Annotated in this window: 53 protein-coding genes and 1 pseudogene (2 of these 54 only partly in view); 31 read left to right on the top strand and 23 right to left on the bottom strand. The window is 70.5% G+C overall.

What is annotated here, in order from left to right; all coding sequences use genetic code 11:
• Nucleotides 1–65 carry the beginning of a glycosyltransferase gene (locus ABNG04_RS09600; protein ID WP_371162159.1) on the bottom strand. Its footprint begins 1000 nt before the window's first position, so the window shows 65 of its 1065 coding nt (coding positions 1–65); its start codon is at nucleotides 63–65; the stop codon falls past the left edge of the window.
• 287 nt (nucleotides 66–352) lie between these two features.
• Here ABNG04_RS09600 and ABNG04_RS09605 point away from each other — a divergent pair, with 287 nt between their 5' ends.
• Together ABNG04_RS09605 and moaC are read left to right on the top strand one after the other, a co-directional pair.
• Nucleotides 353–1810: an NAD(P)H-hydrate dehydratase gene (locus ABNG04_RS09605; protein ID WP_371162161.1), complete on the top strand. Its 1458-nt coding sequence runs from the start codon at nucleotides 353–355 to the stop codon at nucleotides 1808–1810.
• A complete protein-coding gene (moaC, locus tag ABNG04_RS09610) occupies nucleotides 1803–2321 on the top strand; it encodes a cyclic pyranopterin monophosphate synthase MoaC (RefSeq protein ID WP_371162163.1) in 519 nt (172 codons plus the stop codon). Before ABNG04_RS09605 ends, moaC begins: the two co-directional genes overlap by 8 nt.
• A gap of 28 nt (nucleotides 2322–2349) precedes the next feature.
• On the opposite strand, the gene ABNG04_RS09615 is transcribed toward moaC, so the two are convergent.
• Entirely contained in the window at nucleotides 2350–3531 is a 1182-nt protein-coding gene (locus tag ABNG04_RS09615; protein ID WP_371162165.1) for a glycine cleavage system aminomethyltransferase GcvT, read from the bottom strand.
• Nucleotides 3532–3634: 103 nt separating this feature from the next.
• On the opposite strand from ABNG04_RS09615, the gene ABNG04_RS09620 reads away from it, so the two are divergent.
• A complete protein-coding gene (locus ABNG04_RS09620; RefSeq protein WP_371162167.1) occupies nucleotides 3635–4297 on the top strand; it encodes a S26 family signal peptidase in 663 nt (220 codons plus the stop codon).
• Between the two features lie 23 nt (nucleotides 4298–4320).
• Here the strand turns inward: ABNG04_RS09620 and ABNG04_RS09625 are convergent, their stop codons facing one another.
• Nucleotides 4321–4932 carry an NYN domain-containing protein gene (locus tag ABNG04_RS09625; protein WP_371162168.1) on the bottom strand — a complete coding sequence of 204 codons (612 nt, stop codon included), beginning with the start codon at nucleotides 4930–4932 and terminating at the stop codon, nucleotides 4321–4323.
• A gap of 186 nt (nucleotides 4933–5118) precedes the next feature.
• On the opposite strand from ABNG04_RS09625, the gene ABNG04_RS09630 reads away from it, so the two are divergent.
• The 3 genes from ABNG04_RS09630 to ABNG04_RS09640 all read left to right on the top strand — a co-directional run bounded on the left by ABNG04_RS09630 (nucleotide 5119) and on the right by ABNG04_RS09640 (nucleotide 7131).
• Complete coding sequence (locus ABNG04_RS09630) at nucleotides 5119–5370, top strand: DUF7999 family protein (RefSeq protein WP_371162169.1); 252 nt, start codon at nucleotides 5119–5121, stop codon at nucleotides 5368–5370.
• Nucleotides 5371–5486: 116 nt separating this feature from the next.
• Nucleotides 5487–6665: an inorganic phosphate transporter gene (locus tag ABNG04_RS09635; RefSeq protein WP_371162170.1), complete on the top strand. Its 1179-nt coding sequence runs from the start codon at nucleotides 5487–5489 to the stop codon at nucleotides 6663–6665.
• A gap of 37 nt (nucleotides 6666–6702) precedes the next feature.
• The gene (locus ABNG04_RS09640) at nucleotides 6703–7131 is read left to right on the top strand and encodes a universal stress protein (protein WP_371162171.1); all 429 of its coding nucleotides are present in this window, start codon (nucleotides 6703–6705) and stop codon (nucleotides 7129–7131) included.
• Nucleotides 7132–7167: 36 nt separating this feature from the next.
• On the opposite strand, the gene ilvD is transcribed toward ABNG04_RS09640, so the two are convergent.
• Entirely contained in the window at nucleotides 7168–8952 is a 1785-nt protein-coding gene (ilvD, locus tag ABNG04_RS09645; RefSeq protein ID WP_371162172.1) for a dihydroxy-acid dehydratase, read from the bottom strand.
• A 138-nt stretch (nucleotides 8953–9090) separates the two neighbouring features.
• On the opposite strand from ilvD, the gene ABNG04_RS09650 reads away from it, so the two are divergent.
• Nucleotides 9091–9636: a metallophosphoesterase family protein gene (locus ABNG04_RS09650; protein WP_371162174.1), complete on the top strand. Its 546-nt coding sequence runs from the start codon at nucleotides 9091–9093 to the stop codon at nucleotides 9634–9636.
• A gap of 91 nt (nucleotides 9637–9727) precedes the next feature.
• Here the strand turns inward: ABNG04_RS09650 and ABNG04_RS09655 are convergent, their stop codons facing one another.
• On the bottom strand, nucleotides 9728–10120 hold the full coding sequence (locus ABNG04_RS09655) for a VOC family protein (protein ID WP_371162176.1): 393 nt from the start codon (nucleotides 10118–10120) through the stop codon (nucleotides 9728–9730).
• 152 nt (nucleotides 10121–10272) lie between these two features.
• On the opposite strand from ABNG04_RS09655, the gene ABNG04_RS09660 reads away from it, so the two are divergent.
• A complete protein-coding gene (locus tag ABNG04_RS09660) occupies nucleotides 10273–10653 on the top strand; it encodes an SHOCT domain-containing protein (protein ID WP_371162177.1) in 381 nt (126 codons plus the stop codon).
• A 14-nt stretch (nucleotides 10654–10667) separates the two neighbouring features.
• On the opposite strand, the gene purQ is transcribed toward ABNG04_RS09660, so the two are convergent.
• Nucleotides 10668–11345 carry a phosphoribosylformylglycinamidine synthase I gene (purQ, locus tag ABNG04_RS09665; RefSeq protein WP_371162179.1) on the bottom strand — a complete coding sequence of 226 codons (678 nt, stop codon included), beginning with the start codon at nucleotides 11343–11345 and terminating at the stop codon, nucleotides 10668–10670.
• A complete protein-coding gene (purS, locus tag ABNG04_RS09670; protein WP_371162181.1) occupies nucleotides 11342–11593 on the bottom strand; it encodes a phosphoribosylformylglycinamidine synthase subunit PurS in 252 nt (83 codons plus the stop codon). Before purS ends, purQ begins: the two co-directional genes overlap by 4 nt.
• A 180-nt stretch (nucleotides 11594–11773) precedes the next feature.
• Between purS and ABNG04_RS09675 the strand changes: the two genes are divergently transcribed.
• Both ABNG04_RS09675 and ABNG04_RS09680 read left to right on the top strand, forming a co-directional pair.
• Nucleotides 11774–12754, top strand: a complete 981-nt coding sequence (locus tag ABNG04_RS09675) for a formyltetrahydrofolate deformylase (RefSeq protein WP_371162182.1) — start codon at nucleotides 11774–11776, stop codon at nucleotides 12752–12754.
• A gap of 67 nt (nucleotides 12755–12821) precedes the next feature.
• A pseudogene (locus ABNG04_RS09680) lies at nucleotides 12822–13009 on the top strand (hypothetical protein).
• A gap of 58 nt (nucleotides 13010–13067) precedes the next feature.
• On the opposite strand, the gene ABNG04_RS09685 reads toward ABNG04_RS09680, so the two are convergent.
• Genes ABNG04_RS09685 through ABNG04_RS09695 form a run of 3 tightly spaced genes read right to left on the bottom strand, consistent with a single transcriptional unit; the run spans nucleotide 13068 to nucleotide 15467 of the window.
• Nucleotides 13068–13835, bottom strand: a complete 768-nt coding sequence (locus tag ABNG04_RS09685) for a methyltransferase domain-containing protein (RefSeq protein WP_371162184.1) — start codon at nucleotides 13833–13835, stop codon at nucleotides 13068–13070.
• Nucleotides 13832–15043, bottom strand: coding sequence for a glycosyltransferase family 4 protein (locus ABNG04_RS09690; RefSeq protein ID WP_371162185.1), 1212 nt, complete (start codon nucleotides 15041–15043; stop codon nucleotides 13832–13834). The genes ABNG04_RS09685 and ABNG04_RS09690 overlap by 4 nt, the downstream gene beginning before the upstream one ends.
• A gap of 7 nt (nucleotides 15044–15050) precedes the next feature.
• Entirely contained in the window at nucleotides 15051–15467 is a 417-nt protein-coding gene (locus tag ABNG04_RS09695) for a hypothetical protein (protein WP_371162187.1), read from the bottom strand.
• Between the two features lie 166 nt (nucleotides 15468–15633).
• Here ABNG04_RS09695 and ABNG04_RS09700 point away from each other — a divergent pair, with 166 nt between their 5' ends.
• The gene (locus ABNG04_RS09700; RefSeq protein ID WP_371162189.1) at nucleotides 15634–16014 is read left to right on the top strand and encodes a DUF7475 family protein; all 381 of its coding nucleotides are present in this window, start codon (nucleotides 15634–15636) and stop codon (nucleotides 16012–16014) included.
• Nucleotides 16015–16098: 84 nt separating this feature from the next.
• Here the strand turns inward: ABNG04_RS09700 and ABNG04_RS09705 are convergent, their stop codons facing one another.
• Both ABNG04_RS09705 and ABNG04_RS09710 read right to left on the bottom strand, forming a co-directional pair.
• Nucleotides 16099–16881: a CDP-alcohol phosphatidyltransferase family protein gene (locus tag ABNG04_RS09705; RefSeq protein ID WP_371162190.1), complete on the bottom strand. Its 783-nt coding sequence runs from the start codon at nucleotides 16879–16881 to the stop codon at nucleotides 16099–16101.
• 1 nt (nucleotide 16882) lies between these two features.
• Complete coding sequence (locus ABNG04_RS09710; RefSeq protein WP_371162191.1) at nucleotides 16883–19897, bottom strand: ATP-dependent helicase; 3015 nt, start codon at nucleotides 19895–19897, stop codon at nucleotides 16883–16885.
• Between the two features lie 131 nt (nucleotides 19898–20028).
• On the opposite strand from ABNG04_RS09710, the gene cmk reads away from it, so the two are divergent.
• Both cmk and ABNG04_RS09720 read left to right on the top strand, forming a co-directional pair.
• Nucleotides 20029–20643 (top strand): (d)CMP kinase, encoded by a 615-nt coding sequence (gene cmk, locus ABNG04_RS09715; protein WP_371162192.1) that lies wholly within the window; start codon nucleotides 20029–20031, stop codon nucleotides 20641–20643.
• A gap of 103 nt (nucleotides 20644–20746) precedes the next feature.
• Nucleotides 20747–20926 (top strand): hypothetical protein, encoded by a 180-nt coding sequence (locus ABNG04_RS09720; protein ID WP_371162194.1) that lies wholly within the window; start codon nucleotides 20747–20749, stop codon nucleotides 20924–20926.
• An 897-nt stretch (nucleotides 20927–21823) separates the two neighbouring features.
• Here ABNG04_RS09720 and ABNG04_RS09725 read toward each other — a convergent pair.
• Entirely contained in the window at nucleotides 21824–22294 is a 471-nt protein-coding gene (locus ABNG04_RS09725; RefSeq protein WP_371162196.1) for an MGMT family protein, read from the bottom strand.
• A gap of 131 nt (nucleotides 22295–22425) precedes the next feature.
• Between ABNG04_RS09725 and trpC the strand changes: the two genes are divergently transcribed.
• The 4 genes from trpC to ABNG04_RS09745 all read left to right on the top strand — a co-directional run bounded on the left by trpC (nucleotide 22426) and on the right by ABNG04_RS09745 (nucleotide 26263).
• Nucleotides 22426–23250, top strand: a complete 825-nt coding sequence (trpC, locus tag ABNG04_RS09730; protein WP_371162197.1) for an indole-3-glycerol phosphate synthase — start codon at nucleotides 22426–22428, stop codon at nucleotides 23248–23250.
• Complete coding sequence (gene trpB / locus ABNG04_RS09735) at nucleotides 23247–24545, top strand: tryptophan synthase subunit beta (protein WP_371162198.1); 1299 nt, start codon at nucleotides 23247–23249, stop codon at nucleotides 24543–24545. Before trpC ends, trpB begins: the two co-directional genes overlap by 4 nt.
• Entirely contained in the window at nucleotides 24546–25391 is an 846-nt protein-coding gene (trpA, locus tag ABNG04_RS09740) for a tryptophan synthase subunit alpha (protein WP_371162199.1), read from the top strand.
• Nucleotides 25392–25471: 80 nt separating this feature from the next.
• Complete coding sequence (locus ABNG04_RS09745) at nucleotides 25472–26263, top strand: 2-amino-3,7-dideoxy-D-threo-hept-6-ulosonate synthase (RefSeq protein WP_371162201.1); 792 nt, start codon at nucleotides 25472–25474, stop codon at nucleotides 26261–26263.
• Between the two features lie 23 nt (nucleotides 26264–26286).
• Here ABNG04_RS09745 and ABNG04_RS09750 read toward each other — a convergent pair whose 3' ends face one another.
• Complete coding sequence (locus ABNG04_RS09750) at nucleotides 26287–27840, bottom strand: HTTM domain-containing protein (RefSeq protein ID WP_371162203.1); 1554 nt, start codon at nucleotides 27838–27840, stop codon at nucleotides 26287–26289.
• Between the two features lie 112 nt (nucleotides 27841–27952).
• On the opposite strand from ABNG04_RS09750, the gene ABNG04_RS09755 reads away from it, so the two are divergent.
• Nucleotides 27953–29125, top strand: coding sequence for a 3-dehydroquinate synthase II (locus ABNG04_RS09755; protein ID WP_371162205.1), 1173 nt, complete (start codon nucleotides 27953–27955; stop codon nucleotides 29123–29125).
• An 86-nt stretch (nucleotides 29126–29211) separates the two neighbouring features.
• Nucleotides 29212–29826 (top strand): hypothetical protein, encoded by a 615-nt coding sequence (locus ABNG04_RS09760; RefSeq protein ID WP_371162207.1) that lies wholly within the window; start codon nucleotides 29212–29214, stop codon nucleotides 29824–29826.
• Nucleotides 29827–29874: 48 nt separating this feature from the next.
• Here ABNG04_RS09760 and ABNG04_RS09765 read toward each other — a convergent pair whose 3' ends face one another.
• On the bottom strand, nucleotides 29875–30591 hold the full coding sequence (locus tag ABNG04_RS09765) for an SDR family NAD(P)-dependent oxidoreductase (protein WP_371162208.1): 717 nt from the start codon (nucleotides 30589–30591) through the stop codon (nucleotides 29875–29877).
• A 156-nt stretch (nucleotides 30592–30747) separates the two neighbouring features.
• Here ABNG04_RS09765 and ABNG04_RS09770 point away from each other — a divergent pair, with 156 nt between their 5' ends.
• Nucleotides 30748–31686: a carbohydrate kinase family protein gene (locus tag ABNG04_RS09770; protein ID WP_371162209.1), complete on the top strand. Its 939-nt coding sequence runs from the start codon at nucleotides 30748–30750 to the stop codon at nucleotides 31684–31686.
• A 362-nt stretch (nucleotides 31687–32048) separates the two neighbouring features.
• Entirely contained in the window at nucleotides 32049–33803 is a 1755-nt protein-coding gene (locus tag ABNG04_RS09775) for an ABC transporter substrate-binding protein (protein ID WP_371162211.1), read from the top strand.
• Nucleotides 33804–33877: 74 nt separating this feature from the next.
• Here ABNG04_RS09775 and ABNG04_RS09780 read toward each other — a convergent pair whose 3' ends face one another.
• The 6 genes from ABNG04_RS09780 to ABNG04_RS09805 all read right to left on the bottom strand — a co-directional run bounded on the left by ABNG04_RS09780 (nucleotide 33878) and on the right by ABNG04_RS09805 (nucleotide 41483).
• Nucleotides 33878–35191: an ABC transporter ATP-binding protein gene (locus ABNG04_RS09780; protein WP_371162213.1), complete on the bottom strand. Its 1314-nt coding sequence runs from the start codon at nucleotides 35189–35191 to the stop codon at nucleotides 33878–33880.
• Complete coding sequence (locus ABNG04_RS09785; protein ID WP_371162215.1) at nucleotides 35188–36525, bottom strand: ABC transporter ATP-binding protein; 1338 nt, start codon at nucleotides 36523–36525, stop codon at nucleotides 35188–35190. Before ABNG04_RS09785 ends, ABNG04_RS09780 begins: the two co-directional genes overlap by 4 nt.
• Nucleotides 36522–38210: an ABC transporter permease gene (locus ABNG04_RS09790; protein ID WP_371162217.1), complete on the bottom strand. Its 1689-nt coding sequence runs from the start codon at nucleotides 38208–38210 to the stop codon at nucleotides 36522–36524. The genes ABNG04_RS09785 and ABNG04_RS09790 overlap by 4 nt, the downstream gene beginning before the upstream one ends.
• A gap of 2 nt (nucleotides 38211–38212) precedes the next feature.
• A complete protein-coding gene (locus tag ABNG04_RS09795) occupies nucleotides 38213–39232 on the bottom strand; it encodes an ABC transporter permease (protein WP_006113668.1) in 1020 nt (339 codons plus the stop codon).
• 159 nt (nucleotides 39233–39391) lie between these two features.
• Nucleotides 39392–39853: a DUF7529 family protein gene (locus ABNG04_RS09800; RefSeq protein WP_371162219.1), complete on the bottom strand. Its 462-nt coding sequence runs from the start codon at nucleotides 39851–39853 to the stop codon at nucleotides 39392–39394.
• A gap of 103 nt (nucleotides 39854–39956) precedes the next feature.
• On the bottom strand, nucleotides 39957–41483 hold the full coding sequence (locus ABNG04_RS09805) for a carboxypeptidase M32 (protein WP_371162221.1): 1527 nt from the start codon (nucleotides 41481–41483) through the stop codon (nucleotides 39957–39959).
• 143 nt (nucleotides 41484–41626) lie between these two features.
• On the opposite strand from ABNG04_RS09805, the gene ABNG04_RS09810 reads away from it, so the two are divergent.
• From ABNG04_RS09810 to ABNG04_RS09855, 10 genes are all read left to right on the top strand, one after another.
• Complete coding sequence (locus tag ABNG04_RS09810; protein ID WP_371162223.1) at nucleotides 41627–42673, top strand: threonine aldolase family protein; 1047 nt, start codon at nucleotides 41627–41629, stop codon at nucleotides 42671–42673.
• 165 nt (nucleotides 42674–42838) lie between these two features.
• The gene (locus ABNG04_RS09815) at nucleotides 42839–43189 is read left to right on the top strand and encodes a DUF2209 family protein (RefSeq protein ID WP_371162677.1); all 351 of its coding nucleotides are present in this window, start codon (nucleotides 42839–42841) and stop codon (nucleotides 43187–43189) included.
• On the top strand, nucleotides 43186–44541 hold the full coding sequence (hflX, locus tag ABNG04_RS09820) for a GTPase HflX (RefSeq protein ID WP_371162225.1): 1356 nt from the start codon (nucleotides 43186–43188) through the stop codon (nucleotides 44539–44541). Before ABNG04_RS09815 ends, hflX begins: the two co-directional genes overlap by 4 nt.
• 99 nt (nucleotides 44542–44640) lie before the next feature.
• Nucleotides 44641–46602, top strand: coding sequence for an acetate--CoA ligase (gene acs, locus ABNG04_RS09825; RefSeq protein WP_371162227.1), 1962 nt, complete (start codon nucleotides 44641–44643; stop codon nucleotides 46600–46602).
• 240 nt (nucleotides 46603–46842) lie between these two features.
• Complete coding sequence (locus ABNG04_RS09830; protein ID WP_371162229.1) at nucleotides 46843–48618, top strand: bacterio-opsin activator domain-containing protein; 1776 nt, start codon at nucleotides 46843–46845, stop codon at nucleotides 48616–48618.
• A 129-nt stretch (nucleotides 48619–48747) separates the two neighbouring features.
• Nucleotides 48748–50742: an acetate--CoA ligase gene (gene acs, locus ABNG04_RS09835; protein ID WP_371162231.1), complete on the top strand. Its 1995-nt coding sequence runs from the start codon at nucleotides 48748–48750 to the stop codon at nucleotides 50740–50742.
• Between the two features lie 108 nt (nucleotides 50743–50850).
• Nucleotides 50851–51351, top strand: a complete 501-nt coding sequence (locus ABNG04_RS09840) for a DUF4212 domain-containing protein (RefSeq protein ID WP_371162233.1) — start codon at nucleotides 50851–50853, stop codon at nucleotides 51349–51351.
• Nucleotides 51348–53129, top strand: a complete 1782-nt coding sequence (locus ABNG04_RS09845) for a sodium:solute symporter family transporter (protein WP_371162235.1) — start codon at nucleotides 51348–51350, stop codon at nucleotides 53127–53129. Before ABNG04_RS09840 ends, ABNG04_RS09845 begins: the two co-directional genes overlap by 4 nt.
• The gene (locus tag ABNG04_RS09850; protein ID WP_371162237.1) at nucleotides 53129–53590 is read left to right on the top strand and encodes a universal stress protein; all 462 of its coding nucleotides are present in this window, start codon (nucleotides 53129–53131) and stop codon (nucleotides 53588–53590) included. Before ABNG04_RS09845 ends, ABNG04_RS09850 begins: the two co-directional genes overlap by 1 nt.
• A 106-nt stretch (nucleotides 53591–53696) precedes the next feature.
• Nucleotides 53697–53972 carry a DUF8119 family protein gene (locus ABNG04_RS09855; RefSeq protein WP_371162239.1) on the top strand — a complete coding sequence of 92 codons (276 nt, stop codon included), beginning with the start codon at nucleotides 53697–53699 and terminating at the stop codon, nucleotides 53970–53972.
• Between the two features lie 34 nt (nucleotides 53973–54006).
• On the opposite strand, the gene ABNG04_RS09860 is transcribed toward ABNG04_RS09855, so the two are convergent.
• On the bottom strand, nucleotides 54007–54663 hold the full coding sequence (locus ABNG04_RS09860; protein WP_371162240.1) for an NAD-dependent epimerase/dehydratase family protein: 657 nt from the start codon (nucleotides 54661–54663) through the stop codon (nucleotides 54007–54009).
• An 84-nt stretch (nucleotides 54664–54747) separates the two neighbouring features.
• Nucleotides 54748–56452 carry the 3' portion of a heavy metal translocating P-type ATPase gene (locus tag ABNG04_RS09865; protein WP_371162242.1) on the bottom strand. Its footprint extends 962 nt past the window's final position, so the window shows 1705 of its 2667 coding nt (coding positions 963–2667); its start codon lies off the right edge, out of view; it ends in the stop codon at nucleotides 54748–54750.

Genomic DNA, 56452 nt, shown 5'->3' on the forward strand with positions numbered 1-56452 from the left:
TGGATCGTGTACGTGACGCCGTCGATCCCGGGGAAGTAGCTGTCGGTGAAAAATCCGATATTCATGGTAACGTCTGTCGATCGAGCGGTCGGCCGCGACCGTCGCGGCGGACGTCGAGGGGAGGGACCGGACCGGGTACGTCGGGCGCGGAGGGCGCTACCGAGGCGGTCGCGCCGACGGAGAGTGCCGATGCCACAGTTACTTGCGGGATTCTCCACCGGACCGCTTCAACATTTTCATTTCCCGAAGCGCGACCCGCTGCGGGGCTCGGAGCGCGTCCGACGCCCGCGAGCGGCCGCGCCGACGGGGTCGACCCCGCCCGCTTAATCCCCGGGCGTCCGAACGCCCGCCCATGATACCGACCGACCGGATGGCGGCCGTCGACGCGAACGCGGCCGCGCTCGGCGTGCCCCGCAAACAGCTGATGGAGTCGTCCGGGAACGCGGTCGCTCGCGAGGTCCGGGCGGTCGCGGAGCCCGGCGCGGCGGTCGCGCTCGTCTGCGGCCGGGGAAACAACGGCGGCGACGCCCTCGTCGCGGCGCGGTTCCTCGACGAGTACGACGTCGCGGTCCACCTGCTCGGCCGCCCCGAGACGATCCGCACCGACATCGCACGGGAGAACTGGGCGGCACTCGCGAACACCGACGTTCCGACCGAGACGGTGACGGACTCGCGCGACTTCGCCCTCGCGGCCCCCGACGCCGACGCCCCCGACGTCATCGTCGACGCGATGCTCGGCTCGGGGATTGCGGGGGGACTCCGTGAGCCGGAGCAGACGGCGGCCGCGGCGATCAACGCGAGCGACGCGACCGTGATCGCCGTCGACGTGCCCTCCGGGATCGACGCCGACACCGGCGACCTGACGGGCGAGTCGGGATCGACCGCCGTCGAGGCCGACCGCGTCGTCACGTTCCACGACGAGAAGCCGGGACTGGGGTCACTCGACGCCGCGGTCACGGTCGCGGACATCGGGATCCCGGCCGCCGCGGAGCGGTACACCGGCCCGGGAGACCTCCTCGGACTCGGCCGCGACCCGGACTCCCACAAGGGGGACAACGGCGAGGTGCTGGTGGTCGGCGGGGGGCCGTACACCGGCGCACCGACGCTGGCCGCGCTGGCCGCGCTCCGGGCGGGCGCGGACCTCGTGCGGGTGGCGTGTCCCGAGTCGGTCGCCGGCGCGGTTCAGGGGTTCTCGCCGAACCTCATCGTCCGCCCGCTGCCGGGCGACCGGGTCGGGTCCGCCCACGTCGAGCGGGTCGCGTCGCTCGCGGCCGGGGTCGACACAGTGGTCCTCGGCCCGGGGCTCGGCGACGGCGACGGAGTGCGCGAGTTCGTCGCGGAATTCCTGACGGCGTACGACGGCCGCGCCGTCGTCGACGCCGACGCGCTCCGGGTCGTCCCCGGGGTCGACACCGACGCCGAGTTGGTCTGTACGCCGCACCAAGGCGAACTCGTCGACATGGGCGGCGAGACGGCGTCGGACCCGGACGAGCGCGCAGAGTTGGTCCGCGAGTTCGCCGCCGATCTGGGCCACACCCTGCTCGTGAAGGGCGCTGTCGACGTGATCGCTGACGGCGACGGTGTGCGTCTCAACCGCACCGGCAACCCCGGGATGACGGTCGGCGGAACGGGCGACGTGCTGGCGGGAACCGTCGGCGCGTTGGCGGCCGTGACCGACCCGTTCCGCGCCGCCGCGGTCGGCGCGTACGTCGTCGGGCGGGCGGGCGACGCGGCCGCGGAGGCGAACGGCGCGGGGCTGGTGGCGACGGACTTACCCGACCGGCTGCCGGAGGCGATGCGTGATGAGTGACGAGAAACCCGCGGCGTCCGGCGCCGGGAGCGCGGAGGACTTGACCCACACCGACGAGTCGGGCGACGTCCAGATGGTCGACGTGGGCGCGAAGCCCGACAGCAGCCGGCGAGCGGTCGCGCGCGGCGAGATCCGACTGACGCCGGAGACGATCGCGGCGGTCGAGGCCGACGCGGTCGAGAAGGGCGACGTGCTCGCGACCGCCCGGATCGGGGCCGTTCAGGCCGTGAAACACACCTGGGAGACGATCCCGATGTGCCACCAGATCCCGATCACGAACGTCGACACCGAGTTCGCGGTCGGCGACGACCGGATCGAACTGACGGTCGCGGTCGAGACAACCGGAAAGACGGGCTGCGAGATGGAGGCGCTGGAGGGCGTCACGACCGGCCTCAATACCGTCTGGGACATGGTGAAGGCGGCCGAGAAGGACGCTGACGGGAACTATCCCGACACCGGGATCACGGGCGTCGAAGTGGTCGAGAAGCGGAAGGAGCGCGTCGAGGAGTAGCGGCGCGCCGAAGCCGGCGAGCCCTATCTCAGCGGTCGAGGAACGGCGGGATCACGACCTCGGCGCGCTTCTCGTCGCCGCGCACGACGACGCTCACCTCGGTGCCGGGGTCGGCGTACGTCTCGTGGAGGTAGCCGAGTCCGATCGGCTCGTCGAGCGTCGGGCTCATCGTGCCCGAGGTGAGCTTGCCGACCCGAGTGAGGTCGCCGTCGGTGACCGCGTAGCCGCCACGCGGCACCCCGCGCTCGGAGAGCCTGACGCCGACGAACTGCTCGTCGACGCCCTCCTCCTTCTGCGCCTCCAGCGCGTCGCGCCCGACGAACTCCGTGTCGAGTTTCACGACGAAGCCGATCCGCGCCTCGTACGGCGTTCGGGGATCGCTCTCGGGGTCGAAGTCCTGCCCGGAGAGCAGGTACCCCATCTCGGTCCGGAGCGTGTCGCGCGCGCCGAGGCCGCACGGCTGCGCCTCGCGGTCGTCGACGAACGCCGCCCAGACCGACTCGACGGCGTCGCCGGGACACATCACCTCGAAGCCGTCCTCGCCGGTGTACCCCGTGCGCGCGACCCAGCTCTCGACGCCCGCCACGGCCGCCGTCGTCGCCTCGAACTTCGAGAGGTCGACGACGCGGTCGCGGGGAGTCACCTCGTCGAGGGCGTCGGCCGCGTCGGGCCCCTGAACTGCGAGCATCGCCCAGTCCTCCGTGGCGTTCGCGACAGTCGCGTCGAGTCCCCACTCGTCGCGGTGGGCGGTCCAGCGGTCCTCCATCTGCCCGTCGTGGCCCGCGTTCGGCACGAAGAGGTATGCCGGGTCACCGCTCGGCGCGTCGAGGTCGCCGTCGTGGTCGCGCTCCACGTCCGCGAGCGTCGCTGCCCCCTCGCCGGCCGGGGTCCCGTCGGGGAGCCGGTAGACAACCGTGTCGTCGAGCATCACGCCCTCTTCGTCCGTGATCGCGGCGTACTGCGAGTCGCCGGGGTCGAGCGCGCGCACATCGTTGGTCGTGAGCCGGTTCACGAGGGCGGTCGCGTCCGGTCCGGCCACCTCGATCTCGCCCATGTGCGAGACGTCGAAGACGCCGACGAACTCTCGGACCGCGGCGTGTTCGGTCCGGATCGAGTCGAACTCGACGGGCATCTGCCAGCCGCCGAAGTCGGTGAACTTGGCACCGCGCGCCTCGTGGGCGCCGTGGAGCGGAGGGTGTCGATCGGTCATACGCGCACCACTCCGGGACGAGCCTAAGGCTTTGTGACATCGGCGGTCCGCGCGCTCCCGCTCGGCCGACAGTCTCAAGCGGTCGCCGGTCCCCCTATCGGGCGTGAGCAGCCGACGCCCCGCCGGCTCCGGTCCGATCACCCCCGCGGTCGCGGTCGTCTTGATCGCGGTCCTGCTGGGCGCGCTCGTAGGGACTTGGCCGCCGTTCGTGGCGGTCGAGAGCGGCAGCATGACTCCCAGCGTCGAGCGCGGCGACCTCGTCGTCGTCACCGCGGCGGACCGGGCCCCGTGGGGCGACCTCTCGACCGCCGCCGACGCGGACGCACCGACGCGGCTCGGCGGTCCCGGCGACGTGGTCGTCTACGCGGTGCCCGGCGTCGACGGAAGGCCGGTCTTCCACCGGTTGTCGTTCCCCGTCGAGGCCGGCGAGGACTGGACGGATCGGGCCGACCCCGACCTCCTCGAGGCCGACTGCGCGGAGCTCGTGACCTGTCCGGCCCCGTACGACGGCTATGTCACACGCGGCGACGCGAACGAGCTGTACGACCAGAGCGCCGGGATCGCGCCGGTCGTCCCCGAGGAGTGGATCGCCGGGAAGGCGCTGTTCGCGGTGCCAAACCTCGGCTGGGTCCGCGTGGGGGTCGACGCGGCGGCTGCGCGGTACGGGGGGGTCGCGACGGGGGTCGTGCTCGTCGGCCTCGCAGGACTGGCCGGCGGCGTCGGCGCGCTACTGATTGGGCGGGTTCGAACCGGCGACCGACGGTGAGCTGGGGCGCGGCGTGTGCCCGCTCACGACGAGGGGGAATCGGGGGTCGCCTCTTCCTCGCCGGACGCGACCGCCTCGTCGCCGTCGAGCGTCACCGAGCCATTGGCGGCGTTGCGGAGGGCGTCCGACCGGCCGAACTCGCCGGGTGCGATGGCGAGCGTCCGGATCCCGTAGCCGTTCGCAGTCTCTACGACCGGCTTGAAGTCCGTGTCGCGGGAGGCGATCGCGAGCGTGTCCATCACCCCCTCCGCCGCCAGCCGCGCGGCGTCGACCGCGAGTTTCACGTCGACGTCGCCGCTCGTGACCACGACCTCGAAGCCGCGCGCCTCCGCGGCCTGGATCAGCCCCGGCGTCGCGTGCTCGTCGAGGTAGAGGCGGGTCGCCACCAGCGGCCCCTCGGCCTCGGCCGCCAACCGCACGTCGTCTAGGTCGACATCGAACTCCTCGCGCAACACGTTGGGGCCGTCCACGAACAGAGCGACCCCGTCCGCATTCGGGTCCGTCTCGCCGTCCGCGATGCGGTCCCTCTCCCCGTCCGCGCCGGGGTTCGTCGCACCGTCCGTACGCCTCTCGGCGTCGGCGGTCGCGTCGCCGTCGGGAGTCGTCTCGCTCTCTGGCCCGTCGCCTCGGTCCATGACCCGCCTTCGCCGTCGCGAGAGATATGTATGGTGATCCGCGGGGCGGGCAGGGTGTGAGGGCGGGCCCGAACCCGCCAGTTCGTTTCGGCACTTCAACACCTTATATCGATATTACGTCTTGCCTGACGACCGTAGTGAATATACGGAGGCTTGAAGTAGTATGTCCAGCAATAACGGGATAAGATGTCGCAATCGAACGCATACACGGTCATTTCCGCACAGAACGATCACGAATGTACCACGGTACGTGCCCATCCGCGCAACGAGACGTTCCACATCGTCGACTACGCAGACGAGGACGCCCGGGAGCGCGTCGCGGACCTGCCCGTGGGCTCGGTAGTCCGGATGGAGCTGTCCCGCGCGGGGCGTCGCAGCAACGTCTGGTGCGCCGAGTCGGTCAAGCCGGCCCAGACCGACGGCGGCGAGCGCCAGTAATCGGAATCCACACCCGACGCTCATCCTACGCGTCGGTCGCCACCCGGGGCACCGCCGCTGGAACTCCGCCGGTCGTTGCGACACCTATTTGCGACCGATGAGAGTACGCCCGGGTGATGGTCGAGACGCTGCTCGCGATCGGGATCGTCGCCTCGGTGTTCGTCGGGTTCAACATCGGCGGATCCTCCACCGGCATCGCGTGGGGGCCGCCCGTCGGGGCCGGCATCGTGACGAAGACGACCGCCGCGGCCCTGATGACGGTGTTCGTCTTCCTCGGCGGCTGGACCGTCGGCCGAAACGTGATGGACACGCTGAGCGGCGGGATCGTCACGACCGAGCTCTCCCTTTCGGCTGGGGTCGCGATCCTGTTTTTCATCGGCTTCGGGATCCTCATCGCGAACGTCTTCGGCGTCCCGGTGCCGACCTCGATGACGACGGTCGGAGCGATCGCCGGGCTCGGCTTGGCGACCGACACGCTGAACTACGCCACGGTCTCGCGGATCGTCTCTTGGTGGGTCGTCACGCCGATCATCGGGTTCTGGATCGGGCTCGTCATCGGGCGGTACGTCTACCCGGTTGTGAACCGCCGGGTAGATATCAAGAAGTCGCCCGGGCCGCTGCTGCGCCTCGATCGCGACGGTGGACTGCCGACCCCTGCGCTCGGCCCGAACACGACGTGGACGGAGCTCGTGAGCACGGTCGTCGTCCTTGTGATCGGGTGTTACATGGCGTTCAGCGCCGGCGCGAGCAACGTGCCGAACGCCGCCGCGCCGCTGGTCAGCGGGGTCGGCGGGCTGCCCGACGACACCGCGATCGGGATCGCCACGGTCGCCATCGGGGTCGGCGGCTTCACGATCGCCCGCCGGACGATGGAGTCGGTCGGGGGCGAGCTCAGCGACATCCCCCTGCTCGCCGCTCTCTTCGTGATGACGACCGCGTCGACGATCACGACCGTCCTCTCGTACTTCGGTATCCCGATCAGCCTCGTCATGGGGACGGTGATGACGATCGTCGGCATCGGCTGGGGGCGCGCGACGCGGCCGGTGACCGTTCAGGAGGCGGTCTCGCGGAGCACGGGCGACAACGAGATCGTCACCGGGGCGATAACCGTCTCGGGGGACGAGGAGGAGCAATCGGCGCCGATCGGCGAGGCTGAGCCGGAGGCGGTGCTCACCGCGGGGGACCTGTTCAACCCGCGGGCGGTGCTCAAGTACGTCTCGATGTGGATCATCGGGCCGTCGGTGTCGACCCTGTTGGCGTACGCGTTCTTCGTCTTCGTCCCGGGCGTCGCCTGACGCGAGCAGTTAGGTGGGTCCGAGACCACGGGGAGACATGGTCGAACGAATCCTTGTGCCGATGGACGACTCGGAGCAGGCCGAACGGGCGCTCGGGTACACGCTGGACAACTTTCCCGACGCCAGCGTCGCCGTCGTCCACGTCGTCGGGGCGCCGTCGGCGATGATGGGTGAGGCGGCGTCGCTCGCACTCGCGGACGACTTCGAGGCGGCCGCGGAGGAACGCGCGGCGACCGTCTTCGAGCGCGCCCGCCAGTTGACGGCCGACCGCGACCGCGAAATCGAGACGGTCGTCGGCGTGGGCCACCCCGCGCGCAACATCATCGATCGCGCAGCGGAGTACGACACGGTTGTGATCGGCGCGCACGGGGCCGACCGCGGTCGGGCGACGCGCCGCTTCCTCGTCGGCAACGTGGCCGAAACGGTCTCGAAGCGCGCACCCGTCCCGGTGGTGCTCGTCCGCTGAGGTTCCGGAGCCGGGCGCCTCGCCCGCGCCGGCCGTTCAGTCCCGCGTGAGCCGCGGGTTCGTCACCGCGCCCTCGGCGGCCGAGGCGAAGTCCCGGCCGTACTTCGCGAGGATGCCGCCCTCGTAGGGCGGTTCGGGGGCTTCCCACGACTCGCGGCGCTCGGCGAGTTCCGCCTCGGAGAGGTCCACCGTCAGGTCGCGCTCGGGGATGTCGACGGTGACGTGGTCGCCGTCCTCGATCAGCCCGATCGGGCCGCCGACCGCGGCCTCGGGCGCGACGTGGCCGATCATCGGGCCGCGGGTCCCGCCCGAGAAGCGGCCGTCGGTGAGCAGCGCCACGTCGTCTTCGTGGCCCGCGCCGACGACGGCGGCGGTGACGCCGAGCATCTCGCGCATGCCGGGGCCGCCGCGGGGCCCCTCGTTGCGGATGACGATCACGTCGCCGGACTCGATCCCGCCGGACTGAACGTACTCCATCGCGTCCTCTTCGTTCTCGAACACGCGGGCGGGCCCCTCGTGGTAGAACTCGTCGTCGCCGGTCACCTTCAGCACCGACCCGTCCGGCGCGAGGTTCCCGTCGAGGATCTTGATCGCGCCCTCCGGCTCCTTCGGGTCGTCGACGGTGTAGAGGAAGTCGGCGTCGATCTCGTCGTCGTCGGGCAGCGCGCCGGACGCCTCCAACTCGGCGATCTCCTCCGCGAGCGTCCGGCCGGTCACGGTCATCGCGTCGCCGTGGAGCAGGTCGGCCTCCAGTAATCGGCGGAGCACGACCGGCACGCCGCCGATCTCGTGGAGGTCGTTCATGACGCGGCTCCCGCCGGGCTGGAGGTTCGCGATCTTCGGGGTGCGCCGAGAGATCTCGTCGAAGTCCTCGATCGAGAGGTCGACGTCGGCCTCGGCCGCGAGCGCGAGCAGGTGGAGGACTGCGTTCGTCGAGCCGCCCATCGCGGTCTGGGCCGCGATCGCGTTCTCGAACGACTCTCGCGAGAGGATGTCGGAGGGGCGGCGGTCGTTCTCGATACAGTCCATCGCCAACTCGCCGGCGCGCTCGGCGACCGCGTAGCGCTCCTCGTCCTCGGCGGGCGGGGAGGCCGAGCCGAGCGGTGCGAGCCCGAGCGCCTCCGACAGCGACGCCATCGTGTTCGCAGTGAACATGCCGCCGCAGGAGCCCGCGCCGGGACAGGCGTGCCGCTCCAGCTCGTCGAGCTCGTCGGCGTCCATGTCGCCCTGCGCGTACGTCCCGACGCCCTCGAACACTTGGACGATTGTCACGTCGCGGCCGTCGTGCTGCCCGGGCATGATCGAGCCGCCGTAGAGGAAGACGCTCGGGAGGTCCGTCCGGATGGCGGCCATCATCATCCCGGGGAGGTTCTTGTCGCAGCCCGCAACCGTCACGAGGGCGTCCATGCGCTCGCCGAAGGAGACCAGCTCGACGGAGTCGGCAATGACCTCCCGCGAGATCAGGCTCGCCTTCATGCCCTCCGTGCCCATCGAGATGGCGTCGGAGATGGTGATCGTCCCGAACTCGATGGGCATCCCGCCCGCCGCGTCGATGCCGTCGAGCGCGGCGTCCGCCACGTCGTCGAGGTGGACGTTACACGGCGTGATGTCGGCCGCCGGGTTCGGCACGCCGATGATGGGCGAGGAGAGGTCCTCGTCGTCGAATCCCATCGCGCGGAACATCGCGCGGTGCGGGGCCTTGTCCGGTCCCTCAGTCACCTCTCGGCTCGGCAGGTCCGCGTCTTTCGCCCCGGCGAACCGGTCCGTGTCCTCCCGGCGACGACGGCGCTCGTCGTCGGATCGCGACTGCTGTTCGCTCATACTCGCCCCTGTCGCTCGGGGGTCTTAAACCGCCGCGTCGGGGCGATGGTTGCTCGGCGGGGCGAACGAGTTCGGGAGACGGAGCGGCAGTGGTACCGACCGTCACAAAAATATGTCGTGTCACGGGGGTTCAAACCCGTGGACATCGCTATCCTCAGCGACACGCAGGTCCCGCAGCAGCGAGAAGCCCTCCCCGACCCGTTCCGCCAACGGGTCGCGGCGGCCGACCACGTCGTCCACGCCGGCGATTTCGGATCGGTCGCGGCCCTCGACGCGATCGAGTCGGCGGCGACGGAGCTGACAGCGGTGTACGGCAACGCCGACCCGGCCGCCGTGGACCTCCCGCCAGTCGCGTCCCTCTCCGCGGGCGGCGTCACGCTCGTCGTCTCCCACGGCATGGTCAACTTCGTCGAGCGCGCGGTCGGGAGCACCGAGGGCGTCGTCTTCGGTCCAAGTGACTGGTTCGACGCCGTGGTCGACATCGCGCAAGCTCGCGCCGACGGCGAGAGCGCGGTCGTAGGGGTTGCCGGGCACACCCACGAGGTCGTGGACGAAACCCATGACGGCGTCCGCGTGCTCAACCCGGGTACTGCGACCGGCGTCGGCGGCGACGAGGCGCCGTCGACGATGCTCACCGCCGAGGTTGCCGACGGTGCGATCGACGTGACGACGCATACGCTCTGAACCGAGCCCGGGGCCAGACGGGTTCACCGCGACCGCGCGGTAAGCCCTAGCGACCGCCCGTCGAGCGCTGCGACTGCCGGGATCAGGCGAGTCAGACCCGCGCCTTCAGTTCGACGCGGTAGCCGAAGGGGTCCCTGACGTACACTGCCCCCGCCTCGCCGGTCGCGCCGAGCGGCGAGTCGAGCGTCTTCTCGACTTCGACGCCGGCGTCCGCCAGTTCGCCCTCGATCGACTCGACCGACTCCTCGACGACGACCGCGACGTGGTCGTAGTTCGTCTTCGCCGGTCGCTCGAACTCGTCGGTCGGCCAGAGGTGGATCACCGCGGTCGCCGAGAGGCGCACGTCGAAGAACGGCTTCTCCCCGGCCGCCCACAGCGCGTCCTCGATGCCGAAGCCGAGCGCCTCGCCGTAGAACTCGCGGGCGTCCTCGGCGCCGTCCTCGGGAATGCGGAGGTTGACGTGGTCGATGTGGCGTGCCTTCACGGGCGGAGATTCGGCGGCCGGCCGCAAAAGTCGTTGGGGGAGTGCCGCCGGTTCGCGTCCGACCGGCAACGCGGCGGCCGGTGACCGCGTCGCAGTCCTGCGAACTGCGAACGCGCACGGTACACTTATGTGTAGACGTGTAACTGTCGCGCATGTCTGTACTCGGACTCCCCGCGGCGATACCGCTCGCGGGCGGGATGGCGGGGTCGGGGATGGCGGGCGGCATGGGCGGAATGGGCGGCGCGATGGGCATCGTTCCGCTCGTCGCCGTCCTCGCCCTCACGGCACTGGTCGTCGCAGGCGCCGTGGGCATCTGGACGGTGGCCGGCGATTCCGACGAGAGGTCGGGCACGAAGGAGCCGGCCGAGAACGCAGTCGAGCGCCTCCAGCGGCGGTACGCGGAGGGCGAACTCACGGAGTCGGAGTTCGAGCGGGCGCTGGAGCGCGAACTGGGGAGCGACGGGACGACCGAAGCCGGGATGGAGCCGGTCGGCGAGCCGAATCCGACGACCGAGACGAAGCGGGCGCGGTAGGACCGGGAAGTCGGTCAGGCGAACGCTTCGAGGATACCCGCGCCGTCGGTGCTGCGCCCGAGGTCCGGGAGCGTGGCGCGCTCGGGGTGTGGCATCAGCACGGCGACCGTCTCGCGCTCGCCGAGGACGCCCGCGATGTTGTCGGTGGACCCGTTCGGGTTCGCGGCATCGGTGATGTCGCCGTCTGCGTCGCAGTAGCGGAAGAGGACGCGGTCGTCGGCGACGAGGTCCGCGTGGGCGTCGTCGGCAATCTCGAAGCGTCCCTCGCCGTGCGCTATGGGGACCTCGATCACGTCGCCCGCGTCGTAGGCGGCGGTCCACGGCGTGTCCGCACGCTCGACGCGCAGGTGGACCGGCTCGCACTGGAAGCGCGCGGAGGCGTTCGTGGTGAACGCGCCGGGGGTCAGCCCGGACTCCGAACCGATCTGTGCGCCGTTACACACCCCGATCACGGGCACGCCGTCCTCGGCCGCGTCGCGGACCTCGTTCAGGATCGGGTCGCGGGCGGCCATCGCGCCGGCGCGGAGGTAGTCGCCGTAGGAGAACCCGCCGGGGAGGACGATCCCCTCGGTGTCGGCCGGGAGGCCGTCCGCGTGCCAGACGCGCTCGGCGTCGACGCCGAGGTGGTCGAGCGCGCGGACCGCGTCGCGGTCGCAGTTCGAGCCGCCGAACTGGACGACGGCGACCGTCATCGCTCTGCGACCGTCACGTCGTAGTCGTGGATGGTGGGGTTCGCGAGCAGCCGCTCGGCCATCTCGTCGGCGCGGTCGGCCGCTTCCTCGGCGTCGGCGGCGTCGAGGTCGACCTCGAACCGGTCGGCCGACCGGAGGTCCGACAGCTCGAACCCGAGCCGTTCGAGCGCCTGTTGGGTCGTCTCGGCCTCGGGGTCGAGGACGCCCCGCTTCAGCCGGACCGTCACCGTCGCCGTGTATGCGGTCATGTCCGTTGGTGCGGAGTCGTGTGTAAAAACCGTTTTGGAACGCCGTTTCTACGCACGTTCGTGGATATAGATCGGTCGTTCGTGCGGGAGGCAGGGACCGCGCGGAACGAAAGGGGCAAACCCCTCCGGCTGTTGGAGGCGATGTATGCAGCCGTTCGAACCCGCGGAGGTGATCGTCGCATGACCCGCGAACTGACCGAGATCACGGTCGTCGGAGGAGACAAGACCGGACTCATCGCGCGGGTCACCTCCCTGCTGTTCGAGCGGGGGATCAACATCGAGGACCTCGATCAGGCCGTCCGCGAGGGCGTCTTCCGGATGACGACTCGCGTGGACGCCGCGGAGATGGAGACGTCTCGCGGCGAGCTCCGCCGCGCGCTCGCCGAGCTCGGCCGCGAGCTCGACGTCGACATCCAGGTCCGGTTCCCGAGCGACCGCGACGCGCGCCGCGTCGCGCTGCTCGTCACGAAGGAGACGCACGCCCCGGAGGCGCTCCTGGAGGCCGAGGCCAACGGCGAACTGGCCGACGACGGCGCGGAGGCGGAGATCCCGGTCGTCATCGGCAACCGCGGCGACCTCCGCTCGCTCGCGGAGCGCTACGACAAGCCGTTCTACGACGTGGGCGACGGCAAGGGCAACACCGACGAGGGGCGCCTGCTCGACCTACTGGCCGAGTACGAGGTCGACCTGATCGCCTTGGCCCGCTACATGCGGATCCTCTCGCCCGAGGTCGTTTTCCGGTACGAGGGCCGCATCGTCAACGTCCATCCGTCCCTGCTCCCGGCGTTCCCGGGCGCGGAGGCCTACCGGCAGGCGAAGGACGCGGGCGTCCGGGTCGCGGGCGTCACCGCCCACTACGTCACGACCGACCTCGACCAGGGACCGGTGATCGCCCAGCGCGCCTTCGACGTGCCGCCGGGGGCCGACGTCGACGAGATCAAGCGCCGCGGCCAGCCGCTAGAGGCCGAAGTGCTGCTCGACGCGGTCCGGCTCCACCTCGCGGACGCAATCGCGGTCCATCGGGGGACCGTCCACGTGCGCGAGGACGTCGACGTCGACGCGCGGCTCGGGCTGAGCGAGGCGGCGGTCGACGCGAACCCGGACGAGCCCGTCGACGGCGAGCCGCTCACCCGGTCACGCCCGTCGGCCTCGGACGACTGAGCGGGGAGACCGCACCGACCCAGCCCGCCGGCTACTTTTAGTCGACCACGGCCGCAACGTCTCGAGCATGACCGAGCGCCGCGCCTGGGTTCGCTTCCTCGCGGACAGCGCGGGGCTCGTCCGCAGCAAGAGCGGATGATCCTGCTGTTCCTGCTGCTGCTGTCGATCGCGGCGCTGGCGGTCTTCCTCCACTACACGACGCTCGTGCTCGAGGGGCTCCCGGAACCGATTCCGACCGAGCCGATCGGCCCCTAGTTCGTCGTTTGATAGGGACAGACCGGGCCGGGCCGGACCCCTCCATCGGTCGAGCGCGTCAATCGAGGTGGACCAGCAGGTCCCGGTTCGCGGCCTCGTAGCGGAGTTGCCCGTCGTCGAGCGCCTCCCGCCGTCGCTCCGCCCAGCCGCTCGCGTCGAGGCCGGTCTCGCCGACCGCGCCCTCGACGGTGTCCAGCAGGTGCGAGAGGACCGTCCGCTCGCCCGACTCGTACGGCGGTTCGATCACCCACGGCGACGCCCCCTCCGCGATCACGGCCGCCTCGCGGGCCAGGGCCGTCGCGCCGTCCGGCCCCCCGGGCCGGAACTCCCGCATGTGCCGGTGGTAGCCGTCGAGGACGGCGTCGTCGTCGGGGTCGGCGGGCGCGAAGCGCGTCTCACCGTCGTAGGTGATCGGCGCGTACGCCATCGGGGCGACGTCGGCGAAGGCGTCGACCGCCGGCGCCGCGTCGACCACGTCGAAGAACGCGCAGCCGACCACGGCGTCGAACCGATCGTCCGCGGCCGCCGCCGCGAATTCGAATGCGTCGGCGGCGTGGAACTCGACGCCGACGTCGCCGCACGCGTCACCGATCCGGGCCTCGCCCGCCGCGAGCGCCGCCTCGTGGGCATCGACGGCGACCCATCGGCCCCCCTCAATCACCCCCCAGTCGACGAGGCGCTCGACCATCGTCGCCGTGCCGGCACCGACTTCGAGGATCGTCGGCGCCGGTGGGAGCTCGGCAGCGAAGCGGTCGAGCACCTCGCGGTCGAGCGAGCGGTCGTCGAGCGCGCGCTTCGCGTCGAGGTACGCGGCGTGGTCGCTCACGCCCGCTCACCTCGCCGATCCTCGCCGCGGTAGCGCTCGCTCGCTTCGCCGCGGCGGCGCTCTCCTCCTCGCCCTCCGCGGCGCTCGCTCCCTTCGGTCCGAGCGTGTTCCGCCGCGAGGAAGTCGATCGCGCGGTCGAGCGTCTCTGGCCACCCCGGCTGTGCCTCGTAGTCGCGCCGCGCGGCGACGCCCATCGTCGCCAGCCGCACTCTGTCGTTGAGGTCACGGAGCGCTGCGGCGACGGCGCGCGAGTCATCCGGCGGCGCGAGGACCCCCGACACCCCGTCCCGGACGAACTCGCCCGCCCCGCCCGCGGTCGTCGCCAGCGGGACGCAGCCGAACCCCATCGCCTCCAGGTACACCATGCCGAACGGCTCGTAGCGCGACGGGACCGCCAGCACGTGCGTCTCGCGGAGCCGCGCCGCGACCGCCTCGTCGTCGAGTCGACCGACGAACCGGATCCGGTCGCCGATCCCGGCCGCCGCGACCGCGTCTTCGACGCGCTCGACGTGGTCGGGCGCGATCGTCTTATCGCCGACGACGGTCGCTCGCCAGTCGACGTCACCCGCGTCCAGCCGCGCGAGGGCGTCGACGAGCACGTCGAGCCCTTTTCTCGGGACGACGTTCCCGAGGAAGGTCACCTCGAGCGGGCCGTCCCGCGCCCGCGCTTCGATCTCGGAGGCGGAGACGACCGGATCGAACCGGTCGCCGGCCGGCGGCGCGACGGCACACCGCCCCGGACCGCCCAGCCCGGCCGCATCTCGGCGGGTCTCCTCGGCGTTGTAGACCGCGGCGTCGACGCTCCGGAGGAACCGCCGCTCGACCGCCGCGGCCAAGCGACGCGAGAGCCCCGAGCGGGCGCGCTCGGCGACGCCCGACGCGTCCGGGCTATCCCCCGTCGCCGCCCGCGCACGCCACGCGATCATGTGGACGAGCGCGACGATCGGCGCGTCGATCCAACGGTTCGCGAGCAGCACCGACGGGTGCGCCAGCCCGTCTTCGACCACCACGTCGAACCGCGACAACCGCTCCGCGAACCGTCTCGCGCGGAGGTTGGGCGCGAGACGGCGGCGACACGAGCCACGCGGGAGCGACACGACGTCCACAGTGTGCCCGCGTTCGCGGAGCCGGTCGCGGAGCCGACGGTCGTAGTAGAAGCCGCCGGACCCGGACTCGATGTCGCCGGCGAGGATGAGGGCGACGCGCATCGGACGGTCACCGGATCTCGCCGGTGTAAGCGACGCTCGCGACGTCGTCCTCGCGGAGGGTCACCGTTGGCTCCGTCGCGGCCGGGGCGTCGCTCGTCGCCGTCGCCTCGAACAGCGTCCGGGCGAGGCGCTCAGCGGTGGGATTCCCCTTTAGCTGGTCGTTGAGCGTCTCGTCGCGGTAGCGGTCCGCGGCGTCCGCGAGGGAGGTGAAGAGCAGCTGGAGGGTCGGCTCGGTCTCGTCGGCGACCGTCTCGGGGCCGAGTTCGCCGCGGTACGCGAGTAGCTCCGACCCGGCGCTCACCGCCGAGACGGACGCCTCGGCGACCACATCGCCGAGAGCGGGAACGGGTTCCTCCGTCGAGACGGCCTCGACGCGCTTCGGACCGACGAACTCTACCGCCCGTCCGATGTCGCCGTCGCTCACGCGGCCTCACCCGTCCGTGGGCGACGACTGAGACGAGATAGCATTGGCGATCAGACGGACCGATGCGTCATAAACCCACGGCGGCGACGGCGGCCGTCCCCACGTCGGCCGTCGATTCGGGGGCGGGAGTAGACATAAGCCGACCGAGTCCGTGGGTCGGACATTCATGGCACACTCCGACACTGGCGTCGACATCGAATCGTTGACTCCGCTTCACTGGATCGGGATCCTCGCCGCGACCGTGTCCGGAATCGTCCACCTCGCTCTCGTCGTTCTGGTCGGAGGAGCGTTGGGGGTCTCGTTCTTCTTCGCGACCCTGGGCTTCGGCGCGGGCGTGACGGCGATCGTCTCGGGGTATCGCCGGCGGCTCGTGTACGCGCTCGGGATCCCGTTCACCGCCGGGCAGATCGTCCTGTGGTACGTCATCAACTTCGTCTTCGGGACGTACTCGTTTCCGGCCGACATCGGCGTGTACGGCGCCGTCGACAAGGTCGCCCAGGTCGCGTTGATCGCCGTCCTCGCGGTCCTATTGTACCGGGAGTCCTGACGTCATGCGCGCGCCGTGAGGGTTCTTTCTGTCCCCCGCTCGCTCTCGGCGTCCGTCGTCGTCGCCCGGCGTTAATTTGAACGGTCAGTCGCGGCTCCGCCCGGCCGCGATCGGCGGGTCCTCGCGGCCGAGCCGTCCCGTCGCGGCCGCCCAGTCGCGGGCGAAACTCGCCAGCAACGCCGCGAGCGCGAGCGCCGCGAACGCGGTGAGCGGCGACCCTTCGCCCACCCCGTTCGGGACGAGCGCGAGCGTGACGACGGCGAACTGCGCGGTGCCGACGAACGGGCGGATCCGGCTCGGCGGGAGCTCGTACACCGGCGCGCCGGTCCGCCGCCGTCGCCACAGCGACCCGGCGTAGGCGTACCAGACGCCGCCGGCGAGGAGGTACCACGCCGGGAGCGCCCCGAGCGCGACGGCGACCGCGGCCCCGACGAGGACGGCCAGCGCGTCCGTCGCGCCGTCAAGGCGAGCGCCGAGAACCGTCTCCCGGGTGCGGCGGGCGACTGCCCCGTCGACCGCGTCGAGGCCGACCGCGCCCGCGAACAGCGCGACTGGGATCCACGGGTGCGGCGGGGCGGCCGCCAGCGCGCCGGCGAGGACCGACGCGAGCCAGCCGCGGAACAGCGTGATCGCGTTCGCCGGGCCGAGCCGCGACTCCGGCCGCTCGTCGCCGGGGGGGTGGTTCGCCGAGCGGTTGGTCCACGCGTACGCCGCCAGGTACGCGCCGGGCGCGACTGCGGCGAGCACCCACGTGGACCCGAACGTGCGCCACAGCGCGGCGAGTCCGAGCACGCCGAGCATCACCACGCCGGCGAACCGGAGTCGGAGCCGGGACCCCGGCGACGCCGCCGACTCGGAGTCAGCCATCTCAGTCGTCCTCCCCGTTCGGTGGCGGGTCGCGCTCTCCTTCTCCGCCGTCCTCGGGCGGGGAGATCTCGTCGCCTCGGTCGCGGTCGGCGCTCCGCGGCTCCTCGCCGATCTCCTCCATGACGCGGGCGTGGAACTCACGCAGGACCGCGGACTCGTCGTCGGCGATGACGGTGTCGGAGTCGACGAGCGTCGCCAGCCCGAACGCGAGCGGGCTGGGCGAGTCGACGACCCGGTGTTCGACCGCGAGGTCGCCCGCCGCGATCCGCCCGACGACCTCGCGGATCCCCGCGACGTCCAGCCGGTCTTCCAGCAGTTCGCGGTGCGTCTCCTCTAGCACGGCGAACTCCTCTAAGTCGGCCGCGAACGACAGCAGCATCTCGGCGGAGACCTGCTGTTCGGCCGCCGACTTCTCGTACCCCTTGTACCGCTTCAGGATGAGCAGCGCGCGCCCGGCGTCGATCCGGAAGTACCGCTGGAGCAGGTCGGTCCCCTGGACGGCCTCGCGGAGGTCCTCGCGGACCGTCTCCGGGTCGAGCTCGGCGAGGATCTGCGCCACGTCGACCTTGCGGTTCAACGGGAGCGCGAGGCTGAACCCGCGGTCCGCGACCGCGACCGCAACGTTGGCGTCGGTCCGGTTCGCCACCGCCGCCGCGACGAGCCGCGAGAGGCCGTCGTTGAACCGCCGCCCGTACGTGGCGTGGACGTAGAAGCGGCGCTTGTACTCGCTGCGGTCGAGCTCCTCCTCGACGACGAGGCGGTCGGGCGTCGAGACGGACTCTGGGCCGGCGTACCGGACCTGCTCGTCGTACATCCGGGCAAGCGCGCGGACGGCGTTCTCGTCGAGGGGGAACCCGCGGAGCCACGCGCGGACCGCGGCGGGACCGGCGCTCGGGTCGTCGCCGGCCAGCCGGTCGAGGAGCTCGGCTTGGAACGCCAACACTTCCCGGGCGAGGTCCGCGGAGAGCGGGAGACGCTCGGCGAACCACGAGGGGACGGTCGGGCGCTCGCTCGTCCGGTCGGCGTACACCTTCGAGCCGCGGCGGTACCGGAACGCGAACCGCTCGCCGCCTAAGGCGAAAACGTCGCCCGACTCCAGCGTGTCGAGGTACGACTCGTCTAAGGTCCCGACCCACTCGTCGTTCCGCGTGAAAACGTCGCAGGTGAACGAGTCGGGGATTGTCCCGACGTTCGTCATGTAGATGACCCGCGCGAGCCGCCCGCGCTTCCCGACGAGCGTCTCGCCGACCGGGAACTCGGGGTGGTGGTGCTCGCCGTCGGGCGGGTCGTTGCCGTCGCGCCACACCTTCGGATAGACGTTCTTCTCCTCTAGGCCGTCGTAGTCGCCGGTGAGGTACCTGAACAGCCGCTCGTACGCCTCGTCGTCGAAGCCGCGGTACGGGTGCGCGCGGCGCAGGATCTCCTGGACCTCGCGGTCGGGACGGATCCGGTTGATGGCCATCCCGTAGACGTGCTGCGCGGCCACGTCGTACGCCCCTTCGGGCGGGAACACCCGGTCGACGAACCCGTCTTCGGCGCGCGCGAGCAGCGTCGCGCACTCGATCAGCTCGTCGCGATCGAGCGCGAACACCCGCCCCTCGACGGTTTCGCCCGGGCTGTGCCCCGCGCGGCCGACGCGCTGGAGCAGCGCCGCGACCGACTTCGGCGAGCCGACCTGGACGACTAAATCGAGGTGGGGCATGTCGATGCCGAGTTCGAGGCTCGTCGAGGTGGTGACCACGTCGAGCTCGCCCGACTTCAGCCCCTCCTCGACGCGCGTCCGCTGCGCCTCGCCGAGGCTCCCGTGATGGACGCCCGAGTCCGACTTGTCGTAGCCGAACCGCTGGCGGAGCTCCTGGAGCGTGCGCTCGGCCCCCGACCGCGAGTTCGTGAAGACGAGCGTGTTCTCGTGGGCCTCGACGAGGTCGTGAAGCGACTCGTAGAAGCGGTCGGTCACCGTCGAGCGCGGGGTGTGGACGAGGTCGGCCGCGGGCGTCCGGAGTTCGAGGTCGAACTCGCGGGCGAACCGGGCGTCGACCACCTCGCAGGGCCGCGTCTCGAACCCCTCGAACTCGCCGACCGCGCCCGCGGCGCGCTCGCGCCCCGCGAGGAACGAGGCGATCCCGTCGAGCGGCTCGACGGTCGCCGAGCAGCCGATCCGGGTGATGTCCCCGGGGGCGTGCGGCTCCGGACCGTTGCCCGCGTCGTCCGCGTCAGGGCCCTCGTTGCGCGTCAGCTCCGTCAGCCGCTCCAGCGACACCGAGAGGTGCGTGCCGCGCTTGTTCGCCGCCAGCGAGTGGATCTCGTCGACGATCACGTACTCGACGGTCCGGAGCTTCTCCTTGAACTTCGGCGAGTTGAGCAGGATCGCCAGCGTCTCCGGCGTGGTGTTGAGGACGTGGGGCGTCTCCGAGAGCATCGCCTGCCGGTCCGCCTTCGAGGTGTCGCCGTGGCGGATCGCCTGCCTGACGCCGGGGTCGTAACCGTCGGCCGAGGCGGCTTCGGCGTCTCCCCCCGCGTCGCGGGGCGCGCTCTCCGCCTCCGCGGCAGCGACCGCCTCGCCGATCCCCTCGAGTGGGGTCTCGAGGTTGCGCTCGATGTCGTTGGCGAGCGACTTCAGCGGCGAGACGTAGAGGCAGTAGACGGAGTTCTCCAACTCGCCGTCGCGGTCGCGCGCGAAGAGGTCGTCGAGGACCGCGAGGAAGGAGGCGAGCGTCTTCCCGCTGCCCGTCGGCGCGGCCACGAGGCAGTTCCGGCCGTCGTCGACGTGGGGGATCGCCTCGCGCTGCGGCGGCGTGAAGAAGCCGCCGTTCTCGCCGACGTACGCGCCGAACCGCTCGACCCACCAGCGCTGGACAGGCCGCGAGAGCCGGGCGAGGACGTCGGCGTCCGCGATCGGGACCGTCTCCGGGTCGAACTCGGGGGCCTCGATCGCGCCCCGATCGATCGCGTCCCGGAGGAGCGCCCGCGCGGCGGCCTCCTCGCCGCGGTCCGTGGTCTCGCTCACGAACTCCATGAGGGCTCGGGTAGGGAAATCGGTTGCGTCGACCCCACGGATCCTCGCGCGACCGACCCGTCGTCCGTCGGCCCCGCGGACCCTCGCGCGACCGACCCGTTTATCCCCCGCGGTTTCGTGTCGCCACACGCATGAGCGGCACCTCGCCGGAGCCCGACCGAGGGATCGACCGCAACCTGTTCGTCACCGTCTCGGGGCCGCCGGGCTGCGGGGCCACCACCCTCGTCGAGGGGATCGCCGAGTCGCTCGACTGCGGCTACGTCTCCGGGGGCGAGCTGTTCCGCGAAATCGCCGCCGAGCGCGACATGAGCCTCTCACAGCTCATCGCCGAGACCGGCGAGTCCGAGGCGATCGACCGCGCGCTCGACAAGCGGCTCCGTCGCATCGCCGAGAAGTGGGGGGCCGCGAACAAGGCGTTCGTCCTAGAGTCGCGGCTGGCGGGATGGATCGCCGGCAACCGCGCCGACATCCGGATCTGGCTCGACGCCCCTGACGAGGTTCGCGCGGACCGGACGGTCGACCGCGAGGAGATGACCTCCGAGATGCAGGTCCGCGAGGTGATCGAAGAGCAGCGCTACAAGTCCTACTACGGGATCGATCTGTCGGACCGCTCCATCTACGACCTGGTCATCAACACCGGGCGGTGGGACGCCGCGGCGACGCTCGACGTGGCGCTCACCGGGATCGAGCGCTACGACGTCGACGAGGACGAGGGCGCGTTCGACACGCCCGACTTCGAGATCTGAGCGGCCGCGACCGACGGCCGGCCGACTCCGTCAGAACCGGAAGACGGCGCTGAAGTGGTTGACGTGCCAGGGCCCGGATACACGCCCCACGCTGGTCGTCGCAGTGGAACGCGCCGACGAAGTGGATCTCGTCCTCCTCGCGCAGGTCGTTCGCGACCTCGCGCAGGTCGTTCGCGACCTCGCGCAGCCGGGCCGGTCGCTGCTCGTAGTCGTCCGCCTCGCCGACGACGGGTACCCGGCTCTTCGAACCCCGGGATGCCGGTCAGCGCTCCGCCTTCGTTGAACACGTGGATGTCGCCATACCCGTCCTCGTCGAAGACGAAGTCGTTCTCCGCGTCGCCGCCGTCGCCGAACTTCTGCCCGAGGTTGTGGAACCCGACCAGCCCGCTCCCCGCCGGCGTGACGAACGGGTCCTCGGGGCCGAGCTCGCTGTCGTCCGCGAGCGCCGCGAACTTGACAACCCAGATTGTACACTGTCCGTTCGGCAGGGCGTCGTGGACGTTGATGTTGACGCGCGTCCCGGTAGCTCCGCCGTTGCCGTTTCCATTCGAACCCCCCGCGGGTTTGACGCTGCCAACCGTCGCCGTGCTGCCGACGTCGCTGTACTCGCCCCACGTCACCGGGACCCAGGCTCATCGTAGCCCGCGTCGCGGTCGTACCCCTCCAGCGGACGGACGACCTGGTGTTTCCTGTCGTTCAGCGGGCGGCCGAGCGTCGAGTCGTACTCGTCGCTCCCCTCGATGATCTCGTCGAGCGGAATGGAGACCGGACCCGGATCGAACAGCTCCGTGTCCGGGGCGAACGGCGCCGTCTCCCCCGCCGCGTCCGTGATGAAGTTCGGGTTCGTCAGGACGCCGATATCCGCGCTGGCGTCGGGTCCGCCCCCGTTTCCGCTTCCGTTCCCGTTGCCCCCCTTTCGCGCTCACGGTCCCGCTCGAGACGCCGGCGAACCCGGCGACGCCGAGGAACCGCAGCGCGCCGCGCCGCGGCATCCCGCCCGTTAGTCCGTCGCTCTCCGTCTCCGTGCGCTTCTCACCTTTCATGTCGAATCACCAACTACAGTCGAAAATGGCGGGGCGCGGCCGGCTTAGACCTGATTCGGTCGCGTATCTGTACCGAACGATAGCAAAGAATTATTTTGCCGGGTTCTTCCGGTCTACGCGCCCTGAGCGGCCCGACCTCACCGAGAGAGCCCTTCGACGCGTCGCAGTTCGCCCCGCACGTCGCCCGGCGTCGCGTACGGACCGCCGCTCACCCTGTGGTCGGGGAGCAGGACGGGGACCGGATTGTCGGCGAGCGCGCCGGTGACGGTCTCCAGGTCGTCCGCGTCGTCGGGGTCGAACCCGGCGAGCTGCGCGAGCCGACTCACGGAAACCTCCTCGCCGTAGGGGACGCTCCGGAGCGCCTCCAGCACCTCCCGCTGGTCCGTCGGCACGGTGAGGCCGAGCGCCACCTCGGCGAACTCGTCGCGCTCGCCGTCGAGGTACACGTCGATCCGGTCCAACAGCTCGTGGTCGCCGTCGGCGTCGCTCGGCGGCTCGGCCGGGAACGACAGCGAGATCACGCGGCCGCCGGCGAACCCCACCTGGACGGTCCGGTCGATCTCGTCGAACTCCCGGGCGAAGACGCCAGACGTGCCGGCCATACTCATACCCTTCATTGGGCGGGTGGTTCACTTAAAACATCTCCCGCGAGCCGCGCTCGCGTTGCCGCTCTGTGGGTACATGAGGCGATCCGATCCCCGCAAGTCTTATGAACAGATACGTACATTAGTGTATAGTAATGGACGATCCAGACGAGCTGGCGCCGGCGGTCAGATCGATCCTGTCCGCCGCCCGGGACCGCGCCGACGCGAGGGCGGGAGCGATCGTTTCGGTCGCGCCGCGCGACCTCTCGGCCGCGTTCGAGCGGGCGGCGGCGGACGGGCGCGTGCCGCTGATCGCCGAGGTAAAACCGACGAGCCCGACCACCGAGGGGGCCCGCGAGGACGACCCGGTCGCGCTCGCCGAGGGGATGGTCGCCGGCGGGGCGGCCGCCCTGAGCGTGCTCACCGAGCCCGAGCACTTCGGCGGGAGGGTCGAGACCCTCGAACGCGTGCGCGACGCGGTCGACGTGCCGGTGCTCCGGAAGGACTTCGTCGTCGAGGAGGCGCAGTTGGACGCCGCCGAGAGCGACGTCGTCCTGCTCATCGCCCGGTTCGTCGGCAACGACCTCGCTGACCTCCTGGCGGCCGCCCGCGAACGGGGCTTCCAGGTCCTCGTGGAGGTCCACGACCGGTCGGAGCTGGAGCGCGCGCTCGACGCGGGCGCGACGACGATCGGCGTGAACAACCGCGACCTCGCGGAGCTCGTCGTCGACCTCGGAACCTTCGAGTCCGTGGCGCCCCACGTCCCAGACGGCGTGACGCTAATCGCCGAGAGCGGCATCGGGTCGCCGGCGGACGTCCGCCGGATGCGGGCGGCGGGCGCCGACGCCCTGCTCGTCGGCAGCGCGATCATGGACGGCGACGTCGAGGCGAACACCCGCGACTTGGTGCGGGCGGAGGCGGGAGACGGCGGCGCGAGCGGCGAAAGCGATACCACCGACGCGACGGAGACACCCACATGAGCGAGACCGACACGCGGACGACGGAGGAGATGAGTCGACGCCCCGGCCGCGAGCGCGGCCGCGACGACGGGAAGTTCGGCCGCTACGGCGGCCAGTACGTCCCGGAGGCGCTGATGCCCGCGATCGAGGAGCTGGCCGACGCCTACGAGCGCTACGTCCTCGACAACGAGGAGGGCTTCGTGGACGAGTTCCGGGAGCGCCTCGCCGACTTCGGCGGGCGGCCGACGCCGCTCCAGCGGGCGGACCGGCTCTCGGAGCGCTACGACACGGAGGTGTACCTCAAACGCGAGGACCTGCTCCACGGCGGCGCGCACAAGCTGAACAACGCGCTCGGGCAGGTCCTCTTGGCGAAGTACATGGGCAAAGAGCGCATCATCGCGGAGACCGGCGCGGGCCAGCACGGCACCGCGACCGCGATGGCGGCGGCGCACCTCGACATGCCCTGTACGATCTACATGGGCGAGCGCGACATCAACCGCCAGCGGCCCAACGTGTTCCGGATGAAGCTGAACGGCTCCGAGGTGAAGCCGGTCACGACCGGCCGCGGCACCCTCAAGGAGGCCATCTCCGAGACGATGCGCGACTGGGCCGAGACGGTCGAGGACACTCACTACGTCATCGGGTCGATCGTCGGCCCGCACCCGTTCCCGGTGATGGTCCGCGACTTCCAAGCGATCATCTCCGAGGAGGCCCGCAAGCAGACGATCGAGAAGACGGGCGGGCTCCCGACGGACGTAGTTGCCTGCGCGGGCGGCGGGTCGAACACCATGGGCACGTTCGCCGACTTCGTTGACGACGAGTCCGTCGCGCTCCGCGCGGTCGAGGCCGGCGGCTCCACGCTCGACGTCGACGAGGAGGCGGGCGTCGCGCCGAACTCCGCGTCGCTGTACACCGGCGACGAGGGCGTCCTCCACGGGGCGCGGACGAAGCTGCTCCAGGACTCTGACGGGCAGATCATGGAGAGCCACTCCATCTCCTCCGGGCTCGACTACGCCGGCGTCGGCCCGGAGCTCGCGTACCTCGTCGACGAGGGGCGCGTGGACCCGGTCGCCGTCGACGACGACGACGCCCTGGAGGGGTTCCACCGGCTCTCGAACACCGAGGGGATCATCCCGGCGCTGGAGACGGCGCACGCGTTCGGCTACCTCGAGGAACACCACGAGGAGCTGGGCGATCGCGTCGTCGTCAACGTCTCCGGGCGCGGCGACAAGGACCTCGACGCCGCCATCGAGGAGACCGACCAGCGGGACGTGGCGAACGCGCCGGACATGTCGATGTTCACGGGGGGGATGTAGATGGCGAACTCCGAGGCCGTCGCCGCTGCGTTCGCCGACGGCCCCGCCTACGTGCCGTACCTCGTTGTCGGCGACCCGGACTACGAGTCGTCGAAGGCGTACGTCGAGGCGCTCGACCGCGGCGGCGCCGACGTGATCGAGCTCGGGCTCCCGTTCTCCGAGCCGATCGCCGAGGGGTCGACGATACAGGAGGCGCTCGTCCGGTCGCTCGACGCGGGGACGACGCCCGCTCGCTTCTTCGAGTTCGCGGAGGATCTCGACGTCGACGCCGCGTTGGTGTGTATGACGTACTACAATCTCATCTATCAGTACGGCGAGGGCGAGGGGCCGCGGCCCTTCGTCGAGCGCGCCGCGGCGGCCGGCATCCAGGGGCTCGTCGTCCCGGACCTGCCGGCCGAGGAGGCGGACCCGCTGCGCGAGGCGTGCGACGACCTCGGGCTCGACCTCGTCTTCATCGTCGCGCCGACGACGCGCGACGACCGCCTCGACCGGCTCATGGAGCGCGTGTCGGGGTACGTGTACGTCCAGGCCCGGCTCGGGACGACCGGGGCGCGCGACGACGTCTCGGACCAGACTACGGAGAGCCTCGACCGGCTCCGCGAGTACGACGTGCCGAAGGCGGTCGGGTTCGGCATCTCGGCCGGCGAGCACGCCGAGCGCATCGTCGCGGGCGGCGCCGACGGGATCATCGTCGGCTCGGCGCTCGTCGACATCGTCGCCGAGGGGGTCGCGGAGGACCGCTCGACCGCGGCGGTCGCGGACCGACTGGAGGCGCTCTCCCGCGAGCTGAAGGAGGGCGCGGAGCGCGGGCACCGCTCGCGGACCGAGCCCGTCGAGTCCGCCTGAGCTGAAACGATCCAATACGTCCCCGAACGAAACCGACTTACCTCCGATTGCCACACTCTCACACAACGATCCACCCCATCATGACAGCAGGACTCTCGGCACGACTCGACCGCATCTCCACGAACGACCGCTACCTCGTCGTCCCCATGGACCACGGGATTACGATGGGGGCCGTCGAGGGGCTCGTCGACATCGAGTCGACGATCGACGGCGTCACGCGCGGCGGCGCGGACGCGGTGCTCACGCAGCGCGGCATCGCCGACCGCGTCCACGACAACAAGAACGATGCGGGCTACATCGTCCACCTCAACGGATCGACGACGATCGGCCCCGACGAGCGCGACAAGCGCGTCACCGGCACCGCGGAGGACGCGGTCCGCGCCGGCGCCGACGCCGTCTCGTTCCACATCAACGTCGGCTCGGAACACGAGCCGGAGCAGATCGAGGAGCTCGCCGAGCTGACCGCGGACGCCGAACGGCTCGGGCTGCCTGTCCTCGCGATGGCGTACGCCCGCGGCCCGGGCGTCGACAGCACCGACCCCGAGTCGCTGGGCCACGCGGTCCGGCTCGCCGAGGAGCTCGGCGCCAACGTGGTGAAAACGGGCTACTCCGGTGACGGCGACTCGTTCGCCCGCGTCACGGAGTCGACGCGCCTCCCGGTCGTCATCGCGGGTGGGTCTAAGGGGACGGACCGGGAGACAGTCGAGATGGTCCGCGGCGCGATGGACGGCGACGCCGCCGGCGTGTCGATGGGGCGGTCGATCTTCCAGCACGACGACCCCGAGGGGATCGCGCGGGCGGTGTCGGCGATCGTCCACGACGATGCCTCGGTCGAGGAGGCGCTGCGGGCGGGCGGGTTCGTCGAGGCCTGAGGCCGGTCAGTTACCGGTCCGGGTCAGCAGGCGACGCGTATCTGTTTCTTCGCCTCGGGCTCGCCGACCGGCCCGTCGGCGTCGACCGACTGTTCGACGCGGAACACTGTCACCGATTCCACGTTACGGTCCGCGCGCTCACAGAGGTACGACGCGACCGGACGGTACCGGGACTCGCCGGCGTGCTTCATCCTGAACCCGAACTGGTGCCAGAGGGTCGTCGGATACGTCTCCGCCGCGTCGGGCGGCCGGTCGTAGGTGGCCGGCTCGCCGTCTCGCAGGTCGACCGGATCGCCGGACTCGGGCGTCCCCCGGACGACGTACCAGCTCGACGCGTCGGGCGGATTCGGCGCGAAGAACGACCAGCTCACCTCCGATAATTCGCCGGTCGTCTCCGACGCCGGGAGATCGACGAGACCGACGCCCGCCGCCTGCCACCAGACGAGCGCGACGAAGAAACCCACGAGCAACGCGCTCGTCCCCACCTTCATCGCGCGCCGAGCGCGCGACGGAGTCGAGTCCGCGGCGCGGGGCTTCGTGCCGCCGTCGCTCCGGTGAGCACGCACGGGGTCCGCGAGCCGCGTCGACTCGCGGAGCCTCGCCGTGATGGCCTCGAGGCTGTCCCACGCGCCGGGCGGGAGGAACAGGAGAAGGATCGCGGTCATGACGAACGGGAACATGGCGAGGCGCATCGTCGCCGCCATGCCGAGATGCGCGGCGACGAACGCGAGGGCGACGCCGGTCCGGCGCCGCCCGATCGCGACGATCAACGCGGGGGACGCCGCGAGGAGCGCGATCCACGACCAGTTTATCGCCGTCAGCAGCGCGACCCGCTCCGAGAGGAGCGGGCCGAGCCCCACGGTGAACTCGCCCAGCTGGAAGATACGCGGGACTGCGACGCCGGACATCCACGCGTCACTCCGGTACTTCGAGACCGCGTTCGCCGCGTATATCGACACGAGCGTCAGGAGCGCGACCGCCGTCCCGACCGAACAAACTCGCGAGTCGAGGGCGCTCTCCGGGCCGTCACCGTCCCGTCGGTCGGTCTCCTCGTCGGCGCCCCGACCGCTCCGCGAGTCAGCGCCGAGCGACCAGCGCGCGTCGAGCGGGAGGAAGAGGCTCAAGAAGAGGAACACGACCAGGATCGTGTTCCCGCCGTTGATCACGTACGGGTTCCGCGCGTACAGCGACGCGAGTAGGACCAGAGTGAGACCTGTCGCCGCCCGCGTGCGGTAGCCGACCAGCATCGAGGCGGCTGTGAGGACCCCGACCGCAAGCAGGCCCGTCTGTATCCGCGCTGAGCCGGATATCGCGTACAGCGACGCCTCCGCCAGCAGCGGGAAGCTCTCGGCCAGCGTCGAGCGCGGGAGGACGCCCCCGTCCGTGTAGAACGTTCCCACCGCCGGCAGCCGATAGACGAGCAGGTCGGCGAGGACGAAGAGCGCCACCCCGATGCGGAACGCGCCGAGCGCCCGCGGGTCGATCCCGAGGTGGGGCGCGGCGCGTTCGCGGACTGACTCGCGGACGGCGGCGTAGCGGGACCCGGCTTCCGGAGGGCGCTCCGCGGGCGACGACATTCAACTGACAATTGCGAAAAGACGGTAAGTGCTTTGTCGTCGCCGCGTCCGGTCGCCCGCAGCACACGACCCTTCCGCAGTTTTCAAGCCGCCCCGCCGCGAGGTCCCGATAATGACACGCACGGTCTGGGTCAAGGCCGACGGCGACGTCGGGGACTGGGAGGCGCGGAAGCGACGGGTCACGGCCGCCATCGAGGCCGGTGCGGACTGGGTGCTCGTCGACGAGGGCGACGTCGGCCGCGTCCGGGAGCTGGGCGACGTGAACGTCGCCGCCTTCCGCTCCGATGCCGACGTGATCGACGACGCCGAGAGCGACGTCGAGGCGGACGCCTACTTCGTCGGGAAGGGGGGCGAGGGCGACGGGACGATCTCGATGCCTGAGGAGTTCTCCGGATCCGCGGACCTGACCACGCTGCGCCGCCGCGACGACCGCGCGCAGGGGGCGTACGTGCGCGTCCTCGGCACCGAGTACGAAGCGTTCGCGGAGACCGCGGCCGACGACGCCGACTTCACGGTGATCGTCGGCGAGGACTGGTCGATCATCCCGCTTGAGAACCTCATCGCCCGCGTCGGCGAGGAGACCCACCTCGTCGCGGGCGCGACGACGGCCGCGGAGGCCCGGACCGCCTTCGAGACGCTGGAGATCGGCGCCGACGGCGTCCTCCTCGACGCGGACTCACCGGACGAGATCCGCGGCGCGGTCGAGGCCCGCGACGCCGCCGACCGCGAGACGCTCGACCTCCGACACGCCGAGGTGACCGAGATCGAACAGACCGGGATGGCCGACCGCGTCTGTATCGACACCGGGTCGCTGATGGACGACAGTGAGGGCATGCTCGTCGGGTCGATGTCGCGGGGACTGTTCTTCGTCCACGCGGAGACCGCGGAGTCGCCGTACGTCGCCTCCCGCCCGTTCCGCGTGAACGCGGGCGCGGTCCACGCCTACGTCCGAAACTCCAAGGGCGGGACCAACTACCTCGCCGAGCTGTCGAGCGGCGACGAGGTCCAGGTCGTCGACACCGACGGCCACACCCGCGAGGCGGTCGTGGGCCGGGTGAAGATCGAGAAGCGCCCGATGTTCCGGATCCAGGCCGAGGTCGAGACGGAAGAGGGGACCGACCGCATCGAGACGCTCATCCAGAACGCTGAGACCGTAAAAATCGCGACGAGTGAGGGGCGCAAGGCCGTCACCGAGGTCGAGGCGGGCGACGAGGCGCTCGTCTACTACGAGGACGTCGCGCGCCACTTCGGCGAGGCCGTCGAGGAGAGCATCATCGAGAAGTGATCCCGCGGCGCAGCGGCGCAGCGGCGGAAACCGGCGGTGTTCGTGTCGACCAGAACGAATTTTATGATTGATTGTAATCCGATGACATGGCATTCGCTAACGAGGCGGATCGTCGCGTCGTCGAGCAGGGATTTCTCGATCGGGTCCAACATCTCGCTCAGGCCGCGAACCCGGCGTTCGCGGCGGGGAGTCTCCTCGTCCCGCTAGCGTTCCTCGGGGCGAGCCTCGCGCTCGCGAGCACCGAGCTCCTCTTTTATACCCACGTCGCGGCGGGGGCGATCTGGTTCGGCTTCGCGCTGATCTTCCCGGCGATCATCGGCCCGACGCTCGGCGGCTTGGACGAGGAGGCCTCGGCTGCGGTGACGACGACGCTCGTGCCGAAGGCCGTCTTCTTCCTCGTCGGGTTCTCGCTGACGACGGTGCTGTCCGGGACGGTGTTGCTCACGACCGACCTCGGCCTCGGCTACGGCTTCGGCGGCGCGTGGTCGGGGGCCGCGCTCGCGCTCGGCTGGGGCTTGTTCGCGTTCGGGATCGCCGTGCCCCACCGGCTCCACCTCAGCGCGTACTACGAGACGCTGTCGCCGGACCCGGACGCCTCGCGGCTCGAATCGATCGAGAAGAAGAACCTCGTCGTCGGGCTGTTCGAGGCGGCATTGATGCTGGCGATCATCGTCATGATGACCGGGTTCCGGCTGGGGTGAGCGCGGAGCGGAGGCGAGGCGTGGCCCCACCGGGAGAGCCCGGCGCTCTCACCAGGGAATCCGCTCGCGGTCCTTCCAGAGCAGTCCCCCCGGACTCCCCGGGGCGAACCGGGCGAGCCAGACAGGGGTCTCGGCTCCCTTCGACGGCGGGCGGGGCGCGCCGTCCCCGCCCATGTCCGTCCGGACCCAGCCGGGGGAGACGGCGTTGGCGATGAGCCCCTGCCCGCCGTACTCGCCGTCGAGGTACGCCGTCAGGCCTCCGAGCCCCACCTTCGACAGTCGATACGGCGGATACCCGCCCTCCATCTGTCCCTCGGTGAACTGGCCGAGGCCCGAGGACATGGATATCACGCGACCGCCCGAACCGTCCAACAGCAGCGGCAGCGCCTCCTTCGTCAGCAGAACCGGGCCGCGGAGGTTTACGGCCATCGTCCGGTCGAAGTCGGCGTCGTCCATCTCGTGGAGCGGCCCCGACCGCGGGAAGATCCCGGCGTTGTTCACCAGCACGTCCAGCGACCCCTGCTCCCGTTCGATCCGGTCGACCGCCGCGCGGATCTGCTTGTCGTCGGTCACGTCCAACTCGACGGCGCGCTGGTCTGCCGCGGTGACGTCGGCCGGGTCTCTGGCCCCGGCGTACACGGTCGCGCCCAGTTCTTCGAGCCCGGCGGCTATCTCGGCGCCGATGCCGCGGGTCGCGCCCGTGACGAGGGCGACGTCGTCGGTCAGGTCCGACTTGAGGTCGACGTCGGGATGCGTCTGTGACATATCGATCGGGGAAGTCCTCCGGCCGGAAATATCCCTGCGCCGGACGCGCGCTCTTCCCGTTCGGTGAACTGCCGGTTCGCGGCCGCCGGTCGGAGGCGACGTCGAGTGGGTAGATTCATGCGCGTACCGGCACAGCGTGGTAAACACCGAACGACAGTGAGTGACAGTGACCGAGGGGTGGTGGTCGTCGGCGACACGACGATCGACCTCTACCCGACGGACGGCGGACCGATCGCGCCCGGGGGCGGCTTCGAGTGGCACGTCGGCGGCACGGCGACGAACGCCGCTCGGTGGGCGGCCGCGCTCGGTTGCGGGGTCGACCTCGTCACGAACGTCGGGACCGACGTGCTCGGGACGGCGGCCGCTCGGCACCTCGCAAGCGGCCCGGTCGACACGGACCGCGTCGCGCGGATCGACGGCCCGTCGCCGCTGACGCTGTACACTGGAGGGGCGGGCGAAGAGGCGTGGAACGCGTGGGTGGCCGGGAGCTGCTACGGCTTCACCCCGCCGGACGATGCGGCGTCGTTCGTGGCCCCCTACGACTGGATCCTCCTCGAGGGAGTCACGCTACCGAGCGCGGTGAACCGGACGGCGGTCCGTCACCTCGCCGCGGCGGCCACGAAGCGCGACGCTCGCGTCGCGTTCGACCTCAACGGGCGTCCGAACCAGTGGTCCGGTCCGGAAGAGTACCGAGACGCGTTACGGGAAGTGCTCCCGCACTGCGAGCTGCTGTTCGCCGGGACTGACGATCTCGCGGTGGCCGGCGTCGAACCGACGCCGGCGGGGCTGCTCGAACTCCTCCCGGCGGACCACTCCGCGACGGCGTTCGTCACCGACGGGGGCGAGGCGACGCGGGCGTTGCGGATCGAGGACGGGTCGGTCACGGAGCGCGTGACCGTCGCGCCCCCGTCGGCGACCGTCGCCACTCCTGCTGGCGCCGGCGACGCGTTCGCGGGCGCGGTCCTTGCCGCTCGGCACGGCGGCGTGTCAGATCTCCGCCGGCTGGCGACGATCGGCAACGCGGCCGGCGCGGCCGCCGTCGAGACGGTCGGTGCGTTTGACGCGGACGCCGAGGGGATGAACCGGTCGTTCTGAACCGCGGAGGCGTCCGATCCCAACCGACGGGCGAATACTCGCCGTCGCACTGCGCGCACTACGGTCCGAACGGGTGAGTCGGCCTGTCCGGGAAGCCCTTATCGCCCGTCCGAGCCGCGACGCGCTGGCCCTCGAACCCGAGTTCGACCCGGTCCGCACCTCTCTCACCTCGCGAACCGCTTCTTCGAGTGCCTTTCGGGCTGCGAGCCCGCCGAGCGTGGGGCGAATCTGCTGTACAAGATACTGGCGGAATATCGGCGTATGACAAGTGGTTTATCCACGCTTTCGTATAACAACGTGTGGCAGTAGATCTTAATCGTCGAAAGTTCCTCGCTGGCGTAGGAACTGTGTCGAGCGTCGCAGTGGCGGGATGCTCCGGAGAAGACCCGGTCGAAGAGGGGTCCGACGGGACGGACGGTAGCTCGGACGCTGGCGACTCGGAGGGGCAGCCCGACGCCGGACGGCTCCAACTGATTCAGAATCCCCGGTCGACGCTGGATCCGATCGGTATCTCGGGCGGGATCAACGCGTGGATGAGTTCGCAGGTCCACGAGCAGCCGTTCAGCTACGAGAACGGCACCGCCCCAGTCTCCGCCATGTTGGTGGAGGAGTACACGGTCTCCGAGGACTTCCTGACGTACACGTTCAAGCTCAAGGAGGGGGTCACGTTCCACAACGGTGAGGAGCTGACCGCCGCCGACGTGGTGTTCTCGTGGCGGCGACTCGCGGAGTCGGAGAACAACCGCAACAACCAGGACCGCATCGTCCGAGGTCCGATGTCCGTCGCCCACGAGACCGACGAGAGCGGCGACACCGTGCCCGGCTCGCTGGCGCTGGAAGCCGTCGATGAGTACACCGTCGAGATGACCCTGGAGACGCCGTTCCAGAACACGCTCGGGAACCTCGCCGACCTCCGGTTCACCGTGATCCCGGAGGGGATCGTCGGTGACATCGAGGGGTACGAGGGCGAGTATCCGTACGACGAGTGGGCGACGGAACGGCTCACCGGAACGGGACCCTTCGAGTTCCGCACGTGGGATCCCGGCAACGAGATCGTCGTCGATCGGTTCGACGAGTACCGCGGGTCCGTGGCGAACATCGAGGGGGTTCGGTGGCAGATCCTCGAGGACCCGAACGCGCGGTACACCCGCGCGGTCAACGAACAGAACGTCGACATCTTCAATCTGCCCCGGTCCCAGTTCGACCCCTCGCTGTTGGACGTCTCGGAGGAAGTCGACGAGAATCGCAGAGAGGGCACGTACGGACCGGTGGGCGGAGAGACGCTCAACTACGGCGAGACGAGCCTGCCGCGGACCCAGTACCTGATCTTCAACACGCTCCGCGTCGAGGAGCCGGCGCGGAAGGCGATCGCGTACATCGTGAACCAAGAGCGGATCACCGAGACGGCGGTGCGGGGCCAGGGCGAGCCCGCCTATCTCCTGACGCCGCCCAGCGGCTTCCCCGGCGGGGCGAGCGACTACCGCGAGCTGGCCGAGGAGGAGTACCCGTACGGCTACGCCCGGTCCGACCTGGAGGCCGCTCGGGAGGTCATGGAGGCGGCCGGCTACGGCGAGGACAACCCGTACGAGACGACGCTCCAGTTCCCCTCGGACAGGCAGGCGTCCGAGTGGAGCGAGATCGCGAGCCTGCTGCGCGATCAGGCGGCGGCCGCCCACATCGACATCGAGATCGAGCAGGCGCCGATCTCCACGCTGACCGACCGAGCCATCGACGGCGACATCACGATCTACGCCGTCTGGAACGAACTCAGCTGGCTCGAGGCCGACGCGATGCTCCGGTTCGCGTACCCCAACCAGTTCGCCTGGTCGCGGTGGGGTGCCGAGGCGGACTACGAGTACGACCAACTGTCCGACGCCGCACAGCGGGCCGCGGACGCGTGGGACCGTTACGAGGAGAACCGGGTGTCCTCCGAGTCGGCACAGGAGGCCCGCAACGAGGCGTACCTCGAAATCGAGCGGGCCAACTGGGAGGACATGACGATGCTTCCGCTGTGGCACCCGATCGAGGACCTGTACTGGTACGACTGGGTCGAGGATCTAGAGATGCACGGCTCGCAGCGTCGCCCGCAGCTGAACGGGATCTCGCTGAACCGCTAACGGCCGGCCCGGGGCAGAGCCCTCCTCTCTGGCGACGCGGCGTCCGCGGGTCCCCGGTCGGACCGGGGGAACCGTCACCGCGTGTCGGTGCGATATTCGTCCGGCTCCTCGTACTCGTCTCGGTGACGATGACACCGGCTCAGCCGGCCGGCCGCGGTCGGGTGGTCGTCCGGGACCTCCGTCTCGCAGACCGACCCAAAGGCATCGTCGAGAAGCTCCGTCGCCTCCGTGACTCCCTCCTCCGCTGCGGTCGCGACTGCCCGATCGATCCCCTCGCGGGCGGCCTCCGGAAGGCTCACGTCGTCGAAGAGGTCGTCGCGCACCTCGCGGATCGGCGTCGCTCGGTCGTCGACCCCGAGTCGGCGCTTCAGTCCGTCAACGAAGCCGTCGGCGTCGCGCGCGCGGTCTCGGAGTACCGCCCGGAACTCCTCGATCCGAGTCCACCCCTCCTCGTCCACCGCCTCATGTTCCGTCGGTCGGATCTTGAACGGACACCGGGTAGAGAAGCCACACCCCGTCGGCGGATCGCGGGGGCTGGGTGGAGAGCCGCGGAGCGTGATCCGGTCCTGCGAGACCGTCGGGTCGGCGTGCGGAATCGCGGAGAGGAGCGCTCGCGTGTAGGGGTTCGACGGCGACCGGAACAGCTCCTCGGTGGGTCCCAGTTCCATGAGCTTCCCCAAGTACATGACGCCGACCCGATCGCAGACGTGCCTGACCACGCTCAGGTCGTGTGCGATCAGCATGTACGTGAGGTTCAGCTCCTCCTGGAGGTCGGTGAGCAGGTTGAGTATCTTCGCTTGGACCGAGACGTCGAGCGCCGACACCGGCTCGTCGAGGACGATGAACTCCGGTTCGGGGGCCAACGCCCGGGCGATGCCGATCCGCTGCCGCTGGCCGCCCGAGAACTGATGCGGATACCGATGGTAGTGTTCCGCTTCGAGCCCGACCGTCTCGAGGAGCTCCGCGACGCGGTCGCGCCGGTCCGCGTCGGTCCCCCACCCGTGTACGTCGAGCGGCTCGCGGACGATCTGTCCGACGGTCATCCGCTCGTTGACCGCCGTGTTCGGGTTCTGGTACACCATTTGCGCGTCCTGCCGCCACGACTTCAGCTCTCGGCGTCCCAGTTCCGTCACGTCTCGTCCGTCGAAGTAGACTCGTCCGGCGTCGACGTCCTCCAGTCTGAGGACACTGCGACCGAGGGTGGTCTTCCCGCAGCCGGATTCCCCGACTATCCCCAGGGTCTCGCCGCGACCGATCTCGAACGAGACGTCGTCGACCGCCTTGACCGGCTTTCCGCCGATCAGTCGCTCGCTCGCGTAGTAGGTCCGAAGTCCCTCGACGCTGACGAGCGGGTCCCGGTCCGCGCCAGAACGCTCCGAATCGCTCACGACGGACCCCCGCGATCGGCGGCCCCCGGCCCCTCGCCGGTACCGCCTGCGCCCGTCGCCCCGTCGGCGTTCAGTTCGAGGTCCTCGTCGTGTGCCGCGATCCGCCGGCGGTGCGGTTCCGCCTCCGGGTAGAGCAGACAGGCGGCCGTGTGTCCGTCGGTCCCCGCGGGGTCGCCGGCCGCGACGGCATCCGAGGGGGCGCTCACGTCCACGTGGCTCGGATGGACCGTCTCGCACTCCGGCATGGCCTCGGGACAGCGCGGCGCGAACCGGCAGCTCGTGGCCGGCTCGTTCGGCGTCGGCACGCTCCCCTCGATGGTCGGCAGGCGGTCAGCGGTGCCGGCGAGCCCGGGGATGCTCTCCAGCAGCCCTCGCGTGTAGGGGTGTTTGGGGTCTGCGAACAGCCGTCCGACCGACGCCCGCTCGACTATCTCTCCGGCGTACATAACGGCCACCGCGTCGGCGATCCGCGAGACGACGCCCATGTCGTGCGTGATGAACACGACCGCGAGGTCGCGCTCCCGCTGGAGCTCCTCCAGCAGGTCGAGTATCTGCGCCTGGATCGTGACGTCGAGGCCGGTCGTGGGCTCGTCGCAGAGCAGCACCTCGGGGTCGCACGCCAGCGCGAGCGCGATCGCCGCACGCTGTTGCATCCCGCCGGAGAACTGGTGGGGATACTCGTCGAGCCGCCGCTCCGGGTCCGAGATACCGACGCTCTCCAGCAGCGCCGCCGCGGTCTCCGTCGCCTCCGCGCCGTCGACGTCCCGGTGGATCCCGAGCAGTTCCCGGATCTGGTTGCCGACGGTGTACACCGGGTTGAGGCTGCTCGCGGCGTCCTGAAACACCATCGCGATCTCGCCGCCGCGGGCCCGCTCGACGACAGCCCTCGGCGCGGCGACCAGATCGACCCATCCGGTCTCGATTGCCGACGCCTCGCCGGCCGAGCGGGCCTCCGTCACCGTCACGAACCGCCCCTCGGGGTCGGGCGACGAGTCGCCGCGCGACCGGGGATCGGCCGTGGCCCGGGAGTCCGGACCGTCCGTCTCGTCGGTCGCCCACCGGACCGCGTCCGGATACCGCTCGGCGATCCGGCGGACGAACGACGGCCCGTGGTACCTGATTGACCCGCTCGGGTCGACCCGGCCCGGATCGTCGACGAGGCCGAGGATCGACCGCGCCGTCACGCTCTTGCCGGAGCCGCTCTCGCCGACGAGCCCGAGCGTCCGTCCGGGCGGAACGGCGAACGAGACGCCGTCGACGGCCCTGACGGTCTCGCGGTCGGTGTTGAACGTCGTCTTCAGTCCCTCGACGGAGAGGATCGGTCCGTCAGTCACACGCCACCACCCCGGGATTCCGTCTCGCTGGGGTCGGTCGCCCCGCTGTCGCTTTGCGGATCAACAACGTCTCTGAGAGCGTCGCCGACGGCATTAAACCCGATGACTACGAGCGTCACCATCGCCCCGGGGATCAGCGAGATGTGCCAGGACTCGGTCGCCACGTACTCCCGCCCCATGTCGACGGCGCGGCCCCACTCCGGCGTGGGCGGGGTGACGCCGAGCCCGAGGAACGACAGCCCCGCGATGGCGAGTATCACGCCGCCCAACACCAGCGAACTGTAGATGAGCAGGTAGCCAACGAGGTACGGGAGCATGTGGAGCCGCATGATCCCGAGCGGCGACTGGCCGTAGTTGCGCGCGGCGTCGACCCAGTCGCGTTCGGCGATCTGGAGCGACGGGCCGCGGAAGGCGCGCCAGAGGAACGGCCACCCCGTCGCGGCGAGCACGAGCGCCAGCAGCACGCCGCCGTCGTACAGCCCCGCGAGCGGCGTGTCGGCCAGGAGCACCGTGAGGAGTATCAGGAGCAGCAGCCGGGGGACCCCCATCACGGTGTCGCTCGTCACCACGAGGATGAGGTCGGCGACGCCGCGGTAGTACGCCGACAGCAGCGCGAACGCGGTAGCGACGACGGTGCTCGCTCCCACGCTCAACAGCCCGACGACCAGCGACACCCGCGCGCCGTGGACGAGGAAGGTGAAGAGGTCCTTCCCGTTGGTGAGCGTGCCGAACGGGTGGAACCGACCGAACCGGTCGTAGCTACCCGGGCCGAGGTTCTCGGCGGCGTACCCCACCGACCGCGTCTGCGAGTTGGCGTTGCCGACGAGGATCTCCGTGACGCGCCCGAGGTCGGGGTCGTAGTACTGGATCGTGTGCGAGAACGGCGAGTACAGGTTCTGTTCGGCGGTGGTCGTCCCGAGCGACGGGGCGAACAGCGCCATCGTCAGGAACAGTCCGACCACGACGAGCCCGAACTGGCCCCAGCGGTGGCCGCGGAGCCGCCGGACGGCGTCGTCGCGCGGCGTCCAGTCGGCCCGGCGGTAGTAGGCCCGGAACAGCAGATATCCGACCCAGACCCACGCCGCCCACGCGAGCACGTACAGGTGGATCAAGAGTACCCGAACGCCCCACGCGACGGCGGGAGACAGCCCGAGGAACGTTCCCCGCCACGTGCCGTCGGGGAGCTGATACCCGCGGTTCGGGACCGTCTCGCGGGCGGTCAGCGTCGGGAGGTCGGCCATCGGCCGGACCGCTGCCAGCGCCGTCTCGCCGACCGCGTGGACGGCGTCGGCGGCACCGAACCGGACGGCGAGCCAACATCCGACCAGGACCACCCCACCGAGGCCGACCCGTTCCGCCGGCCGACGGAGCCGCAGGGGTAGCGCCGCGGTCGCCGCTTCGACGCGTTCGGACCCGACGCGAGCGGCGACCACCACCCCGACCAGCCACGCCAGAAGGACGGCGAGACCGACGACCGCGACCCCCGCCGGTCCGCGGGAGGCCAGGGCTCCCCGGACCCACGCCGCGGTCGGCCCTGTCGCGGCCGCGACGGCCGTCCCGACCGACACCGCGCCGGCCGCCATTCGGCCCAACTCCGCGGCGATCAGGACGGCGACGCCCGTGAACCAGCCGAGGGCCGGGAGCGGTCGAATGCGGAGCCGGGCCGACGGTGAGTCCGGCGCCACGGCTACCGCCCCCCGTACCCGACGCGCGGGTCGATCAGGACGTACAGCAGGTCCTGAAGCAGGTTGATGAGCACGACGACGAGGATGAAGACGAAGACGAGTGCGGTCACTAGGGGCATGTCGGCGTTGAGGACGGACTGGAAGAACAGCCAGCCGAGCCCGTTGATCCCGAACACGACCTCGACGATGACGGAACCGCCGATCAGCAGGAACGCCTCGTTGGTGATCGTCGGGACCAGCGGGATCAGCGCGTTCCGGAGGACGTGTTTCCAGACGACCGAACGCCGCGGGACGCCGTTCGCCTCGGCGGCCTCGACGTACCCGTCGTTGATCGTTTCGAGCACCGCCGTCCGGGCGATCCGGAGCTCGCTCCCCATGGAAGCCGATCCCAGCACCACGGCGGCCGGGAGGACCTGTTTCACCGCCGCGACGAAGCCGGTCGGCGACAGCAGCCGCGACAGGTCGGGCGTCCCGGTCACGGACGTCTCGACGAAGAGGTCGTTCCAGCTGAATCCGAGCAGGGCGTCCGACTGGGAGAGCACGGCGAGGAGGATGATCCCGAGCCAGAAGTTGGGCATCCCCCGCCAGACGATCCCGAACAGCGAGAGCAGGTAGTCGAGGGGCGTGTCGGAGTTGATCCCCGCGTACACTCCCATCGGGATCCCGACGAATATGGGGATGAGGACCGCCCAGAACGCCAGCCACAGCGTCCGCGGCGCGTACACGACGAGTAGCGAGACCACGTCCGTCTGCGGGGCCAACACCCACGACTGTCCCAAGTCCAACGTCAGCAGATCGGTCATGTAGCTCCAGTAGTGTTGGAGCGGCGGCTGTTCGAGCCCCAACTCCACGCGGATCCGCTCGTACTCGGCGACCCCCTCCTCGGTCGCCGCTTCGCCGACGATGGCGGCCGCCGGGTCGATCGGTCCGAACCGGAAGATCACGAACGTGAGCGTCGCGCCAAGGACGAGCACCGGCACGGACAGCGCGACCCGCTTGAGAAAGTACTGTACCCGGCTCATACAGCGGTCGAGGCTGCCGTCCGATCAGTCGAGTTCGCTGCGTGCGCGGGCACTGTTGATACAGCTATCAGTCCGCGTAGACACGTAAATCGGCTTCGGAGTCCGCAACCGAGACCGCCGGCGCGAAGTGGCTTCAGGGCACGGGTCGCGGTCGCCCCGTCACTCCGGGAAGAACGGGTCCGGGTCCGCGTGCCGGAACGAGCCGAGGTGCGTCCCGTCGACGCGGAGCACGTGTGAGCGCGTGACTCCCGTCTCCTCGGCGGTGGCTCGGACCGGGGGGAGAGACGACCTGTCGATCGCGCCGGCGATGAGGATCGCCCGCGCACTCGGTTCGTCCATCATCACGGTCAACAGGAACAGCCGATCGGGCGTCGCGGCGCGGAACACCCGCGTTCGCTCGAACCCGTCCGGATCGAACCACTCGACGAACGTGTCCGCGTCGTCGTCGGGGACGACGTGTGCGAAACCGGGGTCCAGCCTCCGGTCGTCGTCTGGCGGGATCGCCGCGGTGTCGCCCGCGGGCGACGCGAGCGTGTCCCATCCGTCCTCCGAGAGCTCCGCGGACAGCGCCTTCATCTCCCGGAGGGTCCGCGTCCACGGGTCGGGGTCGTCGTCTGTCATGCCGGACACTGCGGCGCGTGGCGCGAAAAGGGGTCCGATCGGACGCGCGGCGGACCGGAACGCGATTTGGACACCCAGGCCGGATCGAAGGACCCGGACCGCCTCAGATCCCGTACAGCTCGCCGTACTTCTCGTCGACGTAGTCGAGGAACGCGTCCGCGGAGAAGTCCTCGCCGGTCGCGCGCTTGACCAGCTCGTTCGTCTCGTAGCGGGCGCCGTGCCGGTGGACGTTCTCGCCGAGCCAGTCGCGGAGGTCGTCGAACTCGCCCTCGGCGATCTTCGCGTCGAGGTCGTCGATCTCGGCCTCGGCGGCCTCGAACAGCTGCGCGGCCATGACGGAGCCGAGCGAGTAGGTCGGGAAGTAGCCGAAGTTCCCGTGGCTCCAGTGGATGTCTTGGAGACAGCCCTCGCTGTCGGTGTCGGGGCGGATGCCGAGGTACTCCTCGTACTTGTCGTTCCAGACCTCGGGCACGTCCTCGACGTCGAGGTCGCCGCGGACTAGGTCGCGCTCGATCTCGAACCGGATGACGATGTGGAGGTGGTAGGTGAGCTCGTCGGCCTCGACGCGGATGAGGTTGTCCTCGTACACTTGATTGAACGCCTCGTAGGCGTCGCGGACCGTCGCCTCCTCGGTCTGCGGGAAGTGCTCTTGGAAGACGGGGAGGAACTCCTGCCAGAACGCCTCGCTGCGCCCGACGTGGTTCTCCCAGAGCCGCGATTGCGACTCGTGGACGGAGAGGTCGCGCGACGTGCCAAGCGGCGTGCCGAAGTGCTCCCGCGGGAGCCCGAGGTTGTACTGCGCGTGGCCGAACTCGTGGATCGTCGAGCCGACCGCGCCGAGCGGGTCGGTCTCGTCGAACCGGGTCGTCACCCGGCAGTCGAACTGGTTGCCGGAGGTGAACGGGTGCGAGGAGACGTCGAGGCGACCGCGGTCGAAGTCGTAGCCGACAAGTTCGAGCGCGTCGCGCGACAGCGCCTCCTGGTCGTCCTCGGGGAAGGTGCCCTCGAAGGTGTCGACCGCGAGCTCGACGTCCGACTCGCGGATGTCCTCGATCATCGGAACGAGGGCCTCCCGGAGCTCGGTGAGGATCGACTCGGCGCGCTCCATCGAGAGGCACGGCTCGAACTCCTCGAAGAGGACCTCGTAGGGGTCGCGGTCGGGGTCGATGTGCTCGGCGTACTCCCGCTTCAGTTCGACGTGCTTCTCGAGGTAGGGGGCGAACTCATCGAAGTCGTCCTCCGCCTTCGCCTCCTCCCACGCCTGGAGCGCCTCGGAGCCGGTCTCGGAGATCTCCTCGACGAGCTCGACCGGGACGGCGTCGGCGCGCTCGTACTCGCGGCGGACCTCGCGGACGACCGCGGCCTGCTCGTCCGTGAGGTCGGCGTCGTCGAGCTCGTCGAGCAGCTCGCCCGTCTCGTCGGCGGTGACCATGTCGTGGTGGACCGAGGAGAGCGCCGAGAGCTGCTTCGACCGGGCGGGGGTGCCGCCCTCGGGCATCATCACCTGCTGGTCCCACCCGAGGACCCCGGAGGCGCTGCCGACCGCGTTCCACCGCTGGACGCGGTCGAGCAGGGCCTCGTAAGCGTCCGGTGCGCTCGCTGACTCGTCTGGCGCGGCTTCCGTTGCCATACGTCACGGATCGATCCCGGTCGTTAAGAAGGGACCGGACGCGGAACCGAGCGTCGAACCTTGATCCCCCGCCAGCGCTCGCTGCGGCGGCTGTTCGCCGAGCGCGGGATATATGCCCGCCGCCGCGGAAGGGCCTACAACGGATGTCCCACGACGACTTCATCGACCTGCGGTCCGACACGGTCACGACGCCCTCGGACGAGATGCGCGACGCGGCCGCGACGGCGGAGGTCGGCGACGACGTGTACCGCGACGACCCGACGGTCAACGAGCTGGAGCGACGGGCCGCCGAGGCGGTGGGCACCGAGGCCGCGCTGTACGTCCCCTCGGGGACGATGGCGAACCAGATCGCGGTCCACGCCCACACGGAGCCGGGCCAGGAACTCCTCTTAGAACGCGAGTCGCACATCTACCGCTGGGAGCTCGCAGGCGCGGCGAAGCTCTCGGGCGTTCAGACCCGGACGATAGACGCCGGCGAGCGCTGCGTCCCGACCCCCGAGGCGGTCCATGAGGGGCTCGTCGACGAGGATCTCCACCGCCCCGGGACCGGCCTCCTCGCCGTGGAGAACACCCACAACTACCGCGGCGGGATCGCGGTCCCGGTCGATCGGATCGCGGCCGCGGCCGAGGTCGCCCGCGACGCCGATGTGCCGGTCCACCTCGACGGGGCGCGCGTGTTCAACGCCGCGGTTGCGCTCGGCGTCGACGCGAGCGAGATCGTCGACCCGGCCGACAGCGTCACCTTCTGCCTCTCGAAGGGGCTCGGCGCGCCAGTCGGCTCCATCCTCGCCGGCGACGAGGCGTTTATCGAGGACGCCCGCCGGGTCCGCAAGCTGTTCGGCGGCGGGATGCGACAGGCCGGCATGATCGCGGCCCCGGCGCTCCGCGCGCTGGAGAACGTCGACCGCCTCGCGGAGGACCACGCCAACGCGGAGCGGCTCGCGGCCGGCCTCGACGCGCTCGAGGGCGTCGACGTCCCCGCGCCGGACACGAACATCGTCGTGGCGGACACCGAGGCGGCCGGCATCCCGGCCGAGTCGCTCTACGCGGCCTGTAAGGAGGCCGGCGTCGGCTGTGTCGAGTTCGACGACTACGCGACGCGGTTCACCACGCACCTCGACCTCGACGAGAGCGACGTCGACGAGGCGGTCGACCGCGTCGCGGCCGTCGTCGACGACCTCCGGAACTGACCGTGCCGGTCGGGCCGCCGGGCCGCTCTCCGCGGCGACCCACGAAAACGTTCAATTCGACGGGACGCTTACGGCGCGGTATGGACAGGCGAGCTGTCGAAAGAGAGGAGCGATCCGGTCGAACGGTGGTGGACAGCTCCCGCCCCTGAGGTCGTCGGCGCGGACATCAGCGGCCGTCACGAGGAGGACGGCGAGTACCTGATGGTCGCGGCCGCGGTCCACGCGCGAATCGACTCCGCCCGGATTCGATCGGTGGAGGGCATGGGATTCGCCGCCGCGCGCGAGGGGCCGACGCTGGAGGCGACCGTCGCGCTCGCGGCGGACGCCGTGGGCGACCTCCCGACGCCGCCCGACGGACCGATCGTCGCGGAGGGCGGCGAGTTCTACGAGGAGCCGGCGAGCCGCGTCGGACTGAGCTTCCAGCCCGAGTTTAAATACGTCGAGAGCATAGGCGAGCGCGAGACAGTGCAGGCAGCACACCACGCCGCGTACGCCGCTCGGGACCTCCTCCGATGAGTGACAGCGCCGAGGTCCGCGTCGATTCCGACCCGACCGGCGAGGGACGCCGCGCGGTCGTCGCCAAGCGCGTCGACTCCGGCGAGGCCGACCTGTCCGAGATCGGCCAGTTAGCGGCCGCGGCGGGCTACGAGGTCGTCGGCGAGCTCACCCAGACCCGCACCGAGGACGCCGCGTTCATGTTCGGCGAGGGGAAGGTCGCGGAGCTGCGCGACCTCGTCCGGCGCGCCGACGCCGAGGCGGTGATCATCGACAACGACGTGGGGCCGTACCAGACGTTCAACATCGGCGGGAAGCTTCCGGAAGGCGTCGAGGTGGTCGACCGGTTCACGCTCATCCTCGAGATCTTCGGCCAGCGCGCCAATACGCGGAAGGCGCAGCTCCAGGTCGAGCTCGCGGAGCTGCGCTACGAGCTCCCCCGGGCGGAGGCGAAGGCAAGCCTCGCGAAGCGCGACGAGCGCCCCGGGTTCATGGGGCTCGGCGAGTACGACGAGAGCATCGAGCGCGACATCAAACGGCAGATCTCCGAGATCCGCGACGAGCTGGCGTCGATCGCGGAGAAGGAGGAGGCGCGCCGCGAGCAGCGCCGCGACTCCGGCTTCGACCTGGTCGCGCTCGCAGGCTACACCAACGCCGGGAAGTCGACGCTGATGCGCCGGCTCGCGGACGAGCTGGCGGTCGACGAGAACGCCGAGCGCCACCGCGACCTCGACACCACCGCGGAGTCACAGGACATGCTGTTCACGACGCTCGGGACTACCACGCGCCGCGCGGAGATGGAGAAGCGCGACGTCCTCCTGACCGACACCGTCGGGTTCATCGCGGACCTCCCCCACTGGCTCGTGGAGTCGTTCGAGTCGACGCTCGACTCGGTGTACCGCGCGGACCTCGTCCTCCTCGTCGTCGACGCCAGCGAGTCGGTCGAGGCGATGCGCGAGAAGCTCGTCACGAGCCACGACACCCTCTACAAGCGCAACGAGGCGCCGGTCGTCACCGTGTTCAACAAGATCGACCGGCTCGAACCGGGCGCGCTCGCGGATAAGCGCGCCGCGCTCTCCGGCGTCGCGCCCGATCCGATCGCCGTCTCGGCGAAGACGGGCGCCGGCGTGGCCGAACTCCGCGACCGGGTCGAAGCGGAGCTCCCCGACTGGGAGCGCGAGCGCCTCGTCCTCCCCGTCTCCGACGAGTCGATGAGCCTCGTCTCGTGGGTCCACGACCACGGGTACGTCGCCGAGGAGACGTACGCCGGCGACCAGGTGACGGTCGACTTCGAGGCCAAACCGTCCATCGTCGCCCGCGCCCGGGCGAAGGCGGCCGACATCTCGACGTCGCCGCCGGAGGAGTCGGTCTGACCGCCGGTCCGGGAAGGGAATCGGCGTCCCTCGATGGAGGGCGCTCGGTCCGCGGGTGGCCGGACAAAGTATACGGTTCTGCGTCGGCCATTAGGTGCCATGGACGACTCCGGGAACGGCGGTCGGTCCGTCGACGGCGACGAGGACGCCGTGCCGCCGCCGGCCGACTTTCGGGAGCGCGCCGCCGCGAGCGACCCCGCGGTGTACGAGCGGTTCGACCGCGAGGGTCCGGAAGCGTGGCGGGCGGCGGCCGACCTCCTGACGTGGGACCGCGAGTACGAGACCGTCCTCGACGACTCTCACCCCCCCTTCTACGAGTGGTTCCCGGACGGGCGGCTGAACGCGTCGGCGAACTGCGTCGACCGTCATCTCGACGACCGTCGGAACCAGCTCGCGATCCGGTGGTTCGGCAAGCGGGGCGAGCGCCGGTCGTACACCTACCTCGACCTCCACCGCGAGGTGAACGCGCTCGCGGCCGGACTGCGCGACCTCGGCGTCGAGGAGGACGACGTGGTCACGCTCTACTTGCCGATGGTCCCGGAGCTGCCGATCGCGATGCTGGCGTGCGCCCGCATCGGCGCGCCGCACAACGTCGTCTTCGCGGGGCTGTCCGCGGAGGCGCTCGCGACCCGGATCGACGCGGCCGACTCCGAGTACCTGATCACCTGCGACGGCTACTACCGCCGCGAGGACGCGTTCAATCAGAAGTCGAAGGCCGACAACGCCCGGATCCGCGCCGAGAGCGAGCTGTCGGCCGCGGTCGTCGTCGACCGGCTCGGCGACGAGCTGGCCGTCTCGCTCGGCGACGACGAACACGAGTACGACGCGCTCGTCGACGCGCACGACGGGGAGACGGTCGAGCCGGTCGCCCGCGACGCGACGGACCTCCTCTTCGTGATGTACACCTCGGGCACGACCGGGCGGCCGAAAGGGGTCGAGCACGCGACGGGCGGGTACCTCGCGCACGTCGCGTGGACGACGCGGAAGGTCTTGGACGTGCGCCCCGACGACACCTACTGGTGCGCCGCCGACATCGGCTGGATCACCGGCCACTCCTACGGCGTCTACGGCCCGCTCGCGACCGGGACGACGACGGTGCTGTACGAGGGGTCGCCCGACTACCCCGACCGCGACCGCGTCTGGGACCTGATCGAGCGCAACGCAGTGAGCGTCTTCTACACCTCGCCGACGGCAATCCGGTCGTTCATGAAGTGGGGCGCGGAGTACCCCGAGTCGCACGACCTCTCGTCGATCCGCCTGCTCGGCACGGTCGGCGAGTCGATCACGCCGAAGGCGTGGCGCTGGTACCGCGAGCACGTCGGCGGCGGCGACGCGCCCGTCGTCGACACGTGGTGGCAGACCGAGACCGGCGCCATCGCGCTCGCCACGCTTCCAGGGGTCACGCCGATGAAGCCGGGGAAGGTCGGCCCGCCACTGCCGGGGATCGACGCCCGCGTCGTTGACGACGAGGGCGAGCCGGTCGCCCCCGGCGAGTCCGGGTACCTCACGCTCGCGTCGCCGTGGCCCGGGATGTTGCGCGGGCTCCGGGAGGGCGACGAGCGCTACCTCCGCGAGTACTGGCTCAGGGGAGAGGACGGCTGGCGCTACCGGACCGGCGACGGCGCGACCGTCGACGAGGACGGCTACGTCACGATCCTCGGCCGCGTCGACGACGTGATCAACGTCCGGGCGCAGCGGTTCAACACGGGAGAGCTGGAGGCGGCCATCGTCGACGCCGACGGCGTGACCGAGGCCGCGGTCGTCGGGGACGACGACGGGCGGATCGTCGCGTACGTGACGACGAAGAGCGGCGTCGAACCGGGTGAGGGGCTCCGCGATGCCATCGCAGACCGGCTGACCGACGCCGTCGGCGACGTGGCCCGCCCCGACCGGATCGTGTTCACCCCGGAGCTCCCGAAGACGCGCTCGGGGAAGATCATGCGCCGGCTCCTGGAGGACATCGCCCGCGGCGAGGAGTTTGGCGACGTGAGCGCGCTCCGGAACCCCGAGGTGGTGGGCGAGATCGAGTCGACGGTGAAGGACAGCGGTGCCCAGCTGTAAGCGTTCTCAGGCCGCGCGGACGTCCCCCCTTTGCGGGCTCGTGTCGTCTCCGAGCACCGGCGGGAACCGACGGTCGCGATGGCCGCCAGCAATGTTTCGCAATCAAGGTCAAATACGAAACGTATCTGCCGCGACTCGACCGCAGTGAAGAGAGTTCTCCCGACGAAAATTCAATTCAGGAATGAATAAATTGATCTCCGCAACAATTATATTTCGGCTAACCGTTGAATTCCGAAACAGATGGTCGACGGTCTCGACGCGGACGCCTACGACGCGCTCGTCACCGCCGCGGAGACGTATCGCGCGGCGCTCGTCGTCAGGTTGGCCGGCGAGGCCGGGCTCCGCACCGAGGAGATAACCCTGGTCGCCCCGCGACACCTGCGGGAATCCGAATCCGTCGCCGGGCCGCGCCTCCTCGCGGTGCCGGCGGTCGACGGAGCCGAAGGACCGGCGGGTCCCGGCGACGAACCGATCGACCGGGAGACGGTGGTACCGGGATCGCTGGCGGCCGACCTCGACCGGTACGCGACGAGCGAGGGACTCGACGACGACGAGCCGTACGTCGACGTCTCCCCCCGCCGCGTCCAGATGATCGTGAGCGAGACGGCGGCGCGGGCGGCGAGTCTCACCGAGGCCGCCCCCGACGGGCGGGTCACCCCGAGCGCCCTCCGGAAGACGTTCGCCAGGCGGCAGCTCGTCGACCGCGGCGTCGACCCGCGGGCGGTCCGCGACGCCGGCGGCTGGGAGTCGCTCGGCACGCTGGACCCGTACCTCGACCCGCTCGACGGGGAGGCGCTCGCGGCCGCGATGGCGGGAGAGGAGACCGCAGGTGACCCGTCGGCGGAGCGGGCCGGGACGACGGTTCTGGCGGGGTTCGAGGCGCTGGGCGATCCCGGAGGCGCGGACCCCCCGGCGGCCGTCGCCGCGGGGCTGATCGAGGCCGACCGGTGGGTTGAGGCCTGGGTCGTCCGGCGGGCGGTCGGCGGCGACCGGGCAGACGTGACCGCGGCGGCGGGCGTCGATCCCGAGGCGCTCGCGGACCGCGGGGTGGCCGCGGGCGGGCCGTGGCTGGACGCGATGGCCGACGGGGCACCCGCCACGACCGACGGCCGGCGGGAGACCGATGGCCGGCCCGCGGTCGCGGTGCCGGCGGCCTACGAGGGCGTTGTCCACGGCTCGCTCTGCGTCGTCGCGGCCGACGGCGACCCGATAGAACAGGCGGAGCGACGGGCGCTCGCGGCGCTCGGGCGGTGTCTCGGGCGGGCGATCACCGCGGACCGGTGGCGGGAGCTGCTCCACTCCGACGCGGTGACCGAGGTGGAGTTCCGGACGAGCGACGACGGGGCGTTCCTCGCCCGCGCGAGCGACCGACTGGACTGCCGGATCGAGCTGGCGTCGACCGTCGACGTCGACGACGACGTCTCCCGCGCGTACCTCTCCGTCGAGGGCGCTCGCCCGCAGGACTTCGCGTCGGTCGTCACGTCGGCGACGGGGGCGTCCGACTTCCGCGTGATAGAGACCCGCGAGGACGGCTGCTCGGCGTCGGTCCGCCTCGCCGACGGCTCGCTCGTCAGGGCGCTGATCGACCACGGCGCGACCGTGCGCGACGCGTCGGCCGCCGACGGCCGGGTCCGCGTGGTCGCGGACTTCCCCGAGGGGACGAACGTCCGGCCCGTCGCCGACGGCCTCCGCGACCGGTTCGCCGACGTGCGGCTCGCGAGCAAGGAGTCGGTGGCGCGCTCGCCCCGCACGGAGTCGTCGCTGCGGGAGGGCGTCGCCGACCGGTTCACCGACCGCCAGTGGGCCGCGCTGTCGGCGGCGTACCACGGCGGCTACTTCGACTGGCCCCGCGGGAGCACGGCCGAGGAGGTCGCCGACGCGATGGACGTCTCGTCGCCGACGTTCCACAACCACCTCCGGAAGGCCCAGCGCGCGCTCCTCGACGGCGTCTTCGAGGACGACGCGGAGCGGTCGCTCCGCGAGGACGACGGTCCGGTGGCCCCGTCAGAGCGGTGAACGCGCGCGTCCACGGTCTTTGGAGCCGGTTCTGCCGTGAGAGCGGCGCCGACGCGGGCGTATCTATCACGATTTTTCGTATTTAGCGCCAGCGTTTATATGCCGATATGGGCTGGATACGACCGTATCATGACAGAGGAGGACGGCCAACTGGAAGCGAGACTCGCGGAACAGGAAGTATTCGAGCCGTCGGAGTCGTTCGTCGAGCAGGCGAACGTCTCCGACCCGGAGATATACAAGGAGTTCGAGGAGAACTGGCCGGAGTGTTGGGAGGCGGCCGCCGACCTGCTGGAGTGGGAAACCGACTACGACCAGGTGCTCGACGACGGCAACCCGCCCTTCTACGAGTGGTTCACGGGCGGCGAGCTGAACGCGTCGGCGAACTGCCTCGACCGGCACCTCGACGACCGCGGCGACGAGGTCGCCATCGAGTGGGTCGGCGAGCCCGTCGACGAGGACGACCGCTCGTACACCTACGCGGAACTCCACCGCGAGGTGAACGAGTTCGCCGCCGCCCTTCGGGAGCAGGGCGTCGAGGAGGACGACGTCGTCACGATGTACATGCCGATGATCCCGGAGCTGCCGATCGCGATGCTGGCGTGCGCCCGCATCGGCGCGCCCCACAGCGTCGTGTTCGCCGGGTTCTCGGCCGACGCGCTCGCGACGCGGATGAACGCCGCGGAGTCAGAGTACCTCGTCACCTGCGACGGCTACTACCGCCGCGGCGACCCGCTCGACCACCTCGACAAGGCGAACGAGGGGCTCGCGGGCGTCGACCACGACACCACGACCGTCGTCGTCGACCGGCTCGGCCCGAACGGCGACGACTTCGGGCACGACCTCGCCGACGACCAGGTCGACTACGACGAGGTCGTCGCCGCCCACGAGGGCGCCGAGGTCGAGCCGGTCACCCGCGACGCCGAGGACATGCTGTTCCTGATGTACACCTCGGGGACGACGGGCAAGCCGAAGGGGGTGAAACACACGACCGGCGGGTACCTCTCGTGGGTGTCGTGGACCTCGCAGTCCGTGCTCGACATCGAGCCGGATGACACGTACTTCTGCTCGGCCGACATCGGCTGGATCACCGGGCACTCGTACATCGTCTACGGCCCGCTCGCGCTCGGGACGACGACGATGATGTACGAGGGGACGCCGGACCACCCCGAGCGCGACCGCCTCTGGGAGATCGTCGAGGAGTACGACGCGACCCAGCTGTACACCGCGCCGACGGCGATCCGCGCGTTCATGAAGTGGGGGCCGGAGTTCCCGGACAGCCACGACCTCTCGTCGCTGCGGCTGCTCGGGACGGTCGGCGAGCCGATCAACCCGCGCGCCTGGAAGTGGTACTACAAGCACATCGGCGACGAGGAGTGCCCCATCGTCGACACGTGGTGGCAGACCGAGACCGGTGGGATGATGGTGACCACGCTCCCCGGCGTCAAGGACATGAAGCCCGGCGCGGCGGGGCCGCCGCTGCCGGGGTTGGACGTCCAGATCCTCGACACGATGGGCGAGGAGGTCGAACCGGGGAAGGCCGGCTACCTCACGGTCCAGAAGCCGTGGCCCGGCATGCTCCGGACGCTGTATAACAACGACGAGCGCTACATCCAGGAGTACTGGGCGGAGTACTCCGACACCGACAGCGACGACCCCGACGACTGGGTGTACTTCCCGGAGGACGGCGCGAAGATCGACGACGACGGCTACATCACCGTCCTCGGCCGCGTGGACGACGTGCTCAACGTCTCCGGGCACCGGCTCGGGACGATGGAGATCGAGTCCGCGATCGTCGGCGTCGAGGGCGTCGCGGAGGCCGCCGTCGTCGGGGGCGACCACGACATCAAGGGCGAAGCGGTGTACGCCTACGTGACGACGGAGGACGACTACGAGGGGACAGACGAGCTCCGCGACGCGATCGTCGCGGGCGTCGAGGACGCGATCGGCCCGATCGCCCGGCCGGAGCAGGTCGTGTTCACGCCCGACCTGCCGAAGACGCGGTCCGGGAAGATCATGCGCCGCCTGCTGGAGAACATTGCGGACGGCGACGAGCTCGGGAACACGAGCACGCTCCGGAACCCCGAGATCGTCGAGGAGATCCAGCGGAAGGCCGACGCCGACTAGCGCTCGGCGAGCCGTTTTCGAGCCGTTCCACGCGCCACCACGACACTCCGCACGACGGCAACTATCACGAATAACTCAGATAAACAAACGGTTGACATACGACAAAACATGACAGAGAATACCTCGCGCGAACGAGACGACGTGGTCACCGACGGGGGCCGCGCAACCGACGACGCGGTCACCGATGGTGGCCGCGCAACTGACGACGCGGCCACCGACGGCGGCGTCGCGTCCGCCGGAGCCGCACAGACGCACAGGGACACCGACTACCTCAGCCAGGAGGTGAACCTGCTGAAACCGAGCACCGCGTACATGCGGGACCATCTCAGGATCGTCTGGGCCGGGTTCATCGTCTGGGCGCTCGCCGTCTTCGGTCCGGTGACGCTGACGATGCTCGCGCCGGAGCCGATGACGACGACGACGGTTCCGGTACTCGGGTTCCCCCTCCATTACTTCCTCGTCGGCTTCGGAGCGCCGACGAGCGCGCTCGTCTTGGCGGCCCTCTACGCCCGTCAGCGCGATAAGCTAGACGAGAAGTACGGCATCGAGCACGGCGCTGCCGAGCCAGCGGACACCGGAAGCGCTGACGACGGAGGGCAGCAGGAATGATGGCCCCGCTCCAAGCCGAGGCGCTCGACATCTCGTTCAAGCTCCTCCCGGCGATCATCGTCTTCCTGATGATGGCCTCGTTCCTCGTCATCGGGTTCGTGTTCAAGGTGGCGGACGCCGAGGGCATGTGGGTCGCCGGCCGGGGTATCGGCAACATCGAGAACGGGATGGCGATCGGCGCCAACTGGATGTCGGCCGCCTCGTATCTCGGGCTCGCGGGGCTGGTCGCGCTGTCCGGCTTCTACGGGCTGGCGTTCATCGTCGGCTGGACCACCGGCTACTTCGTCCTGCTCATCTTCCTTGCGGCGCAGATGCGCCGGTTCGGAAAGTACACCGCTCCTGACTTCGTCGCGGACCGGTTCAACTCGCCGATGGCGCGCGCGCTGGCCGCGTTCACCACGCTGCTCATCGCGTACGTCTACTCGGTGGGCCAGGCCCGCGGGATGGGGCTCGTCGGCCAGTACGTCTTCGGGCTCGACATCGTCCCGATGATCGTTGTGATGATGACCATCACCGTCGGCTACCTCGCGCTCTCGGGCATGCTGGGCGCGACGAAGAACATGGCCGTCCAGTACGTCATCCTCATCGTCGCCTTCCTCGCGGGCGTCTACGTCGTCGGCTTCTCGCAGGGGTACTCGACGATACTCCCGCAGATCGAGTACGGCGCCCTGTTCAGCGAACTCAGCCGGCAGTTCTCCGAACCGTTCATCGGCGGGAGCGGCTACTACCTCTGGGTCGCGACGGCGTTCTCGCTCATCTTCGGGACCTGCGGGCTCCCGCACGTCTTGGTCCGGTTCTACACGGTCAAAAACGAGCGGACGGCCCGCTGGTCGACGGTCTCGGGGCTGTTCTTCATCATGCTCCTGTACTGGGCCGCGCCGGCGATGGCCGCCTTCGGCGTCGACCTGTTCGCCGCGGTCAACGGCATCTCCCCGGACGCCGTCTACAGCGGGCAACAGGCGATGTCCGGCGCGGAGGGCGACGTCATCGTCGTGCTGGCCGCCCAGTTCGCGGACCTGCCGCGCTGGTTCGTCGGGCTGGTCGCCGCCGGCGGCATGGCCGCGGCCATCGCGACGACGGCCGGCCTGTTCATCACGGCCTCCTCGGCCGTCGCGCACGACATCTACTCGGAGCTCATCAATCCGGACGCGACCCAGCGCCAGCAGGTGCTCATCGGGCGGGCGACCATCGTCGGCATCGGCGCCTTAGTCACCGTCACCGCCTTCAACCCGCCGGCGCTCATCGGCGAACTCGTCGCCTACGCGTTCTCGCTCGCCGGCACCGTGCTGTTCCCGATGTTCTTCCTCGGACTGTGGTGGGAGAACACCAACCGCCAAGGGGCGCTCGCGGGGATGACCGTCGGGCTACTACTGTGGATCACCTCGATCATCAACAGCGTCCTGCCGGCGTACGTGGGCTTCCTCGCCGACGTCGCCGGCGGATCCGGACAGGCGATCATCCCGATCTACGCCCAGTACGTCCCGCCGATCGGCGCCGCCCTCGTCGGGACGCCGCTCGTGTTCCTCGTGACCATCGCCGTCTCGATGGCGACGCCGGAACCCCCGCTGGAGACCAAGCGGATGGTCCGCCAGTGTCACAGCCCCGAGCCGATGGGACAACAGCAGACCGCGGAGGACATCGTCGCCGACGGCGGCGAGGAGATGGCCGCCGACGGCGGTCGCGCAGCGGACGACGGGACCGCGGATGGTGGTCGCGCGACTGACGACGCGGCCGCCGAGGGCGACCGCGCAGACGACGGAACGACGGAGGGGCGATGATGTACGACCGAATTCTTGTCCCCACCGACGGAAGCGACGTCGCGGAGGCCGCCGTCGACCACGCGCTCGACCTCGCGGAGAAGTACGACGCCGAGGTCCACGCGCTGTACGTGGTCGACATCGACTCCGTGAACATCAGCCTCGGGACCGAACAGGTCGACCGCATCAAGCAGGGCCGGTTCGACGAGATGGGCGAACTGAAAGAACAGGCGGAGGCGGCGACCGCCGTGGTCGCTGACCGCGGCGAGGAGCGCGGCGTCGACGTCGTCGAACACGTCGCCGGCGGGCGGCCGCACGCGGTGATCGCCGACTACGCCGAGGACAACGACGTCAGCCTGATCGTGATGGGGAGCCACGGTCGCGCGGGCGTCCGCCGCGCGCTGCTCGGGAGCGTCACCGAGCGGACCCTCCGCTCCACGCACGTCCCGGTCCTCGTCGTCGATTACCTCGACGGGGACTGACCCCGGAGGGTCGGTTCGCCCGTCGACGGACGGATTCGCCTCGCCGCGCGGCCGACGCCGCCCGGTTTCGCAACACCGACGTACCCCGCTCATACACACTCACATCATGCCCGACCCGGACGCCGTCGAGACGCCGGACGACCAGCAGACCGACCCGAGCGTCGCCGACCGCGCCAGGCACGTGCTCAGCGAGAACGGGACCGGGATGCTTCAGGACCTGCTGTTCGCGGTCGTCTGGGTGGGTGTCGCGTCGGCGCTGTACAACGTCGCGTTTCCGACGGCGCCGCAGTGGGTACTGTACATGTTCATGGTGGCGGGGATCCCGGCGTACTTCGGCTTCTTCATTTCATTGGAGATCGCCAAGGAGCAGAGCGACCGCTGAGCCTGAGTCGTCGGGTCGGCGGTCTGCGTCTTTCTCATCCCGCGAGGTCGCGGATGTCCGAGACGTCGAGCAGCCGCTCTTCCGGTTCCAGCGCGGCGCGGTACATCGCCCGCGCGACGGTGTCGACGGAGAGCGGCCGCGACTCGCCGAGCCGCGACGCGATGGGCGGCGCGCTCGCGGCGAACCGGAGGACGCGGTCGGCGACGTCGGGGATGTGCGGCTGCCCCTCGCCGTACACCGGCCCCGGCCGGACGCTGACGGTGTCGAGGTCGAGGTCGACGATGGCCGCCTCGGCGCGCCGCTTGGCCGTCAGGTAGGCGTTCCGGACGCCCGGGGGCTTCACCGCCGCCGACACGAAGACGAACGCGTCCGCGCCGGCGCGCTCGGCCTCCAGCGCCGTGAGGACGGCCGCGTCGCCGTTGACGCGCTCGAAGGTGACGCCTTCCGATGGCGTCTCGGTGAGCGCGCCCACTGCGTGAACTACTGCGTCGACGCCGTCGAGGCGGTCGCGCCAGGCGTTGGGGCTGAAGAGGTCGGCGCTCGTCCACGAGACGTCGTCCACCCACGGCTCGTCGAGGTCCGGGCGGCCGCTCCGCGAGAGGCTGCGCACCTCGTGGTCGTCGCGGACCGCGAACCGGCAGACGCCGCGCCCGATGAAGCCGCTGCCGCCGACGACGAGGAGGGTCGACATGTGGCGGCGTACGCGCCGCCCCGTCTTGTGGTTTCGGGACCGCGGACTGGAGTAGGGAAACGGACCGGCGGGAGGGGACAGCCCTCAGCGCCGCAGGAACCCCAAGAGCGCGTAGTCGCGGTCGGGGTCGTACCGCCGGAAGAGCAGGCTGTTCGTCAGCACCGAGACGGACGAGATCGCCATCGCCCCGGCCGCGAGGGCCGGCTGGAGGAGCCCGAGCGACGCGAGCGGGATCATCGCCGTGTTGTAGCCGAGCGCCCACACGAGGTTCTGTTTGATCTTCTGGAGCGTCGCGTCGGAGACGCGGATCGCCTTCGCGACGTCGAGCGGGTCGTCGCGCATCAGCGTCACGTCGGCGGCCTCGATGGCGACGTCGGTCCCGGAGCCGATAGCGGTCCCGACGTGCGCGACCGCCAGCGCCGGCGCGTCGTTGACGCCGTCGCCGACCATCATCGCCTTTCGACCGTCGCTCTGAATCGCCTCGACCGCATCGGACTTGTCCTCGGGGAGAACGCCGGCCCGGACGTTCTCGGGGTCGATCCCCACTTGCTCGGCCACCGCGCGGGCCGTGCGTTCGTTGTCGCCCGTGATCATCATCACGTCGACGCCGCGGTCACGGAGCTGCCCCACCGCGTCCTTCGCGCTCGGCTTCACCGTGTCCGCGTCCGCGACGACGCCGAGGAGCTCCCCGTCGTCCGCACCGGCGGGGATCCGGGCGACGAGCATCGCCGTCTTCCCCTCGCGTTCGAGCCGCTCCATCGTCTCCGCGGCGGGTGCGGGGTCGACGCCGGCGTCGCGCAGCAGCTTCCGGTTCCCGACGAGCACCTCGTCGCCCGCCACGGTGGCGCGGACCCCGTGGCCGGGGACGTTCTCGAACGACTCGGGGTCGTCGAGGTCGAGCCCGCGCGCCTCGGCCCCGTCGACGATCGCCCGGGCGAGGGGGTGTTCGCTGCCGCGCTCCGCGCTCGCAGCGAGGCGGAGGATCTCGTCTTCGGCCGTCGTCGCCGAGTCGTCCGCCGTCGCCGAGTCGTCCGTCGCCGCCCCGTCGTCGCGCTCGGTGACGGCGCCGCCGTCGGGCACCTCGCCGACCGCGACCACGTCGGTGAGTTCCATCTCGCCCCGCGTGAGCGTCCCCGTCTTGTCGAAGACGACCGTGTCGACGTCCTTCGCGCGCTCGAGGACGTCGCCGCCCTTGAACAGGACGCCGTTCTGCGCGCCGATGGTGGTCCCGACCATCGTCGCGGCCGGGGTCGCGAGCCCGAGCGCGCACGGACAGGCGATCAGGACCGCGGACGCGAAGACGACGACCGCGAACTCGAACACGGAGACGGTGCCGCCGACCGTCGCCGGCCCGCCCGCGACCTGCCCCCAGAGCGGAAGTCGGTCGGCGAACGCCGCGAGCGTCTCGGGGAAGAGGAACCAGACGACGCCCCACAGCAGGGCGTTCGCGATCACCGCGGGCACGAAGTACGCGGAGATGCGGTCCGCGAGGTTCTGGATGTCGGGCTGGCGGGACTGCGCCTCCTTCACCGTCTGGACGATCTGCTGGAGCGCGGTGTCCGCGCCGACCTTCGTCGCCTCGACGACGAGGAGCCCGTTCTCGTTAATCGTGGAGCCGACGACCTCGTCGCCCTCCCCCTTCTCGACCGGGACCGACTCGCCGGTCACCATCGACTCGTCGACCGCGGACTGCCCCTCGACGACGACGCCGTCGGTCGGGACCTGCTCGCCCGGGCGGACCTTCATCCGGCCGCCGACCGAGACGTCCTCGACCGGGACCTCGCGTTCG

Source organism: Halorubrum miltondacostae (assembly GCF_041379815.1).
In the GTDB taxonomy this organism is placed as follows: Archaea; Halobacteriota; Halobacteria; order Halobacteriales; family Haloferacaceae; genus Halorubrum; species Halorubrum miltondacostae.

Excerpts from the sequence above, each read along its gene's own strand:
- ABNG04_RS09605 (WP_371162161.1), top strand. The coding sequence starts at position 353 with ATGATACCGACCGACCGGATGGCGGCCGTCGACGCGAACGCGGCCGCG.
- moaC (WP_371162163.1), top strand. The coding sequence starts at position 1,803 with ATGAGTGACGAGAAACCCGCGGCGTCCGGCGCCGGGAGCGCGGAGGAC.
- ABNG04_RS09615 (WP_371162165.1), bottom strand. The coding sequence starts at position 3,531 with ATGACCGATCGACACCCTCCGCTCCACGGCGCCCACGAGGCGCGCGGT.
- ABNG04_RS09625 (WP_371162168.1), bottom strand. The coding sequence starts at position 4,932 with ATGGACCGAGGCGACGGGCCAGAGAGCGAGACGACTCCCGACGGCGAC.
- ABNG04_RS09630 (WP_371162169.1), top strand. The coding sequence starts at position 5,119 with ATGTCGCAATCGAACGCATACACGGTCATTTCCGCACAGAACGATCAC.
- ABNG04_RS09635 (WP_371162170.1), top strand. The coding sequence starts at position 5,487 with ATGGTCGAGACGCTGCTCGCGATCGGGATCGTCGCCTCGGTGTTCGTC.
- ABNG04_RS09640 (WP_371162171.1), top strand. The coding sequence starts at position 6,703 with ATGGTCGAACGAATCCTTGTGCCGATGGACGACTCGGAGCAGGCCGAA.
- ilvD (WP_371162172.1), bottom strand. The coding sequence starts at position 8,952 with ATGAGCGAACAGCAGTCGCGATCCGACGACGAGCGCCGTCGTCGCCGG.
- ABNG04_RS09660 (WP_371162177.1), top strand. The coding sequence starts at position 10,273 with ATGTCTGTACTCGGACTCCCCGCGGCGATACCGCTCGCGGGCGGGATG.
- purQ (WP_371162179.1), bottom strand. The coding sequence starts at position 11,345 with ATGACGGTCGCCGTCGTCCAGTTCGGCGGCTCGAACTGCGACCGCGAC.
- purS (WP_371162181.1), bottom strand. The coding sequence starts at position 11,593 with ATGACCGCATACACGGCGACGGTGACGGTCCGGCTGAAGCGGGGCGTC.
- ABNG04_RS09675 (WP_371162182.1), top strand. The coding sequence starts at position 11,774 with ATGACCCGCGAACTGACCGAGATCACGGTCGTCGGAGGAGACAAGACC.
- ABNG04_RS09690 (WP_371162185.1), bottom strand. The coding sequence starts at position 15,043 with ATGCGCGTCGCCCTCATCCTCGCCGGCGACATCGAGTCCGGGTCCGGC.
- ABNG04_RS09700 (WP_371162189.1), top strand. The coding sequence starts at position 15,634 with ATGGCACACTCCGACACTGGCGTCGACATCGAATCGTTGACTCCGCTT.
- ABNG04_RS09705 (WP_371162190.1), bottom strand. The coding sequence starts at position 16,881 with ATGGCTGACTCCGAGTCGGCGGCGTCGCCGGGGTCCCGGCTCCGACTC.
- ABNG04_RS09710 (WP_371162191.1), bottom strand. The coding sequence starts at position 19,897 with ATGGAGTTCGTGAGCGAGACCACGGACCGCGGCGAGGAGGCCGCCGCG.
- cmk (WP_371162192.1), top strand. The coding sequence starts at position 20,029 with ATGAGCGGCACCTCGCCGGAGCCCGACCGAGGGATCGACCGCAACCTG.
- ABNG04_RS09725 (WP_371162196.1), bottom strand. The coding sequence starts at position 22,294 with ATGAGTATGGCCGGCACGTCTGGCGTCTTCGCCCGGGAGTTCGACGAG.
- trpC (WP_371162197.1), top strand. The coding sequence starts at position 22,426 with ATGGACGATCCAGACGAGCTGGCGCCGGCGGTCAGATCGATCCTGTCC.
- trpB (WP_371162198.1), top strand. The coding sequence starts at position 23,247 with ATGAGCGAGACCGACACGCGGACGACGGAGGAGATGAGTCGACGCCCC.
- trpA (WP_371162199.1), top strand. The coding sequence starts at position 24,546 with ATGGCGAACTCCGAGGCCGTCGCCGCTGCGTTCGCCGACGGCCCCGCC.
- ABNG04_RS09745 (WP_371162201.1), top strand. The coding sequence starts at position 25,472 with ATGACAGCAGGACTCTCGGCACGACTCGACCGCATCTCCACGAACGAC.
- ABNG04_RS09750 (WP_371162203.1), bottom strand. The coding sequence starts at position 27,840 with ATGTCGTCGCCCGCGGAGCGCCCTCCGGAAGCCGGGTCCCGCTACGCC.
- ABNG04_RS09755 (WP_371162205.1), top strand. The coding sequence starts at position 27,953 with ATGACACGCACGGTCTGGGTCAAGGCCGACGGCGACGTCGGGGACTGG.
- ABNG04_RS09760 (WP_371162207.1), top strand. The coding sequence starts at position 29,212 with ATGGCATTCGCTAACGAGGCGGATCGTCGCGTCGTCGAGCAGGGATTT.
- ABNG04_RS09765 (WP_371162208.1), bottom strand. The coding sequence starts at position 30,591 with ATGTCACAGACGCATCCCGACGTCGACCTCAAGTCGGACCTGACCGAC.
- ABNG04_RS09795 (WP_006113668.1), bottom strand. The coding sequence starts at position 39,232 with ATGAGCCGGGTACAGTACTTTCTCAAGCGGGTCGCGCTGTCCGTGCCG.
- ABNG04_RS09800 (WP_371162219.1), bottom strand. The coding sequence starts at position 39,853 with ATGACAGACGACGACCCCGACCCGTGGACGCGGACCCTCCGGGAGATG.
- ABNG04_RS09805 (WP_371162221.1), bottom strand. The coding sequence starts at position 41,483 with ATGGCAACGGAAGCCGCGCCAGACGAGTCAGCGAGCGCACCGGACGCT.
- ABNG04_RS09810 (WP_371162223.1), top strand. The coding sequence starts at position 41,627 with ATGTCCCACGACGACTTCATCGACCTGCGGTCCGACACGGTCACGACG.
- hflX (WP_371162225.1), top strand. The coding sequence starts at position 43,186 with ATGAGTGACAGCGCCGAGGTCCGCGTCGATTCCGACCCGACCGGCGAG.
- acs (WP_371162227.1), top strand. The coding sequence starts at position 44,641 with ATGGACGACTCCGGGAACGGCGGTCGGTCCGTCGACGGCGACGAGGAC.
- ABNG04_RS09830 (WP_371162229.1), top strand. The coding sequence starts at position 46,843 with ATGGTCGACGGTCTCGACGCGGACGCCTACGACGCGCTCGTCACCGCC.
- acs (WP_371162231.1), top strand. The coding sequence starts at position 48,748 with ATGACAGAGGAGGACGGCCAACTGGAAGCGAGACTCGCGGAACAGGAA.
- ABNG04_RS09840 (WP_371162233.1), top strand. The coding sequence starts at position 50,851 with ATGACAGAGAATACCTCGCGCGAACGAGACGACGTGGTCACCGACGGG.
- ABNG04_RS09845 (WP_371162235.1), top strand. The coding sequence starts at position 51,348 with ATGATGGCCCCGCTCCAAGCCGAGGCGCTCGACATCTCGTTCAAGCTC.
- ABNG04_RS09850 (WP_371162237.1), top strand. The coding sequence starts at position 53,129 with ATGTACGACCGAATTCTTGTCCCCACCGACGGAAGCGACGTCGCGGAG.
- ABNG04_RS09855 (WP_371162239.1), top strand. The coding sequence starts at position 53,697 with ATGCCCGACCCGGACGCCGTCGAGACGCCGGACGACCAGCAGACCGAC.
- ABNG04_RS09860 (WP_371162240.1), bottom strand. The coding sequence starts at position 54,663 with ATGTCGACCCTCCTCGTCGTCGGCGGCAGCGGCTTCATCGGGCGCGGC.